We start from the raw sequence: 55609 nt of genomic DNA, 5'->3' as shown, positions 1-55609 counted from the left end.
GACCGACCCGGCCGAGGCGCGCACCAGGCCGAGCACGGCCCGGGCCAGGGTGGACTTCCCGGATCCCGTCTCGCCGATGAGGCCGACGGCCTCGCCGGGCGCGACGGTCAGGGACACCCCGCGCAGTGCCTGGCGGCGCCGGCGGCGCAGGCCGTAGTGCACGTCGAGGCCGGTGATCTCCAGCACGGGGCCGGCGGGGTCCGCACCGCCGGCCGGCGTCGTCCGCGGCGGCGCGCCGGTCATGCGTCCTCCTTCACGGTGAGGAACTTCTCCAGGCCGTACTGCTCGTGTTCGGCGATCAGCAGACGGGTGTACTCGTGCCGCGGGTCGTGCAGCACCGCGCGGGTCGGGCCCTGCTCGACCACCTCGCCCTCCCGCAGGACGACGACCTCGTCGCAGAGCTGGGCGACGACCGCGAGGTCGTGGGAGACGACGACGAGGGCCAGCCCCGCCTGTTCGCGCAGTTCGGCGAGCATGTCGAGGATCCCGGCCTGGACGGTGACGTCGAGGGCGGTGGTGGCCTCGTCGGCGATGAGGATCCGCGGGCCGGCGGCGATCGCCGCCGCGATCAGGACGCGCTGGAGCATGCCCCCGGACAACTCGTGGGGGTAACTGCCGTAGACCAGCTCCGGATCGCGCAGTTGCACCGTCCGCAGCAGCTCGACGGCCTGCCGGCGGGCCTCGCGGCGCCGCTGCCCCTTCTTGGCGCGCACGACCTCGGCGATCTGCGCGCCGACCCGGATCGAGGGGTTGAGGTAGGAGGCCGGGTCCTGGAAGACCGCGCTGATCGTGGCGCCCCGCAGGACCGTCCACTGAGCCCGTGTCAGGGTGGCGATGTCGGTGCCGTCGATCTCGATCGACCCACCGGTGACCTCGAAGTGCGCGGGCAGGATGCCGAGTGCCGCGCGGCAGGTGAGGGTCTTGCCGCTGCCGGACTCCCCGACGATGCCGACCGCCTTTCCGGGTGCGAGGTCGAAGCTCACCCCGTGGACGATCTCGTGGTCGCCCGCGCGGTCGCCGATGCGCACGTCGCGGAGGGACAGCACCGGCGGTGCCGGGGTGTCCGGCGCGGCGCCCGGGGCAGGCCGGGGGAGCAGTCCTTCGGACACGGTCGTCATCGCGCACCTCCGGAGGGGGCGGGGTCGGTCTTGTCGAGGCGGTTGGCGCGGGCCCTGCGGCGGTCGAGCAGTGCGCGTCCCGCCTCGCCGGAGACGTCGCGGATCGCGTCGGCGAGCAGGTTGCTCGCCCAGACGGTGGCCATGATCAGCAGGGCGGGGGCCACCGGGGCCCACGGCTGGTGGCTGAGGTAGCCCAGGTCGGAGGCGAGCAGGCCGCCCCAGGTGGGAGCCGGTGGCTGCACGCCGATCCCGAGGAAGGTCAGGCTGGAGACGATCACGAAACCGACGCCGATGGTCTGGGCGAGCGCGACCGCGACCGGCGGGAGGATCTTGCCCCACACGTGGCGGCGTACGATCCAGCCCGTCGAGGCACCGGAGACGAGCGCCGCCTCCACGTACGGCGAGCGCGCCACGGCCAGGGTGGCGGCGCGGGCCACCCGGTAGAACAGCGGTGACACCAGCACGCCGGTGACCAGCATGGCCTGGGTGAGGCCATTGCCGAGGAGCGCGACCACGGCGACGGCGAACAGCAGGAAGGGCAGCGCGACCAGCGTGTCGGCCAGGCGCAGGGTCGTCCACTCGAAGACCCGGCCCCAGTAGACGGACAGGATGCCGGGCACCGCGCCGACGACCAGGGCCGTCAGGGCGACTTCGAGCGAACCGAGCACGCTGACGCGCGAGCCGTCCAGGAGCCGGCTGAGGACGTCACGGCCGAGGTAGTCCGTGCCCAGCCAGTGCGAGGCCGAGGCGGCGGCCAGGGTGTTGTCGCCGGTGGCCAGGGGATCGTGCGGTGCGAGCCAGGGACCGAGCAGCGCCAGCAGCGCGATCACGGTCAGGACGACCGCGGCGATCCGGCCGGAGGTGAGGGAGAGGACGCGGCGCACCATGGTCAGACCCCCCGCTGGGACGCCGGCGTCACGCGCGCCAGCACCAGGTTGACGATCAGGTTGAAGGAGACGACGAGGACGATCGACACCACGAGGACGCCCTGGACGGCGGGTACGTCCCCGGCCTGGGCCGCGTCGTTGGCGAACCTGCCGAAGCCCTGCAGACCGAAGATCCATTCGGTGACGACGGAGGCACCCACCAGGGCCGGGAACTTCAGTCCGAGGGTGGCGAGCGCCGGACCGAGGCCGTTGCGCAGGACGTGGCCGAAGAAGATCCGCCGCGGGCTCAGGCCGCGCACCACCGCGCCCGTCACGTAGTTCTCGCGCTGGGCCGCCACGAGGCCCGCGCGCAGCTGGCGGGCGACGTCGGCGACCACGTCGAAGCTCAGCGCGATCGCCGGGAGGGTGATGTGGGCCAGCCACGGCCCGACGCCCTGCTCCGCCGGGACGTAGCCGCCGGAGGGGAACCAGTGGAGACCGACGGCGAAGACGACGACCAGCACGATGCCCACCACGAAGGCCGGCATCACCGAGACGACCGTGACGAATCCGGTGATCGCACGGTCGATCCAGGTGGTGCTGCGCAGCGCCGCCACCGTGCCCAGCGCGAAGCCCACGACCACCCCGATGAGCAGGGCCAGCGTCGCGACCGAGAGGCTGACGCCCAGGCCGAGCCCGATGAGGGTGGAGATGTCGGCGCCGTTGGCCCAGCTGGTGCCGAGCCGCCCGTGCAGGATGCCGTCGAGCCAGTCCCCGTACTGGACCAGGAACGGCCGGTCGAGCCCCCACTGGGCCTCGACCCGGGCGATGGCCTCCGGTGTCGCGTCCTCGCCCAGCTGGATCCGTGCGGGGCTGAGCCCGCTCAGCGCCCGCAGCGCGAAGGTCACGAAGGTCGCGACCAGGAACACGGGCACGATGATCGCGACGGACCGGGCGAGGGCGGCCAGGACCCGGCCCGCGGCGTGCCGGGCCCTGGCCGCGGCGACGCCGCGACGGGGGGTGAGGGCGACCGGCGCGGCGGTCGTCGTCATGAGGTTGCCTCCCCTTGAGTGGTGGACGGTGGTCAGCTGCCGCCGGCGATGGTCACGCCGGTCCAGTCGATGTGGGCCGGGTTCTTCGGCAGGTCCGAGATCGCCTTGCTCTTGGCGAAGAGGTTGGGCGAGGAGTAGGTGAAGACCAGGGCCTTGCTCTTCAGCCCGGCGCGGGTCGCCGCCTGGAGGTTCCCCACGTAGTCGGGGGAGTCAAGGGGCGTGCGGCGGACCTTGGCCACGGCCGCGTCGAAGCCGGCCGGCTCGTACGGAGTGCTCAGGTTCAGCGGGCCGTTGGGCCCGAAGTGCGCGGTGAGGGTCTGCACCGCGGAGTCACGCCCGGTGGTGCCGTAGAGCGAGAACGTCAGGTCCTTGGCGAAGAACGGGGTGGCCCAGTTCTTGTCGACCTTGATGCGGACGGTGATGCCGACCGCGGCCAGTTGCGCCTGCACGATCTCGGCCTGCGGGTCCTCCGCCGGGATGACGAGGTCGAGCTTGATGTCGCCCGCCTTGTGGCCGGCCTCGGCGAGCAGCTTGCGGGACGTCGCCGGGTCGTACGGGTACGGGTCCCGGGACTTCGGGTCGTAGGCCACGTACCCCGGCGGGAAGGGCTGGTCGGTCGCCTCTCCGTAGCCGAAGGTCAGCTTGTCGACGAACTCCTCGCGGTTGACCGCGTGGCGGACGGCGTCGACGACCCTGTCGTCGTCGAACGGCGCCTTGTTGACGTTGAGGCTGAGGTTCGAGGCGTTGAAACCGGGTTGCACGAAGACGTCCAGGCCGGCCTTCTCGGCGGCCTCCGCCTGACTCGGTTCGAGGTCGGCGAAGTTGTAGACGCCGGTCTGGAGGCCGGAGACGACCGTCGAGGGGTCGGGGGCGGAGGTGAGCTCCACGTCGTCGATGTGGATGTTCTTCGCGTCCCAGTAGTCCGGGTTCTTCTTGAGCAGCACCTTGGTGCCGGGGATCAGCTGCTTCACCACGAACGGACCGGCGCCGACGGGGTTCTGGTCCAGCTTCTGAGGGGCCGCGGCCGCCTTGGGGCTGGCGATCTGCAGGACGCGCTCACCGAGCAACTGGGGTATCTGGTAGTCGACCTGGGTGAGGTGGACGACCGCGTCCAGGCCGTCGGCGTCCACCGACGCGATCGAGGTCAGGTCGCCGAAGAGCGCCGAGTTCTTCTGCTTCTTGGCCCGCTCGATCGCCGCCTTGACCGCTGCCGCGTCGACGGGCTCGCCGTCGCTGAACTTCAGACCGGGGCGGAGGTGGAAGGTGATCTCGTCGCCCTTGTCGTTGTACTCCCAGCTCTTCGCGAGGTCGGGGACGGCCTTGCCGTTCTCGTCGGTTCGCGTCAGCGAGGCGTAGACGAGGGCGAGTTGGCGGAACTGGGCGCCGCTGCCGGAGACCACCGGGTCCCAGTGGGCGGGGAAGTAGGAGGAGGCCCACTTCAGTGTGGCGCTCCCCGTCGACGCGCCGGCGCCGCCGCCGCACGCGCCGAGGGCGGGGACGAGGACGGAGACGAGGGCGGTTCCGAGGGCCGCGGTGCGCAGCCGGCCCGGGCGCCGGGCGGCGGGGGAGGCGGGTCCGGGGCGGCTGGGCGTGAGTCGTCCGGGCATGTGAGTGCTTTCTTCGAGGGCCCCCGGACCGGCTCAGGGCAGGCGGGGGCGTGGCGGCGGGCACGGCGCGCACCCGCGCCCGCCGCCGTCCCGTGCCGGGACGGCCGTGCCGACGGGGTCTGGCGGGCAGACGCCGGGCACGCCGCGCTCAGGGCAGGGCGTCCGGGGGTACGCGGGGGCTCACCGGGATGCGGTGGGAGAAGGCGGCGAAGCGCGGAAGGGGCGGCGCGGACGGCGGGCGCGGCTCGACGGGGCGGCGGCGCGGCCGGTGCTGACGGATGCGGTCAGGCGCCTGTGGGCCGTGGGCGGCGGCCGGTCAGCGACAGAGGGCGCTGCAGGTGCGCCGCAGGTCCACGTAGCGGCACACCACACCGGGGTGCGTCGTGAGCATGCTGCTCATCCTGGCGAGCGCCGCGAGCGGCTGTCAATAGACACCAATTGGTGTCTCATTTGGCGGGACGGGTCCGTGACGGCGGATCAGAGCGCGGCGCGGGCACCGCGAGCGGTGGCCGGGTGCGTCGCGGCCTCCTCGGGGTGCAGCCACAGGGGGCCGTTCCCGGTGTCCACCCGGACCGCGTCCGGTGGCGGCCAGGCCCCGGTGACCAGCAGGGCCCGCTCGGGATCGGTGAGGCTCCGGTAGCGCCGCAGCGCCTCGTCCGGCGGCAGCGGATCCGGGGTCCGCAGCAGTCCCGGGCACAACTCCTCGACGGCGGAGGCGTACTCCTCGTAGGGCCGCCAGCCGGGCACCACGTGCTGCCCGGCCGGTGCGCGTACGAGGAGGGTCGGCAGCGCGTACCGGTACCCGCCGTCGCCGGTCTCCTTCGCCGCTCCGGGGTGCGGCGACGGGCCGTGCGCCGCCAGCACCTCGCGCACCGGGCGCCGTGTCTCCGCCCGGTCGGCCCGTACCCGTGCCAGGACGTGGTCGGCCGCCGCGTCGGCCGCGAGCCGCACCGGGTCCAGTCCCGGCGCGCCCCGTACGGCGGCCAGCGCGAGCGCGGGCGTGTCGGCCGGCTCCCCGAGCACGAACACGGTCTCCCGGAGCCGGCGCAGCACCCGCCCGGCCACCTCCTCGCCCTGCAGCTCGGCCGCCTTGGCGGCCAGCGAGGCGGGCCAGGAACTCGCCGCCACCCGGCTCAGCCGCTCCGCCCGCGGTGCCCGGGTGTGCGCGCTGATCTCCTCGACGTGCCGCGCGTACCAGGCGGTCTCCGCGGCCGGGTCGGGCGGTGGGTCGTCGTCGACGTCGAACAGGACGCCGTGCACGCGGCGCCAGCGCACCCGGCCGCCCAGTGCGGCCCGCAGCCTGCGGAACACCGGTTCCGACCCCCAGGCCCAGGGGCACAGCGGATCGGTGTACTCCACCACCTCCACGGCGGGTGGGGGAGGCGGGGCCGTCACGCGGCTCCCTTCCGGTCCAGCCGTTCCGCGGCGGCCGCCGGCAGGAGCGAGGCGAGGGTCACCCCGCCGAGGACCGCCGCCGCGCCCGCCTCGACCTGGCGCCACACCCCGGGCAGCCCGGCGGCCGGACCGGGGTAGCCGAGCCCGGCCAGCGACTCCCCCCGCAGGGTGATCAACTCGCCGTCCACGGCGCGCGCCACGTCCAGCAGGGTGATCTCGCCGGCGGGCCGGCCGAGCCAGTAGCCGCCCTCGCAGCCGCGCTGACTGCGCACCAGCCCGGCCTTGCGCAGTTCGCTCACCACGGACTTCAGGAAGCGGAACGGGATCTGCTGCGCGGAGGCGATGGCCTCGCAGGTCAGGGGGCGGGCAGGCTCACAGGCGAGCTCCAGCAGAGCCCGCGTGGCGTAGTCCGCCTTCGCGGAGATATGCATGGGCCCATCATGCCCCAACCGGTCCGCGCGGCCCGGGGGTTCGGCTGCCGTGCTCCGTACATTGCGGCAGCATTGCCGCAGGTGAAGCGCAAAGGACACTTCTTGACATCCTTTTCGGGGCCGCTCTAGCGTCCCGGCCATGAGCGAGCCCCTGACGAACCCCGGTGAAGGCTTCCATCCCCATCTCCACGACGCGCCCGGGCAGGCGGCCGCGTCCCTGCGGACCCGGCTGCACCACATCCGCGCGGACGCCCTGGACGGCGAGACGGCGCAGACCGGCGGGATGCGCAGGTTCGCCGCCGTCAGCGGGCGGACCGTGGGCTCCGAGAAGCTGTGGATGGGCCAGACCCACGTGGCCCCGGCGACGGCGTCCTCCGACCACCACCACGGCGAGTCCGAGACCGCGATCTACGTGGTGAGCGGGCACCCCGAGTTCGTCTTCCTGGACGGCTCGGGCGACGCGCCCGAGGAGGTGCGCCTGCGCACCTCGCCCGGCGACTACGTCTTCGTCCCCCCGTTCGTGCCGCACCGCGAGGAGAACCCGAACCTCGCTGAGGAGGCCGTGGTCGTCATCGCCCGCAGCACCCAGGAGGCCGTCGTGGTCAACCTCCCCGGTCTGTACGCCCTTCCGGCCGAGGACGCCTGAGCGGCCGGACGCGCGGACCCACGCAGCCGTCCCCGCCCTCCGCCCCTGTGGCGAGGGCGGGGACGGCTGCGTGCGTCAGGGGGCGGAGGCGAGCGCGGCGGCCGTCCGCTGCGCACGGAACGCCGGGTGCCCGCCGAGACGGGCGACGTACGCCGTGAGGTGGCCGTAGGAGCAGAGCAGGCCGCTCGCGAGGTGGGAGAGGGCCACCCACACGTCGACGTCGGCGGCGGTCAGGTGCCCACCCAGGACGTACGGCCCGCAGGCCAGCCGGCGGTCCAGCAGGTCGAGGGTGGCGTGCAGGGTCCGCAGGGCTGCGTCCCGGTCGGACGGTGCCCCGTCCGCGGCGAGTTCGGCGGCTCTAGTGACGCCCGCGTCGACCGTGTGCCGGAGGGCCTCGATGTCGGGCAGGAGGGCCGGGGGACACAGCGGAGGTACGGCGCACCCCTCGGCACCGAGGCGGCCCGCGAGGTCGCCGAGGATGTCCGGGGTGTGGTTGCTGACGACCCGCCCGGTCCACCGGTCGCACAGCGCGGGCACGGTGAGCGGTCCGTCGTAGTGGTGCCACGTGGCCTCGTAGGCCGCACGCAGCGCGGCGAGCGCGGTGTCGCCGGCGGCCCCCGCCATGACGGGCGTCGTGACGACGGAGTCCCGCAGTCCCAGCAGGTCGAGGGTGACGGCGACCCGTTGCGAGAGCGGGCACCCCGGCGACAGGAACAGCTCGTACCGGCGTGGCGCGGGGTAGAAGCCGCCGGCGAGGTCGACACCGATGCGGCTGCGGAAGCGGTCGGGACGGGACGCGCGCGGCAGCGCCGAACAGGAGACGTGGAGTGCGGGGTCGAGCGGGATCGTCTCGGTCATGCCCTCTCCAAGGCGTGGCGGGCCGCCGGTCGCCCCGTGGGGGCACCGGCGGCGGGACGGCTGAAGGTCCTGGGTGGAGGTCAGCCGGCCGCGCCGAACGAGCTGCAGACGCGCAGGAAGTCGATGTGCAGACGGCGGGTGAGGAGGAGGGCTCGTGCCCTGGGCATGTCCACCTCCCCGGCTCGGGGCCCGCAGGACGCGGGACCGCGCTTGCCCCGCCGCGCCGGCGGGACCAGGTCGTCACCCGGGGCACCCCACCGCGATGTGAGGGTTGCCGGTCAGCGGGCCGGGGCCGATGACCCACCGCGCCGCGGGGCGGCGTCGTGGGCGCTGACGATCGTGACCTGCCCATCAGTGTCGAGTCGTCAAACCCCGTGCGTCAAGGGACGCGTACGCGTCTCATCGGACCGCTCACGATGTGAGACGGCCTCGTTGACATTCCCGGTGGGCCGTGCCTAACTTACGCCGCAGATCGGTCATGAGCTCCGGCGCGAGCCCGGCTCGCCGGCCGGCGACCCCCCGTGCCGCGGTGGGACGCCCCGGATGACGACCGGACCGGACGGTCCGACGACGGCAACGGACGCGAGGCCCCGCGGGGCGGAACGGTGACGGTGACGACGATGCACGCAGCCCCGGGGACGGCCGCACAGCGGCCCCACGGCCGCGTCCCGTCGTGCCCGCGGCTCCCCGTCGCCGCGCGCCACGTCCCCGGCGCCTCCTGTTGCGCGTGTACCGCGCAGTGTCGCGCCCTCTGTCAAGGCTGACGGCTTCCTGAACCCCGGCCCCCGCCGCTGACGCGGCGGCGTGCCCTCCCGCCCAGGCCCCCCAGGCCCGCCCAGGCTCGCTCCGCCCGCCTCCCCGCCCCATCGCCACGCCCGCCGGACGCCCGATCCCGGCGGGGCCGCTGCCGCGTGCGCGACCGGGGCGTACCGAACCGCTGGAGTCCCCCATGACCGAACCACCCGGCACCGCCGTGTCCTCCCGCCCGGCGCCGCCCCCGCCCGGGGCACCCGCCGACGCAACGCCTCCCGCACCACGACCGCCCACCGCACAGCGGGTGTTGCCGCTGCGGCGGCGCGGACGCTGGATCGCCACGGCGGTCGTGCTGGTGCTCGTCGCCCAGATCGCCCACGGCCTGGTGACCAACCCCTTCTACCAGTGGGACCGCTTCGCGTACTGGTTCGTCCGGCCGGTGATCCTGGACGGGCTGCTCATCACCCTGGAGGCGGCCGCGTACAGCGCGGTGCTCGGCCTGCTCGGCGGGATCGCCCTCGCACTGGCCAGGCTCTCGGGCAGCCCGGTGCTGCGCGCCGTCAGCTGGACGTACACCTGGCTGTTCCGCTCGGTGCCGCTCATCGTCGTGCTGCTGTTCCTGTACAACTTCAGCGCGCTGTACCGGACGTTGAGCCTGGGTGTGCCCTTCGGGCCGGCCTTCCTCACCTTCGACGAGTCCAGGCTCGCCACCGACATGGTGGTGGCCGTCGTCGGTCTGAGCCTCAACGAGGCGGCCTACGCCTCGGAGGTGGTGAGGGCCGGAATCCTCTCGGTGGACCAGGGGCAGCACGAGGCGGCCGCCGCGCTCGGCCTGCCGAAGCGCTACCAGTTCGCCAGGATCGTGCTTCCGCAGGCGCTGCGGTCCGTCGTCCCCAACTACGTCAACCAGCTCATCGGGCTGATCAAGGGGACCTCGCTGGTCTTCTACGTCTCGCTGCTCGACCTGTTCGGCTCGGTCCAGAGCATGGGCAGCACCTACCCCGGCGACATCGTGCCGCTGCTGCTGGTCGCCACCGTCTGGTACGTGATCCTCACCAGTGTCGTCTCCGTCGTCCAGTTCTACGTCGAGCGGCACTACTCGCGCGGCGCGCTGCGCACCGTCCCGCCGACCCCCCTGCAGAAACTGCGGATCGCCCTGGGCGACCTGCGGGCCCGCGTCCGGACGGAGACCGCGACATGACCACCGACATACGCCCGGCCGCCGTCGAGGTCCACGACGTGCACAAATGGTACGGCGCCCACCGGGTGCTGGACGGGATCAGCCTGACGGTCCGGCCCGGAGAGGTCACCGTCGTCATCGGGCCGTCCGGTTCCGGCAAGTCCACGCTGCTGCGCGTCATCAACCACCTGGAGAAGCCCGAGGCCGGTCACGTCAGTCTGGACGGGGAGCTCATCGGCGTACGCCGGCACGGCACCCGGCTCAGGGAACTGAGCGAGCGGGTGATCCTCACCCAGCGCAGCCGGATCGGCTTCGTCTTCCAGAACTTCAACCTCTTCCCGCACCTCACCGTGCTGGACAACGTGGCCGCCGCCCCGGTGGCGACCGGCCGGCTGCGCAAGCCGGAGGCGCGCGAGCTGGCCCGCACCCTGCTCGGCCGCGTGGGGCTGGCCGACCGGACCGCGGCCTATCCCCGGCAGTTGTCCGGCGGCCAGCAGCAGCGCGTGGCCATCGCCCGGGCCCTCGCGCTGCGCCCCGGCGTGATCCTCTTCGACGAACCCACCTCCGCCCTCGACCCGGAGCTCGTCGGCGAGGTGCTGTCCGTCATCAAGGACCTGGCCACCAGCGGCACCACCCTCGTGATCGTCACCCACGAGATCGGCTTCGCCCGGGAGGTCGCCGACCGCGTCGTCTTCCTCGACGAGGGCCGGATCGTCGAACAGGGCCCGCCCGACCGGGTGCTGAACCACCCCGAACACGAGCGGACGAAGGAATTCCTCAGCAAGGTCCTCTGACCGCCTCCCCGCGCTCCACGGACCACCGAACGACGAACACGAACGACGAACGACGAACGACAGACAACGGACAAGGACGGCCATGCGCACTCTTCGCCCTCGCGGCAGACTCATCCGTACCCTGACGGCCACCGCCGCCCTCACCCTCCTCGCCGGCGGACTCGCCGCCTGCGGGAGTGACAGCGAGGCCTCCGCCACCATCGGCGCGGGATCCTCCGCCGGAACGGTCACCGTGGGCAGCCTGTCCAACGGCGCGGCCAAGGAGACCACGCTGAAGGTGACGGAGGTGAAGTCCATCAGCGCCGGACTGCCCAAGGCCGTCGCCGACAAGGGCGAGCTGGTCATCGGCGTCGGCGCGCTGCCCGCCGGCTTCGCGCCGCTGGCGTACGTCGGCAGCGACCAGAAGACCCTCACCGGCGCCGAACCCGACCTCGGCCGTCTGGTCGCGGCGGTGCTGGGGCTCAAGCCCCAGCTCAAGAACTCGACGTGGGAGAACCTCTTCGTCGGCATCGACAGCGGCAAGGTCGACGTGGCCTTCTCCAACGTCACCGACACCGAGGAACGCAAGCGGAAGTACGAGTTCGCCTCCTACCGGGAGGACAACCTGGCCTTCGAGGTCCTCAAGGACAGCACCTGGAACTTCGCCGACGACTACCGGAACCTCGCCGGGAAGACCGTCGCGGTCGGCTCCGGCACCAACCAGGAGAAGATCCTGCTGGAGTGGCGGAAGAAGCTCCAGGCGGAGGGCAAGGAGCTGACCGTCAAGTACTTCCCCGACAACAACAGCACCTATCTGGCGCTCGGCGGCGGGAAGATCGACGCCTACTTCGGCCCCAACCCCGGCATCGCGTACCACATCACCCAGGTCGCCACGACCCCCCACCCCACCCGCAACGCGGGCAAGTTCTCCGGCGCCGGTGCGAGCCTCCAGGGCCTGATCGCCGCGACCGCGAAGAAGGACAGCGGGCTCGCGAAGCCGGTCGCGGCAGCGATCAACCACCTGATCGAGAACGGGCAGTACGCCAAGTGGCTCGCCGCCTGGAACCTGTCCAACGAGGCCGTCGGCACCTCGGAGGTCGACCCGCCCGGACTGCCGCTCGACAACTCCTGACGCCCCGTCCGCCGCACGACCGTACGGAGATCCGGCAGCCATGTCCCTCAGCATCCCCGCGGACCGCCCGCACAGCCCGGCGGCACCGCACGTCCTGGACAACCCCGCCTGGGCGGCACTCACCGGTCCGCACGCCCGGTTCGCCGAGCGCGTCGGCCGCGCCGCCCGCTACCCCGCCGACGTCTCCCCGTTCACCGCGCTGTCCGACCCGGCCGATCCGCGGGCCTGGGCGGACCTGACCGTACTCGCCGGGCCGGGGGCCGCCGTCGCGGTCACCGGCGCCCAGCAGCCGCCGGACGGATGGGAACTCGTCGAGGGCGGGGTGGGGGTGCAGCTCGTCGACACCTCGCTACGCGCCGAACACGCCCCGGAGGCGGTGCGGCTGGGCGCCGCCGACGTCCCCGAGATCCTGGAACTCATCGCCCTCACCAAGCCGGGCCCCTTCCTCCCCAGGACCGTCGAACTCGGCACCTACCTCGGCATCCGGGACGGCGGACGGCTGGTCGCCATGGCCGGGGAACGTCTGCGGACCCCGGGATGGACGGAGATCAGCGCGGTGTGCACCCACCCCGGTCACCGTGGCCGGGGCCTGGCGACCCGGCTGGTACGGGCCGTCGCCGCGGGGATCAGGGACCGCCGGGAGACCCCGTTCCTCCATGCCGCCGCCGTCAACACCGGTGCGATCCGGCTCTACGAGTCGATCGGTTTCACCCTGCGCCGCCGGACGACCTTCCTCTTCCTGCGAACCCCGGGCGGCCCGGGGGAACAGACCGGCTAGGGAAGGCGTTCCGTTGACAGGAGAAGTACGGGCGCCGTGCCGCCCGCCGTATCCGGACAGAGCGGAGGTGAGGTCCGTGCCGACGCCGTCCCGCGCGTCCGTCGTGGTCCCCGCCCGACCCCGCAGTCCCCTGCTCTACTCCCGCGCGCACATCGACCTGCAGCGCGTGGCCGCCTCCCTCTGTCGTTCCTGACCCCCGCTCCCGCCGCCGGCCCTCCCGACGAGGGCCGCTGAGACCCGTGGTCGATCAGGAAGGCCCCTCCCATGTCCTCGGACATCCCTTCGCCGTACCCACTTCCCGCTTCCTCGCCGAACGCCCCGCTGCACCTGGCCGTGGCCCTCGACGGGGCCGGCTGGCACCCGGCCGCCTGGCGTGAGCCGACGGCCCGGCCCCGGGAACTGCTCACCGCCCGCTACTGGCAGGACGTGGTCACCGAGGCCGAACGGGGGCTGCTCGACTTCGTGACGATCGAGGACTCCCTCGGTCCGCAGTCCTCCCACTTCACCGAACCCGACGGACGAACCGACCAGGTGCGCGGCCGCCTGGACGCCGTCCTGATCGCCGCGCGCGTGGCCCCGCTGACCCGGCACATCGGTCTCGTGCCGACGGTGGTCGCCACCCACACCGAGCCGTTCCACCTCTCCAAGGCCATCGCCACCCTCGACTACGTGAGCACCGGCCGGGCCGGTCTGCGCGTCCAGGTCTCGGCCCGGCGGAACGAGGCCGCGCACTTCGGCAGGCGCGCCATCCCCCCGTTCGGCATCGAGGAGCTGGACACCCCGGCCGTACGGGAGCTGGTCACCGGCCTCTTCGACGAGGCGGCCGACTACGTCGAGGTGGTGCGGCGCCTCTGGGACAGCTGGGAGGACGACGCCGAGATCCGCGACGTCGCCACCGGCCGCTTCATCGACCGCGACAAGCTCCACTACATCGACTTCGAGGGCCGGCACTTCAGCGTCAAGGGCCCCTCCATCACACCCCGGCCGCCCCAGGGCCAGCCCGTCGTCAGCGCCCTCGCCCACAGCGACGTGCCGTTCCGGCTCGTGGCCCGCTCCGCGGACATCGGATACGTGACCCCGCACGACGGTGACCAGGCCCGCGCGATCGTCACCGGGATACGTGCCGCACAGGAGGCGGCTGGCCGGGAGCGCGAGCCCCTGCACGTCTTCGGCGACCTCGTGGTCCTCCTCGACGACGACGCCGGAGCGGCGCGGGCCCGCCTGGAGCGGCTGGACGGCCTCGCCGGCACGCCGTACATCAGCGACGCGAAGGTCTTCGCCGGCACACCCGCCGGCCTCGCGGACCTGCTGCTGGAGTGGCGGCGGGCCGGGCTCACCGGCTTCCGGCTGCGCCCCGCGGTGATCGGCCACGACCTGCCGGCCATCACCCGGGGGCTCGTGCCCGAACTGCGGCGCCGCGGCGCGTTCCGGGACGCCTACGAGGCCCGCACCCTGCGCGGCCTGCTCGGTCTGGCCCGCCCCGCCAACCGCTACGCCGCCACCAGCGCGACCGCCTGAGCCGGAGGAACCGTACGCCATGAGCAAGCCGCGCAAGCAGATCCATCTGGCCGCCCACTTCCCCGGCGTCAACAACACCACCGTGTGGAGTGACCCCCAGGCCGGCAGCCACATCGAGTTCGGCTCCTTCGCGCACTTCGCCCGGACCGCCGAACGCGCCAAGTTCGACTTCCTGTTCCTCGCCGAGGGCCTGCGCCTGCGCGAACAGGGAGGCAGGATCTACGACCTGGACGTGGTCGGCCGCCCCGACACCTTCACCGTCCTCGCCGCGCTCGCCGCCGTCACCGAGCGCATCGGGCTCACCGGCACCATCAACTCCACCTTCAACGAGCCCTACGAGGTGGCCCGGCAGTTCGCCAGCCTCGACCACCTCTCCGGCGGGCGCTCCGCCTGGAACGTCGTCACCTCCTGGGACGCCTTCACCGGGGAGAACTTCCGCCGCGACGGATTCCTCCCCCAGGAGGAGCGCTACTCCCGCGCCAGGGAGTTCCTGGCCACCGCGGGCGAGCTCCTCGACTCCTGGCAGGGCGACGAGATCGTCGCCGACCGGGCGACCGGCACCTTCCTGCGCGACGCGCGGGCCGGATCCTTCGTGCACAAGGGGCACCACTTCGACATCCACGGGCAGTTCAACGTCCCGCGCAGCCCGCAGGGGCGCCCCGTGATCTTCCAGGCCGGCGACTCCGAGGAGGGCCGGGAGTTCGCGGCCGCCGACGCCGACGCCATCTTCAGCCGGTACAGCACGTTCGAGGAGGGCCGGGCCTTCTACCGCGACGTCAAGGGCCGCCTGCCCAAGTACGGCCGCAGCCCCGGGCAGTTGCTCATCCTGCCCGCCGCGACCTTCGTCCTCGGCGACACCGACGCCGAGGCCGCCGAACTGGCCCGCGAGGTGCGGCGGCAGCAGGTCAGCGGGGCCACCGCGATCAAGCACCTGGAGTTCGTGTGGAACCGCGACCTGTCCGCCTACGACCCGGACGGCCCGCTCCCGGACATCGACCCCGATCCCGGAGAGCACACCGTCGCCCGCGGCCGTGCCCAGGTGCGCATGTACCGTGACCCGCTGACCACCGCCCGCGAGTGGCGGGAGCTCGCAGCCGCCCACAAGTGGTCGATCCGCGACCTGGTCATCGAGACCGGCAACCGCCAGTCCTTCGTGGGTTCCCCGGCCACCGTCGCCGCGACCATCGACGACTTCGTGCAGGGCGACGCCGCCGACGGCTTCATCCTCGTCCCGCACGTCACCCCGGGCGGCCTGGACGCCTTCGCCGACACCGTCGTCCCGCTGCTCCAGGAGCGGGGTGCGTTCCGAGCCGACTACGATGGGACGACGCTGCGCGACCACCTCGGTCTCGCCCACCCCGACGCCGACGCCGCGGCGGAGCGGGCCGCGTCGTGAGGTTCCTGGCCATCACCCTGATCGTGCACGCCCCGGACCCGGTGACCGGGGCGCTGAAGCCGACCGCCGCGCGGTTCCGCGAGGTGCTCGACAACGCGCTGCTCGCCGAGGAACTGGGCTTCGACGGTTTCGGCGTGGGGGAGCGCCACGAGCGGCCGTTCCTCTCCTCCTCACCACCCGTCGTGCTCAGCCACATCGCCGCCCTCACCTCCCGGATCCGGCTGTTCACCGCGGTGACCACGCTCAGCCTCCTCGACCCGGTGCGGGCCTACGAGGACTACGCGACGCTGGACCACCTCTCCGGCGGCCGCCTGGAACTGATCATCGGCAAGGGCAACGGCACGGCGCAGCGCGAGCTGTTCCACGTCACCCCCGAGGACCAGTGGGACCGCAACGCCGAGAGCTACGAGGTGTTCCGCCGCCTCTGGCGGGAGGGGAAGGTGACCGCCGACACCCGGTTCCGTCCCGCGCTGAAGGACGCGCAGGCGTGGCCGCGGCCGCTGCAGCAGCCGATCCGGGTGTGGCACGGCAGCGCCACCAGCAAGGAGTCGGTGGACCTCGCCGCGCGTTACGGGGACCCCCTGTTCTCGGCGAACGTCACCCACCCCGTCGAGCCGTACGCGGAACTGATCCGCCACTACCGCGAACGCTGGGCCCACCACGGCCACGACCCGGCCCGCATCGCGGTCGGCGCCGGGACGGCCGGCCTGTACGTCGCCCGTACCTCCCAGGAGGCGGTCGCCGCCTACCGTCCGGTGTTCGAGGGGCAGTCGGCGTTCCAGAAGCGGCTCGGCCTGGAACCGGTCTTCCCGACGCTGGAGGACTTCGTGGCGCGCAGTTCGGCGCTGGTCGGCAGCCCGCAGCAGGTCGTCGACAAGGTCCACCGCTACCACGAGCGGTTCGGCCACACGGTGCTGCACGTCCACGCGGACGCGGGCGGGCTGTCCCACGACCGGCACCGCCGCTCGCTCGAGCTCTTCCAGTCCGAGGTCGCCCCGGTGCTGCGGCGCGCCATCCCTGACCCGCCGTTCGCCTGGGGCCCGGCCCCGTCCTCGCCCGAACCCGCCCATCGCTGAGGAGAACGCCCATCGTGTCCCGCACACCGCTCGGAGTCCTCGACCTCGTCCCGATATCCTCCGGCTCCACGGCCGCCGACGCCCTGCGCAACAGCATCGACCTCGCGCGGCGGGCCGAGGAGTCCGGCTACGCCCGCTACTGGTTCGCCGAGCACCACCTCAACCCCGGTGTCGCCGGCACCTCGCCCGCCGTCCTGCTGGCCCTCACCGCGGCCGCGACCTCCACGATCCGGCTCGGTTCGGGAGCCGTCCAGCTCGGCCACCGCACCGCCCTGTCCACGGTCGAGGAGTTCGGCCTCATCGACGCCCTGCACCCTGGGCGGCTCGACCTGGGGCTCGGCCGCTCCGGCGGCCGCCCGCCGGGCGGCACGCCGGAGCCGGTGCCGACCACGACACCCGTCGTGGACGGCCGGGCGCCGGGCGGGCTGCGGATCCCGCCGAAGTTCTCCTTCGAGCACCTGCTCGGCTCACCGCGCATCGCGCTCCAGCGGCACCTGCTCCAGCAGCCGGGCGCCCGCTCCCAGGACTACGGCGAGCAGGTCGACGACATCCTGGCGCTGCTGCGCGGCACCTACCGCTCGGAGGACGGCGTCGAGGCGCACGTCGTGCCGGGGGAGGGCGCCGACGTCCAGGTGTGGATCCTCGGCAGCAGCGGCGGCCAGAGCGCCGAGGTCGCAGGCCGGCACGGATTGCACTTCGCCGCGAACTACCACGTCAGCCCGGGCAGCGTCCTGGAGGCGGTCGACGGCTACCGTGCCGCCTTCCAGCCCGGCGGCGTGCTCGACAAGCCCTACGTCAGCGTGTCCGCCGACGTCGTCGTCGCGCAGGACGACGCGAGGGCCCGCGAGCTCGCCACCGGCTACGCCCCCTGGGTCCGCAGCATCCGGACCGCCGAGGGCGCCATCGAGTTCCCCACCCCCGGACAGGCCCGGGCGCACCCGTGGACGGAGGCGGACCGGGCGCTGGTGGCCGACCGGGTCGAGACCCAGTTCGTCGGCTCGCCGCAGCGTGTCGCCGACCAGCTGGAGCAGCTCCAGGAGGCCACCGGCGCCGATGAGTTGATCGTGACCACCATCACCCACGACCACGAGGACCGGGTCCGTTCCCACCGGCTCCTGGCCGAGGAGTGGCACCGGCGCTGACGGTCCGGCGCGGCGCCGTCAGTCCCGCCCGGGCAGCAGGCCGCGCCGGAACGCAGCGACGAGGTGGACCGGCACCGACTGCTCGCGGCCGTCGACGGTGACGGGGACCAGGTGGGGAGCCCCGGCCTTCCAACGGGCGTGGCAGTGACGGGTGTTGCTGCGGGAGGTCTTGCGTTTGGGTACGGCCATCGGGGTCTCCTGTACGGGTGGGCGCGCGGTCAGCGGGAGGCGTACGGCAGCAGGGCCATCTCGCGGGCGTTCTTCACCGCCCGGGCGAGGGCCCGCTGCTGCCGGGCGGTGACGTGGGTGACCCGCCGGCTGCGGATCTTGCCCCGGTCGGAGACGAACTTCCGCAGCAGGTCGGTGTCCTTGTAGTCGACGTACTCGATGCCCGCGGCGATGAGCGGATTGGGGCGGGGCTTGCGGGCGTCCCTGCCCCTGCCCTCGCCCTTGGCCGTGGCGGTGTGGACGGTCGTCATGGTGCTGTCTCCGTGGTCGTGGCGGCGTGCGGTTCAGGCCGCGTCGTCGAGGAAGTCGTCGAAGGCGTGGGGGAGGCGGCGCCAGCCGGCCGGTCCGGCCGCGTACTCGGCGTCCGTGAGCAGGCAGCGGTCGAGGGTGGCCGTCAGTCCTTCGCGGTCGAGGCCGGGCGAGGTGAAGGCGAGGTGCTGGCCGCGGTCGCCATGTTCGGGATGCCAGTCCAGGGCGGCCGCCACGCGCCGTTCGGCCGGCACCGTCTCCCACGCCGCGTCGGGCAGCGCGGCGAGCCACGGCCCGACGTCCTCGATGCACAGCGCACCACCGGCCGCCTCCCAAGAGAACAGGGTGTCGGGGTGGTCGGCCAGCCAGAAGCGGCCGCGGCTACGGGCGGCGGCGCAGCTGAGGTCCTCCAGCGCCGCGTGCAGCCGGCCGGGATGGAAGGGGCGGGCGGCGCGCCACACCAGGGTGGCGACGCCGTGGGCGTCGGCCTCCTGGGGCAGCAGGGCGCAGGCCGGATGCTGCCGTGAGGCGGCCGCGGCGACGTCGAAGCCGGAGCGGGCGGCGGGGGCCAGCCGGCCCGCGCCGATGGTGACCTGACGGGCCGTCGGGTGGAGCTGGGTGAGCAGTTCCATGTCCCCGGGGTCCGCGGTGTCACCCGGCGCCAGGGCGAGGACGCCGGCGTACTCGAGCTGCCGGGCCAGGGTGTCGGCGACGGTCCGGTGGTCGCCGGGAGCGACGGCGAGGCCGTGCTCCGTGAGGTCGTCGCCGCAGCCGAGGTGGTCGAGCAGGAGGGCGGGGTCGACGCAGGTGACCACGCCGGCCGCCGCCAGCAGGCGCCCCGAGGCGGTGCCGTCGGGCAGCGGGGTGCCGACCAGGACCTCGGCCATCGCCTGCGGTTCGACGGAGTCCCACAGCTCGACGACGGCGAGCCGGCAGGACGGGTCCGCGGCCAGCCGCAGCAGCTCGGGGAGCAGGTCCGCGCGGAGCGCGCAGCAGGCGCAGTCGTTCACGAGCTCGGTGTCCGTGCGGGAGATGACGCCGTCCCGGTCGCTGAGCACGCGCCGGACGGGGCTGCCGACGGCGGGCCGCAGGTCGTGGTGGAGGGCGAGGGCTCCGGCGGTGGAGTGCAGGAGTTCGCGCACCGCGGCGCGACGGGCCTCGGCGTGCAGACCGCCGACGAGGACGACGGGCAGCTTGGGGCTGCTGTCCACGGGAGGTGCCTTTCGTGTCGGGGGAGGGGCGGGTGGGCGGGGCGGGTCAGCGTTCCTCGCGGAACTCGACGTGGCGCCGGACCACCGGGTCGTACTTGCGCAGGACCAGGCGGTCCGGGTCGTTCCGGCGGTTCTTGCGGGTCACGTAGGTGTGGCCGGTCCCGGCGGTGGAGCGGAGCTTGATGACGGGGCGTAGATCGGTGCGAGCCATGGCGGGTACTATACAGAATTGGTTTTCATTTCCAATAAGCTCGGTGGGTGCTCCGCCGGCCCACCGGACGACAGAACGGACCGTCATGCCCGCACACTGCCAACTCACCGGTCGCAAGCCCGGCTTCGGCAACTCCGTCTCGCACTCGCACCGGCGCACCAGGCGCCGCTTCGACCCGAACGTCCAGCACAAGCGCTACTGGCTGCCCGGCGAGGGCCGCACCGTCCGGCTCACGCTGAGCGCCAAGGGCATCAGGACGGTGGACCGCATCGGCATCGAGAAGGCCGTCGCCGTCATCCGCGCGCGGGGCGGGAGGGTCTGATGGCCAGGACCGGCAAGATCGCGAAGAACGAGCGGCGCAAGGCCGTCGTCGCGCGGTTCGCCGCCCGGCGCGCCGAGTTGAAGGACGTCCTGCGCCGCCCCACCGCCACCCCGCAGGAGAAGGCCGCGGCGCGGCGGGAGCTGGACCGGCAGCCCCGCGACGCCAGCGCCACCCGGCTCCGCAACCGGGACGCCCTCGACGGGCGGCCCCGCGGTCACCTGCGGGCGTTCGGCCTCTCCCGGATCAACCTGCGCGCCCAGGCCCACGCGGGCCACCTCCCCGGCGTGCGCAAGGCCTCCTGGTGACACCGCCCCCCGGCACACCCCACCACCGGCCCCCGCGGGCCGCACGACACGTCTCGGAGAACCCGTGAAACCCGGCATCCACCCCGACTACCGTCCCGTCGTCTTCCGCGACCGGGCGGCGGACTTCGCCTTCCTCACCCGCTCCACGATGACCAGCGATAAGACCGTCGTCTGGGAGGACGGCAACACCTACCCCGTCGTGGACGTGGAGATCTCCTCCGCGAGCCACCCGTTCTACACCGGCACCGCCCGCGTGGTGGACACCGCCGGCCGCGTCGAGCGGTTCCGGCGCCGCTACGGGAGCGGGGACACGGCACACGGCACAAGCTGACGCTCGCGGCACTCCTCGGCGGCGCCCGGACACCGGCCCCCGGTGCCGGGTGCCGCTCCGCCCCGCGCGCGTACGCGGGACGTGCGCTCAAGAACGCCGGACGGACGCGCATGGTCCGCCGCAGGCCCCGGAACTACGGTCGGTGACGGACGGCGTCACCGACGTCCGCGTTCCCGACCGTGTATCAAAGGCCTCACATGACCACTGCAGACAACAGCCGCGCCATCCTCCTCGTCCACGGCGCCTGGCACGGCGCCTGGTGCTTCGACAGGCTCGTCCCCGAACTCACCGCGCTGGGCTGGCGCGTCGAGACCGTCGACCTGCCGAGCGCCTCGCCCGACGAAGGGAACACGGCCGGGATGCACGACGACGCGCGGGCCGTCCGCGAGCGCCTGGACGCCGTCGCCGGCCCGGTCACCGTCCTCGCCCACTCCTACGCGGGCATCCCCGTCACGCAGGCCGCCGCGGACGCGCCGAACGTCTCCCGCATCGTCTACCTCTCCGCCTTCGTGCTGGACGAGGGCGAGTCCATCGACGGCATGAGCGGTGGCAAGATCTCCGGCGCCGGTGTCGCCTCGCTGTCCGCGCACGGGCACTACGAGGACGCCAAGGCCGCCTTCTATGGGGACGCCGCACCGCATGACGCGGAGGACGCCATCGCGCGCCTGGTCTTCCAGACGGCAAGGTCCTTCTGCGAACCGCTCACCGCCGCCGCCTGGAAAACCGTGCCCTCCACCTACATCCTCACCGAGCGGGACACGGCGCTCGCCCCGGAGTTCCAGGAGGGCATGGCGGCCCGCGCGCAGCGCACCCACCGGCTGCCCTCGGGCCACTCGCCCTTCCTGTCCATGCCCGTGGAGCTGGCCAAGCTGATCACCACCGACGCCGGCCACTGACCGGCGCGCCCCGGCCGGTGAGGGCCCCGGAGATCTCCGGGGCCCTCACCGCGCCTCTTCGGGGCGGTGCGGTCCCTCCGCGCGGTAGCGCCCGGGAGACGACCCCATGACGCGCTTGAAGGCGTGGCTGAACGAACTCTCGGAGCCGTACCCCCAGCGCGCCGCGATCGAGGCGACGGTGCGGTCGCCCGTCCTCAGCTCCCGCGCCGCGGAGCGGATGCGCCAGCCCGCGAGGTACTCCAGCGGCGGGACGCCCACGGTCCTGGTGAACCTGTCGGCGAACCGGGACCTCGACATCCCGCTCTTCCCGGCGAGTTCGGCGACGGTCCAGGGGTGCGCGGGCCGGTCGTGCATCAGCCCCAGCGCGGCCCCGACGTGGCGGTCGGCGAGCGCGGTGAGCCAGGCGCCGCCCTCGGGCCCGTGCTCGGCGACGTGCGCCCTGAGCAGGTGGACCAGCAGGACGTGCGCCAGACGCTCGGTCACGAAGGGGGTGCCGAGCGCGGGCTCGTCGGTCTCCGCGCGGAGCAGTTCGAGCGCCGCCCGGATGCCCTCCGCCGCGGTGGACCCGGCGCCGACGTGGATCAGGGGCGGCAGCACGTCCAGGAGCACGGCGGCGTTGGCCTCGTCGAGGTCGAATCCACAGCCCACCAGGACCGCGTCGGTCGCCGTGCCGATCCGGACCGTGTTCCCGGGCCTGAAACCGGCGAAGACCTCGTCGCTCGGCACCGCCGGGACCTCGGGACCGCCCGCCAGTTCGTAGCCGCGGCCGCCGCCGATCAGGTAGCAGTCGCCCTCCTTCAGGGTGACCGGCTCCGGGGCCCCGGCCACCGCGATCCGGCAGCTGCCGAGGAGCACGGCGCCGAACTTGATGTGCCGGTAGCCGGTGAATCCGACGGCCCACGGCTCCTGGGCCTCCAGCCGGGCGAAGTGTGCGCTGCGCAGGTCGAGCAGGCCCAGGATGTCGGTCAGCGGATCGGTCACGTGTCCTCCGGCGCCGTCGGCGGTGCCGCGGGGTCCGTCCTTCAGCGGGTGGCGGCGGCGAGAGCGGCCCGGATCGTGTCGGCGGACGAGGGGGTCGCCGTGGCCTTCGAGAAGTCGGCCTCGCCGCCCGCGTAGGGCAGGCCGTACACGGGGGTGCCGGGCTGCGAACGCCAGCTGTCGGCGAGGGTACCGTAGCCGACCGCGTCGTAGCCGAGCACGTCGAGGAGTTCCGTCGCGTGCGCGACGGCGACCGGGTCGTCGCCGGCGATCGGCAGGGAGGTCCGGTCGGGCGAGCCCTTCGGACGGGCGAGCGCGGCCAGGTGGCGGAAGAAGATGTTGTTGAACGCCTTCACCACGTGGGCGTCGGGCAGGTGGCCCTGGAGCAGTTCGCTCTCCGTGCTGGTCCCGTCCTCGAGCGCGGCGATCCGGCCGTCGCGCTGGGGGTAGTAGTTGCCGGTGTCGATGACCGTCTTCCCGGTCAGCGGGGCCGCGGGGACCTGGTCGAAGGCCCTGAGCGGGATCGTCACCACGACCCAGTCGCCCGCCGCGGCGGCCTCCGCCGGGGTCGCCGCGCGCGCCCGGGGGCCCAGCTCGGCCACCAGGCCGTCGAGGGTCTCCGGTCCGCGTGAGTTGCTGAGCACCACGTCCAGGCCCGCGTCCACGGCGAGCCGCGCCAGGGTGCCGCCGATGGATCCGCTGCCGATCAGTCCAAGAGTCGCCATGTAGGTCGCAACCCCGGGCCCCGCGATTCTGTTTCCGCGGGGCCGCAAAGACCGGGCAAAACGGGAGTGCGGTCAGCCGTCGAGGAGCAGGGCGAACACCTGTTCCAGCCTCCGGGCCAGGGCCGGCTCGTCGGTGCCGTTGAGCGCGGTGCTGCCGATGATCGTGCGCATCAGCCAGAAGCCCGCGACGACCGAGAGGGCCATGGCGGCGCGGTCGGTCCCCCGCAACTGCGGTGCGACGTCGAGCAGATGGGCCTCGACGTGGTTCTCGATGCCGGCCCGCAGGATCTCCGCGGCGCGGGGGTTGGGCGCCGAGCGCAGCATGAGGAGGAACGGGTCGAGGCTGTCGGCCTCCGGCGCGGTCCGGCGGACGAGTGCGGCGGCCACGTCACGGGCGAGGGTGGCCGGGTCGCTGGTGAGGACCGTGCGCTCGGTCATGGACGCCTCCACCACCTCGGCGAAGAGCCCTTCCTTGGAGCCGAAGTAGCGGCCCACCAGCATCGCGGTGACCCCGGCGGCCTTGGCGATCTCCCGCACCCCGACGCCGTCGTAGCCGTGCCGGGTGAAGGCCTCGATGCCCGCACGCAGGATGGCCTCCTTGGTGGCGGCCGCGTCGCGGCGTCGCGGAGTCGTCATGTTGACGAGTGTAGACTGGAGTCATGTCTACGGGTGTATACATGATCGGAAGGACACTGCGATGGATCTGAACCTGACCGGCCGCCGGGCCCTCGTGACCGGTTCCAGCTCCGGCCTCGGCGCGGCGATCGCCGAGCTGCTCGCCGCGGAGGGCGCCGACGTCGTGGTGCACGGACGGGACGAGGCGCGCACGCGTGAGGTGGCGGAGAAGACCGGCGCGGTCGCCGTGGCGATCGGCGACCTCGCCACGGACGAGGGTGCCGACGCCGTGGCCCGCGTCGCGGGCGAGGTCGACGTCCTGGTCAACAACGCCGGTGCGTACGACCACGTCGGCTGGGCCGAGGCCACCGCGGCGGAGTGGCTGCGGACGTACGAGGTCAATGTGGTCTCGGGCGTCCGCATGATCCAGCGGCTGGTGCCCGGGATGCGCGGGCGCGGCTGGGGCCGGGTGATCCAGATCGGCGGCGGGCTCGCCTCGCAGCCGATCGCGATGCAGCCCCACTACAACGCGTCGCTCGCCGCGCGGCACAACCTGGCCGTCTCCCTGGCGCGGGAACTGAAGGACACCGGGGTGACCTCCAACGTGGTCTCCCCCGGGGCGATCCTCGTCGACGCGGTGCAGGACCTGATCACCGGAATCGCGCCGGAGCGTGGCTGGGGCCGGTCGTGGCAGGAGATCGAGCGCAACGCCGCGCGGGACTTCGTGCCCAACGACATCGGCCGCTTCGGCCGCCCCGAGGAGATCGCGGGCGCCGTCGCCTACCTGGCGAGCCCCTACTCGGACTACATCAGCGGCGCCACGATCCGCGTGGACGGCGGCACCATCCGCTCCGTGACGTGACCCGGCCCCCGCGGAGCCCGGCGGGGCCCGGTGCCGGGACGTCGGTGCCGGGTGAGGGCCTGACAGATCGTGACGGGAAACGCTATGCTCCCCGCGATGACGACTGACTCTCCTTCCAGATTGGGGGACCCGTCCGCGCAAGGTGAGTGCTGATGCTCACTCAGACCGCGAACGAGGATTCCCGCCTCTCCTTCTGGCTGCGCGTGCGCGAGTTCGCCGTGCCGCCCTCCATGGTCGAGACCGCGACCGCCCGCCGCCGTAACGGTGACTGGGCCGGGGCCTGTGCCTCCGCCGGCATCGACGTCGACCTCAACCTGCGTTCCCTCGCCCGTACCCACGGCCGGGAACTCGCGGCCCGGGTACGGGCCGACCTCCGCCATCTGGTCCCCGACCTGCTGCGCTGGCACATGCCCAGGGTCGCCCCCGACGGTCTGCTGCGTCCGGGCCTGACCATCGCCCTGGCCCGGTACGGGGCCGCGGGGCCGGAGGGCGGCGGCCACGTGCACCTCGTCGTCCGGACCCCGCCGGCGTGGGCGGACGGCGGGCAGCGGATCAGCCTCGCGCTGTGGGACCCGGACCACCCCGACGCGGGTGCCCTCCACCATCCGCACGCGCGTCCCCACCGGCGGTTCCGTCTCGACCTGCACCGCCACCTGTGGGACGCGCGCAGAACCGGTGAACTGCCGCTGCGCGCCGGAACCGGCCGCCGGCCCGCCGACCTGCCTCCCCTCCCGGACCCGGACCCGCCCGGGCCACTGCCGCCGCAGCAGCGCTGCGCGGTCGACCGGTGGGAGGACGAGGCGCGGCTGGTGCTGCGTGCCGAGGGCCGGACCACGGGTGCCGTCACCGTGCGCCTGGGCTCCCGCCACCGGCTGCTGGTGGACGTGACCGGCGACGGTGACGGCACGGGGGCGCCCACCGCGCGGATCACGGCGGCGCCCGCGGACGGCGGCGGCGCATGGGCGCTGCCGGTGCTGCCGGAAGCGGCGACCTGGGTGCCGCCGGACCTCGAACTGCTCGACGCCGGTCTGATCGGCGCCGACGGGCTGCACCCACTGGTCGCCGCCGCGCTCGTGCCGGATCACACGCCGTCCGGTCCGTCCCTGCCGCGGGGGCGGCCGGGACGACCGCGCGTCGTGGAGTGCCGGGGCGCACCGCACCGGATCGGCCTGGTCGACGGCGTCCTGACCGCGCTGGACCACGACCCGGACGAGATCCGCCGCGAGGAACTGCTGATCGCGCTGACCGGCACGCCGCTGCCCTGCCTGCAGGCGATCGACCGGGCGCACCGGCGTCCGGAATCACTCGCCGACGTACGGGCGCGCCTGGACCACGGCGACACCGCCGGCGCGCTGGCCGTCGTCGAGGGCCTGCTCGGTCCCGGCGCGGTGCTCCGCGACGGCCCGCTGCGGGACGAACTGGAGGCGGCCGCCCAACGGCGCATCGCCTACGGCCTGTTCAGGGCAGGTCTCGCCGGGCCCGCCCCCGGACGGGTTCCGCCGCGCGACCGCTTCCCGGCACCCCGCACCCGTTCCCGCCCCGGCCGGCCGCAGCCGCGGCAGCGCACCTCCCGCTGACCCCGGGGCGTGCGCGGCGTCCCCGCGCCCGCCCCCGTACCCCTTTCGGCTTCATGAACCCCCGAGGTGATCACCCATGTCCACGTCCGCCCTGTCCACCCTGCCCGCCGATCCGGCCGCCGCGCCCCAACTCGACGTCGCCGTCGCCCTCTTGACCCTGCTGCGCGACACCACCACCGAACCGCGCCCCGACACCCAGCTGGAGGCACTCACCCTGGCCGTCGCCGCCGACCTGCCCGTGCTCCTGTGGGGCGAGCCCGGGATCGGCAAGACCGCGGCGCTCACCCAGCTCGCCGACGCCCTCGACCTCCCGCTGACCACGGTGATCGCCAGCGTCCACGAGCCGTCCGACTTCTCCGGGCTGCCCGTCGTCGGGGACGACCCCGCCGAACAGGGCGTCCCGATGGCCCCGCCGGACTGGGCGGTCCGCCTGGTCCGGGCCGGCCGGGGCCTGCTCTTCCTCGACGAGCTGTCCACCGCGCCGCCCGCCGTGCAGGCGGCCCTGCTCCGTCTCGTGCTCGAACGGCGGATCGGCGCCCTGCGGCTGCCGCCCGGGGTCCGGATCGTGGCCGCCGCGAACCCCCGCTCCTCAGCGGCCGACGGCTGGGAACTGAGCGCGCCGCTGGCCAACCGGTTCGTCCACCTCCAGTGGACCCACGACCACGACGTCGTGGTCCGCGGCCTCGGCGGGACCTGGCCCCGGGCGACGCTGCCACGGCTCGACCCCGGCAAGCTGCCCGGTGCCGTGGACTTCGCCCGCCGCGCGGTGTGCGGGCTCCTCGCCGCCCGCCCCGGCCTCGTCCACCGCCTCCCCACCAACGAGACCCGCCGCGGCGGCGCCTGGCCGTCCCCCCGGAGCTGGGAGATGACGCTGTGCCTGATCGCCTTCGCGACCGCGGCCGACGCCTCCCGGGACGTGCTCTCCCTGCTCGTCAGGGGTGCCGTCGGGGACGGTCCGGGGCTGGAGCTGCTGGCGAGCATGGACCGGATGGACCTCCCCGACCCCGAGGAACTGCTCGCCGACCCGGCCGGCGCCGTCCTGCCCGAGCGCGGGGACCTGCGCCAGGCCGTCCTGGACGGTGTGGTGGACGCCGTCCGCAACCGGCCGGAGAAGTCGCGATGGGACGCGGCGTGGGCCCTGCTGGTCCGGGCCCTGGAGACCGGGGCCCCGGATCTGGTCGTCGTCCCGGCGACCACGCTCGCCTCGCTGCGCCGCGAGGACTGGGACGTCCCCGCGGCCATCGAGCGGCTGGCCGGAGTGGTGTCCCTGTCCCGGCGCGCCGACCGGGCCGCCGACCGGACCGGGGCCGGGCTCGTCGCGAAGGCCGGCCGGTGAACGCGCAGGCGCCGGTGGCGCTGGACCTCGAGAAGCTCTTCGCCGCCCGGCTGTACGCCGCCCGGGTCCGCCCCTATCTGGCGACGGCCCTGTTCGCGCTGCACGTCGTGGAGTCCCGGCGGGTACCGACGATGGCCGTCGACCCGCACTGGCGGTGCTACGTCTCACCGGGGTTCGTGGACCGCACGCCGCTCGAAGAACTGGCCGGGGTGTGGGTGCACGAGGTGTCGCACCTGCTGCGCGACCACCACGGGCGCGGTGACCGCGTCGCACGGGAGCAGGGACTGGAGGGCCCGGCGGAGCGGCTGCGGATGAACATCGCCGCGGACTGCGAGGTCAACGACGACGCCTTCGGGGACGGGCTGGACACGCCCCGGGGCGCCGTCCTCCCCAGGACCCTGGGACTCCCCGACGGGCAGCTCATGGAGGACTACCTCGGGCGGTTCGGGATCGGCCCGCTCACGCAGGACTTCGTCTGGCTGGACTGCGGCAGCGGCGCGGACGGCCTCGAACGCGAGTGGGACCTCGGCCCGGAGGGCGCCCACGGCCTGAGCGAGCAGGAACGGGACGGCGTCCGCTTCCGCGTGGCGCAGGCCATCAACGGCCGCCCGGGCCATGCGCCGAAGAGCTGGCGGCGGTGGGCGGAGGAGGCGTTCCACCCGCCTCAGCAGTGGCGGGAACTGCTGGGCGCGGCGGTGCGCTCGGCGGCCTCCGGTTCCGGCGCGGGCCAGGACTACAGCTACGGACGGCCCTCGCGCCGGTCGGCCGGTGTGCCCGGCGTCGTCCTGCCGAGCCTGCGCCGCAGGCCGCCCCGGGTGTGCGTGGTCATCGACACGTCCGGCTCCGTCAGTGACGCCGAACTGGGCAGCGCGCTCCTCGAAGTGGCCGCCATCGCCCGCGCCGTGGGCGGCCGCCGCGACCTGGTCACCGTGGTGCCGTGCGACGCCGCGGCCCGGATCGCCCACCCGCTGTGCCGTGCCGAGGACATCCCGCTGGTGGGCGGTGGCGGTACGGACCTGCGCAGCGGCTTCGCGCGGGCGCTGCGCACACGGCCCCGGCCGGACGTCGTCGTGGTGCTGACCGACGGTCAGACGCCCTGGCCGGACGCGCGCCCGGCCTGCCGCACGGTCGTGGGCCTGTTCCCCCGCCAGGGCGGGCGCCGCTCGTGGCGCGAGCACGATCCCGACTACGTACCGGACACGCCGCCCGACTGGGCGCGCGTGGTCGTCATCGGGTCGTCCGGCCCGGCCGGGTGACGGCGCCCGGGAACATCTCATGTTCCGTCAGAATCCCTGTGCACGGGCGTTCCCCTGCGTCGGCCGCGGACCCTAAGATCACCCCGCCAGTCAGGGGACCGCGGCCGCCGGGGAGGCGACGTGAGCGACAGCGCACCTCAAGGGCAAGATCTCGAGAAGTACGGCTACACCCAGCAGTTGGCGCGGTCATTGGGCTTCCGGGACCTGGTGGTCTACGGCCTGGTCTTCATGGTGCCGATCGCGCCGTTCGGCATCTTCGGCGGCGTCTTCCAGGGCTCGGGCGGCATGGTCGCCCTCGCCTACGCCATCGGCATGCTGGCGATGATGTTCACCGCGCACTCCTACGCGCAGATGTCCCGGGCCTTCCCGATGGCCGGCTCGGTCTACTCCTACGCGGGGCGGGGCATCGGCAGGCCGTTCGGTTTTCTCTCCGGCTGGATGATCCTGCTGGACTACATCCTGGTCCCGGCGCTGCTCTACCTGATCGCCGCGGTGGCGATGAACTCGCTGGTCGAGTCGGTGTCCGTGTGGATCTGGCTGATCGGGTTCGTCGTCCTCAACACCGTCGTGAACTGGCTCGGCATCGAGATGACGGCCCGGATCAACAAGATCATGCTCGTGGCCGAACTCGTCGTCCTCGCGATCTTCCTGGCCTTCGGGATCGCCGCGCTCGCCCAGGGCAAGGGCAGCTTCAGCCTGCACGCCTTCTACGACTCCGGCACCTTCTCCTGGTCCCTGATCTTCGGGGCGGTGTCGATCGCCGTGCTCAGCTTCCTCGGCTTCGACGGCATCTCCACCCTCGCCGAGGAGAACCGCGAATCCGCCCGGGCGATCGGCCGGGCCATGGTGGCCGCGCTGCTGCTCGCCGGTGTGCTGTTCATCGTCCAGACCTGGATCGCGGCGATGCTGGTGCCCGAGGCGCCGACGCTGATCAAGGAGGGTGACCCGGGCGGCACCGCCTTCTACGACGCGGCCGAGGTCGCCGGAGGCCGCTGGCTGGGCACCCTCAGCGCGCTGGCCACCGCGATCGCCTGGGGCTTCGCCAACTCCCTGGTCGCGCAGGCGGCGACGTCCCGGCTGCTGTTCGCGATGGCCCGGGACCGTCAACTGCCCCGTTTCCTGGCCGAGATCGACCCCCGACGCCGCGTCCCGGTCAACGCGACGCTGCTGGTCGCCGTGGTCTCGCTCGGGCTGGGCCTGTACATGAACTCCCGCGACGACGGCATCACCCTGCTCAGTTCGCTGGTCAACTTCGGCGCGATGACCGCCTTCCTGGTGCTGCACGTATCGGTCGTCGTCCACTACGTCGTCCGGCAGGGCAGCCGCGACTGGTGGCGCCACCTGATCGCGCCGCTGATCGGCTTCGGGATCCTCACCTTCGTCGTCGTCAACGCGAAGGTCACCGCCCAGCGGCTCGGCTTCCTCTGGCTGGCGATCGGTGCGGCCCTGCTGGTGGGGCTGCTGATCGCGGGCCGGCGCCCGGAACTGCCCGCCGAGCCTTCCGAGACCACCCTGGCCGAGGAGGCCGAACCGTCATGAGCGACCTCGAAGTGGTACGCCTCCACCCGTCGCCCGAGCAGTACGCCTACGCCTTCGGCGGCCGCGAGCCCCTGCTGCGCGTACGGCCGGGGACGATCGTGGAGCTCTTCACGGAGGACTGCTTCGGCGGCCTGGTCCGGGGCCCCGAGGACCTCCCGAGCAAGGTGTGCGAGTTCCCGTACCTCAACCCGGTCACCGGCCCGATCCACGTCGAGGGCGCCGAGCCGGGGGACACCCTGGCCGTCCACTTCGTCGACATCGCGCCGGCCCGGGACTGGGCGGTGTCCACCACCTTCCCGCACTTCGGCGCGCTGACCGCGACGCACTCCACGGCGATGCTGCACGACCCGCTGGAGGAGGTCGTCTGGCGGTACGGGATCGACCGCGAGCGCAACAGCTGCCGGTTCCGGGCCCGTTTCTCCGACCACACGGTCGAGCTGCCCCTCGACCCGATGCACGGCACCGTCGGGGTCGCCCCCGCCGCCGGCGAGGTCGTCATGAGCATCACCCCGGGCGCGCACGGCGGGAACATGGACACCCCGGAGATGCGCGCCGGCACCACCCTCTACCTGGGCGTCAACGTGCCCGGGGCGCAGCTGGCGATCGGCGACGGGCACTGCCGTCAGGGCGAGGGCGAGGTGTGCGGCACCGCGGTCGAGGCCGCGATGCACACCGTGGTCGTGATCGACCTGCTCAAGGGCGGCGCGCCCGCCTGGCCGCGCCTGGAGGACGACCGCTTCCTGATGTCGACCGGGTCGGTCCGGCCGCTGGAGGACGCCTACCGGATCAGCCAGCACGACCTGGTCGGCTGGACGTCCTCCCTGACCGGCCTGCACCAGCTGGACGCGTACCAGCTGGTCAGCCAGGCCGGACTGGCGCCCATCGGGAACGTGGTCGACACCAACTACACCGTGGTCGCCAAGCTGCCGAAGACCGTGCTGGACGGCTCGCCCGCGTACGACGGCCTGCACCGGTCGCTGCGCGAGAGGGGGCTGGAGTACCTCCGTACGCGCTGAACCGCCGCCGGCGCCGTCGGGGACGGCCGGGAAACGCCGTCCGTCCCCGCCCCGCGGTCGGGAGCGGGAGGGGGACGGACGGCCTGGCCCTGTGCGGCGCCGGCGGTGGTAACCGCAGGTCAGCCGAACATGCCGAGCTGGTAGCCGCCCGCAGGCTGCTGGTTGATCACGTTGATCCGGTTGTAGGCGTTGATCACGGCGATGAGCGAGATCAGGGCGACCAGCTGGTCCTCGTCGAAGTGCTTGGCGGCGTTCCCCCAGACCGTGTCCGAGACGCCACCGGCGGCGTCGGCGACACGGGTGGCCTCCTCGGCGAGCTCCAGGGCGGCGCGCTCGGCGTCGGTGAAGACCGTGGCCTCGCGCCAGGCGGCGATCAGGTTCAGGCGCACCGAGGTCTCACCGGCGGCCGCGGCCTCCTTGGTGTGCATGTCGGTGCAGAAGCCGCAGCCGTTGATCTGGCTGGCGCGGATCTTCACCAGCTCCTGGGTGAGGACCGGCAGCGTGGACTCCGCCAGCACCTTGCTCGCCGAGTTCAGGTGCCTCATGACCTTGCCGGCGAGCGGGTGGCCGAAGTAGTTCACGCGGGCTTCCATGGTGATCTCCTCTGCTGTGGGGTGCGATACGCAACTTTGACCGGGCTGCCCCGCGAAATGTGACAGCGCGGCGCACGTGACGCGGCTCTCCGTCTCCCGCGGGACACGACGGCCGGCACACCCGGGGGCGCACCGGCCGCGTGGTGGGGCGGGACCGGCTCAGGCGCCGACGACCGAGCGTCCCGCGGCGAAGACGCGGGCCTGCTCGGCGACCCGGCGGCCGAGGTGCGCGGCGGTCGCGACGTCGGCCTTGTGGACCTCGTCCGCGCCGACGTCGGTGTGCGTCTGGGCACCCGCGCCGAGGTAGATGCCCAGGCGGTTGAGGTCGTCCTCGGAGGCGGTGGAGCTGTTCCAGCCCGGGTGCAGGCCGAGGTTGACCCAGGTCATGCCGTGCTGGGCCGCGAGGATGGAGAAGTACTGCAGCGTGTGGAGCTTGTCGCCGCTCTTGGCGCCGGAGTTGCTGAAGCCGGCGGCCAGCTTGTCCTTCCAGGAGTGGACGAACCAGCGCTTGGAGGTCGTCTCGGCGAACTGGTGGAAGGCACCCGAGGCCGTGCCCATGTAGGTCGGCGAACCGAAGACGATCGCGTCGGCGGCGTCGAGCAGCTCCCACTGCTCCTCGGTGATCTCGTCGACCTTGACCAGGTGGACGACGGCGCCGGCTTCCGCGGCACCGTCACGCACGGCCTCGGCGAGGACGGCCGTGTGGCCGTAGCCGGAGTGGTACGCGATCGCGACGACGGGTGTGGTCATGGACGTTCTCCTCTTGCGGGGGTGTCTCCGGCTCCCCTGGGGGAGCCCTCACCCACCACGACCGGACAGTGCCCGCCGCTATGACACCAACCGGCCGTTTGTGACCAGGAGCACCTTGCCGGCCGATGTCGTCCTCGGTCCGGCACCGGGCGCCCGCGGGCTCAGCGGCCCGCGGCGCCGGGCTCGAACGGGCCGGTCTCGGGGGCCGCGACGAACTCGACGTCGGTGTACGCGCCGGCCGCCGTCCCTTTCAGGCCGAGCGCGCCGCCCATGACCCGCAGGTCGATGGAGAACCGTGTGGTCGCACCGGACCGCTTCAGGCCGTGGATGCGCTCGTCGATGTACCCGAGACCGTTCAGGACCCGCCTCACCTTGTCGGGGGTCGGGTCCGCCACACCCATCAGCGCCTGGGTGACACGCTCGACGTGGAGATGCCCCGCGCACCACTCCACGGCGTTCAGCTCTACCTCCGGGCCCGCGGTGGGCAGCGCTGGCGCGCCGTCACCGGTCGGCAGTGCCTCCGCCGGACCGGTCCGCGGCTTCTCGCCCGGGGCGACGGGCTCGTCCTCCCCGGACGGGACCTCCAGGGCGCAGGGCCGCGCGACCGTGTTCGCCATCTCCAGGAACGCCGGCTCCGGATCCTTTGCAGCCGACGGCGCCCCGGCGGGCCGCACCCCGACGGCGTCGGTGGCGTCAGTGTGCTCGGTGCCGCAGGCGGCAAGCGTCAGGGCGGTCAGAACCGCCATCGCGAGTGCGGGAGTTCGTGTCATGCGGACAGTCTCGGACCGGGCGGCGCGGGGGGCTTGAGTAGGCGTACTCAGCCGCGTGCGCGCACATACCCGACTTCACCGCTGCGGCCACGGCACCCCCGGGAGCCCGACACGCCGGGGCCGCCGCGGGGGCGGGACGGCGGGCGCGGCCGTGGATACTGCGGCCATGCGCGTCGACTTCGATCCCGAGGCCATGGGCGGCTTCGCCTTCTACCGCTTCCTGACCTCCGTGGTCGTGCCCCGGCCGATCGCGTGGATCTCCACCGTCACCCCGGACGGCCGGTACGAGAACCTCGCGCCGCACTCCTTCTTCAGCATCGCGAGCACGGATCCGCCGATCGTGCAGTTCACCTCGATCGGCCGCAAGGACTCGCTGCGCAACGTCGAGGACACCGGGGAGTTCGTGGTGAACTTCGCCTCCGAGGCCCTGATGCCGCTGGTCAACGTCACGGCCACCGACTTCCCGCGGCACGTCAGCGAGTTCGACCACGCGGGCATCGAGCGCGAACCGAGCCTGAGGGTGCGTCCGCCCAGGGTGGCGGCCTCGCCGGTCGCCCTGGAGTGCCGCTCGCACACCACCTTGCGGATGGGCAATTCGACGCTGGTCTTCGGGCGGGTGGTGCACGCCGTCGCGGACCGGGAGGTCCTGGCGGACGGCCGCCCGAGCGCCCCGCTGCTGCGGCCGCTCACCAAACTCGGCGCCGACGAGTGGGGCACGCTCGGCGAGATCCGGCACCTGAACCGCATCCCGTACGAGGAGCCTCGCCCCCTATGATCGTCGCCGGCCGTCGGGGCCGGGGGAGGGGGCGTGGCTCGTGGACGGGCACGGTTTGCTGCGTGAGGTCGCCTGGGGGCGGGAGCTGCCCCTGCGGTTCGCGCTCGTCGACGAGGACTGGGACGGGGAGCAGACGGTGTGGGCGCGGTGCGTCGACGTCGAAGGACTGTTCACGGACCGTGCCGCGTTCCGGGAGAGGCTGACCCTCCTCGGCTGCGCGCCCACCGGCCGGCTCCTCAAGGCTGCCGAGCGGTCCGCCGGGCAGGCGCCCGTGCCCTTCGGCCAGTTGGACCTCATCGTGGACGACCTGGACGTCGAGGATCCCTATACCCACGAGTACTTCACGCTGGAGGACGTCGTCGTCATCGACAGCGTGCCTGCCCCCGAAGACCCCGCGCGGCTCGACCTCGTCGTCGAGTGCGTGGTCACCGACGGTCCGTACTCCGGCCGCGACCAACCCCCGAGAACCGACGTCATCCTCCTGAACGGCACCAGTGGCGGCCCGCTCGGGCACTGCCGGCGGGTGGACGGCCTGTACGGTCACCGTCCGGCGCCCGCCCGCCGGCCCGTACGCCTTATCGGCTGCGAACCCTCGCCGAAGCTGCTGCGCCGGCTGGTCGTGCCCCGCCACGGCGGCGACAACCTGTGGCTCTGGCTCATCGACCGCAGGGGCCGGCCCACCGCGGTCCAGGAGCACATCGCGGTGGAGGCCGACGAGTGCCGCCCCTCCGCGCTGGGCGGTGCGCTGATCGACGTGACGCTCAAGCGCGGGCTGTTCCGCCGCATGCCCTTCCCGTCCGCGGCCCGACCCGTGTGGGAGGCCTGGCACGAGGGCCCGCCCCGGGAACGCAACGCATGGGCGCGGTTCGCGGCCGAGGGGCGCCGGGAGTGGCTGCGGTTCACCGAGGTGTGCGCGGGCCCCGAAGAGCCCGACATGGTGTGCGAGATGGACGGGCGGTACGTCACCGACGTCCCGGGCCTGCACTGCGCGTTCGGCGAGGCGGTCGGTGGCCCCGGCCACCAATGGCACCAGTGCTGGAACGCGCTGCGCGGCTGCGAGTGCGGTGGCGAGGCGCCGCGCGTGCCCTTCACGCTCGTCTGGCACGACGCCGACGTGGCCCGGCACGCCCTGGCCGGCGTCAGCGTGGACACGGACGGCGAGCTGGGATACTTCGACGCGGTGGTGGCGTTCCTGGAGCGCATGGGCGTCACCGTGGTGCTGCGCTGACTACCCCAGCGGCGCAGTGGAGCCGCGGATCACCAGACGGCACGGCTGCGGCTCGGTCCCGGAGCGGCGCTGCCCGGCGATGGCCGCGGACAGGGCGCGGGCGGCCACCCGGCCGAGGTGCTCCAACTGCATGTCGACGCTGGTGAGCGGAGGGCGGGAGGCGGTGGTGATGACCTTCCAGTCGTCGAAGCCCATGACCGCGACGTCGTCCGGCACCGTGCGTCCCCGCTCCCGGAGGATGTCGATCGCGCCGCGGGCGATCTGGTCGTTTCCGCACACGATGGCGTCGACCTCGGGGTGCTGGTCGAGGAGCATGACGGTCGCCGCGCGGCCCCAGCCCTCGGACCACTCGCCGAAGCGGGCCTCGCCCACCGGCGGGACGCCCGCCCCGGCGAGCACCTCCAGCGCGCCCCGCACGCGGTCGCGGCCCGCGGCGTAGGTCGGGTCGCCCGAGATGTGGGCGATGCGGCTGCGGCCGCAGGCCAGCAGGTGGCGGGCGGCGGTCCGCCCGGCGTCGACGTTGTCGGGGACGATCGACAGGTCGTCCGGGTCCTCGGACGGCGCGTACGCGTACACCACCGGCACGGGCAGCCCGCGCCCGAGCGAGGGGCGCGGGTCGGTACGGGCGCCGACCACGATCAGCCCGTCGACGCGGCGGTCCAGCAGGGCCCGGACGTGGTGCCGTTCGCGGATCGCGTCGCCGCGCGCGTCACAGAGCAGGACGGCGAGCTCACCCGCGCCGAAAGCGTCTTCGGCGCCCATCAGGATCGGGATGCTGAAGCGTCCTTCGAGGTCTCCGGTGAGCAGCCCGACGGTGCGGGTCGGTCCGGCCTGCAGGCTGCGGGCCACGGGGTTGGGCCGGAACGACAGCTGCTCGGCCGCCTCGATGACGCGCTGCCGGGTCTGCTCGCGCACCTGGCTGCGGCCGTTGAGCGCCTTGGAGGCCGTGGCCGGGGAGACCCCGGCCAGCCGGGCCACGTCGTTGAGCGTCGCGGGTCGGCCTGCGGTGTGTTCGGCCGGCTGAACCATGGCTGCATCCCTCCTCGTGCCCGTCGCGGGCCCGCGGGGCGGCGCCCGCAGGTGGGGAAAGGCTACTCGAAAGTCTTTTTCCGCGATGCGTGCAGGGTGGTTGACGCCCACGGGTGTCGCTTCTAACTTTACGGAAAACGTTTTCGGTGAGTTTAGGCGACCGGCGCCGCCCCCTCGACATGGCCAGGCCCTCCGAGCAAGGAGCGAGACATGAACACCACCGACGTACGGAGACGAAGGCGCCACCGGGTCCTGGCCGCGGCCGTGGGGCTGCTCACCGTCACGACCGCGCTCGCGGCCTGCGGCTCCGGCGGGAGCGGCTCGACCGAGGACAAGGGCGGGGTCATGGGCCCCGACGACGGCGCCACCCTGACGATGTGGACGCGCGCCGCCACGCAGCAGCAGAGCCAGGCCCTGGTCGGGGCCTACAACAAGTCCCACCAGAACAAGGTGAAGCTGACGGTCATCCCCACCGACGACTACCAGGCGAAGGTGGGCGCCGCGGCCGGCTCCAAGTCGCTGCCCGACATCCTCGCCTCCGACGTGGTGTTCGTGCCGAACTACACCGCCAGCGGCCTGTACGCCGACATCACCGACCGCATCGACGCCCTGCCGTACGGCAAGGACCTGGCGCCCGCGCACATGGCGGCCGGCACGCTCGACGGCCGCAAGTACACCGTGCCCCACACCATCGACTCCTCCGTGCTCTTCTACAACAAGACCCTGTACAAGAAGGCGGGGCTGGACCCGGAGAAGCCGCCGACGACGCTGAAGGAGTGGGACGAACAGGCCCGCGCCGTCGACAAGCTGGGCGGCGACGTCAACGGCACCTTCTTCGGCGGCAACTGCGGCGGCTGCGGGGTCTTCACCTGGTGGCCGTCGATCTGGGCCGCGGGGGAGGAGGTCATGAACGAGGACGGCACCGCCGCCACCCTGGACTCGCCCGTGGCGAAGGAGGTCTACGCGACCTACCGCGGCTGGGCCGAGGACGGCATCACCGCCCCCGGCGCCGCCGAGGAGACCGGCGCCACCTGGACCGGCCTGTTCCCCAAGGGCACCATCGGCGTGATGCCGATGCCGTCCACCACCCTCGGCCTGATGCCGGGGGACCTGGACTTCGGCGTCGCCGCCATCCCCGGCCCGGACGGCGGGCAGTCGACGTTCGTCGGCGGTGACTCGCTCGGCATCTCGGCCACCAGCAAGAAGGCCGGCCAGGCCTGGAACTTCCTCGCGTGGTCGCTCGGCGACGAGGCCCAGGTCGAGGTGCTCGCCGCCCACAAGGACATCGTCGCCCGCACCGACCTGGCCGAGAACAAGTACGCCAAGGCCGACCCCCGCCAGGTGATGATCAACACCCTGGTGGCCAAGGGCACGACGCCCTTCGCCGAGAAGTTCGGCCAGACCTTCAACGACCCCAACGGGCCGTGGCTGGCCCTGATGCGGGACGCCGTGTTCGGTGACCCGTCGAAGGTCGACGCGGACAACAAGGCCATCACCGAGTCCCTGAAGGACTGACCGACATGCTGCTCGCGCGATCGCGCGGCTCCGGCTCCCCGGCGCCCGGCGGGGAGCCGCCTTCCCGGTCCCCGTCCGGGACCGGGAAGGGACGCCCCGTCCACCGCGGCCCCTGGTGGCGGACCCGCCCGGCACAGGGCATCGGCTACGCGGCACCGACCGGCGTGTTCGTCGTGGTCTTCTTCGTGGTGCCGCTGGTCCTGGTCGGCCGGATATCCCTGAGCGACTGGCCGCTGCTGGCCGGGAACCGGGGCCTCAACGCGCCGGACAACTTCACCGAGGCCGCCGGCGACGACCTGCTGTGGCCCGCCGTCCGCTTCACCCTCACCTACACCGCGCTCGTCACGGTCCTGCTGCTCGGACTCGCCCTCCTGCTCGCGCTGCTGGTCCAGGAGACCCGTCCCGGGACGGGACTGTTCCGCACGGTCTTCTTCCTGCCCAGCGCGCTCGGGCTGGCCTCCGCGTCGCTGCTGTTCCTCGGCATGTACAGCCCCAACGTCGGCCCGATCAGCCCGCTCCTGGAGAGGCTCGGCCTCGTCGACGGTCCCGTCTCGTTCCTCGGCACCCCGACCGCCGCCCTGTGGTCCACCGTCGCCCTCATCGTCTGGAAGTACGCCGGCTTCTACATGCTGATCCTGCTGGTCGGACTCCAGCGCATCCCGCAGGACGTCTACGAGGCGGCGCGGATGGACGGCGCCGGACGCTGGCAGACCTTCCGCAGCATCACCCTGCCGCTGCTGCGGCCCTCGCTCGCGCTGACACTGCTGCTGTCGGTCACCGGCTCACTGCTCGCCTTCGACCAGTTCTTCATCCTCACCAAGGGCGGACCCGACAACAGCACCATGACGGTGGTCTCCCTGATCTACCGGGAGGCGTTCCAGCGGCTCGACCTCGGGGCCGCGGCCGCGCTGTCCGTCGTCGTGCTGGCCGTGCTGCTGATCCTCAACGTCGCCCAGTTCCGCGGACTGCGCGGCACGGACACCTAGCGGACAGGGACCCGCCATGAAACCCCACGGCCTCGGCCGCACCCCCCACCACGTCCTCGTCGGAGGGCTGGCCGCGCTCTTCCTGTTCCCGCTGGCCTGGAGCGCGTGGGCCTCCGTCAGCGGGCAGCCCGGCACCGCGCAGCAGTCGGGCTACGGGCTCGGCAACTACCGCTCGCTCCTGCACTACGACGCGGGACTGGCGCAGTACCTGTGGAACTCCACCCTCGTCTCGCTGCTGACGGTGGCCCTCACCCTGCTCGTCTCCCTCATGGGCGGCTACGCCTTCGCGCGCTTCACCTTCCCCGGGAAGAACGCCCTGTTCCTGCTCACCCTCGCCATCCTCATGGTCCCGTACGCCACCCTGCTGATCCCGCTGTACGTGCTGCTGGGCGACCTGGGCCTGCAGAACTCGCTGTTCGGGCTGAGTCTGGTGCTGACGGTCTACCAACTCCCGTTCGCCACCTTCATGATGCGGATCTCCTTCGAGTCGGTACCGCACGAACTCGAGGAGTCCGCGCTCGTCGACGGCTGCGGCACGGCCAAGGCCCTGCTCCGCATCCTCCTGCCCGCGGTGTGGCCCGGCCTGGTCACCGTGGGGCTGTTCGCCTTCCTCGCCGCGTGGAACGACTTCATCGCCCCGCTGATCCTGATCTCCGACAGCGCCAAGGCGCCGCTGCCCCTGGCCATCGCCAACCTGCGCCAGCGGTCCATGGGGGCCATCGACTACGGGACGACCGAGGCGGGGGTCGTTGTCCTGGCCCTGCCCTGTCTCGTGCTCTTCCTGCTCCTGCAGCGGCACTACATCCGCGGCTTCATGTCCGGCGCGCTCAAAGGCTGACCCCGCCCCGGCTCCACGACCGAAAGAGACCCCATGACACAGCCGATCCCGGCTCCCGTGCTGCCCACCCACGGCAGCCGACGTCCTCTCGGCCTCGGTGAAGTCCGCATCACCGGCGGCTTCTGGGCCCGACGCCAGCAGGTCAACGCCTCCGCCACCCTCGACCACTGCCGGCAGTGGATGGAACGCGTCGGCTGGATCGACAACTTCCGCGTCGCCGCGAAGGGCGGCCCCCTCGGCGAACGCCGCCGGGGACGGGAGTTCTCCGACTCCGAGGTCTACAAGCTCCTCGAAGCCATGGTGTGGGAGGCGGCCCGCACCCCCGGCAGCGCCCTCGACGCCGCCGTCGACGACCTCACCGACACCGTCGTCGCCGCCCAGGAGGCCGACGGCTACCTGAACACGGCCTTCGGGCACCCCGGCCGGCCACCGCGCTACAGCGACCTCGAATGGGGCCACGAGCTCTACTGCTCCGGCCACCTCATCCAGGCCGGCGTGGCCCAGCTGCGCACCCGCGGCGACGGCGCGCTGGCCAAGGCGGCGATCCGCGCCGCCGACCACATCTGCCACGTCTTCGGACCCGGGGGCGCCAACCCCGGTCTGTGCGGGCACCCCGAGATCGAGACCGCGCTGACCGAACTCCACCGTGCCACCGGCGAACGCCGCTACCTCGACCAGGCCGCCCTCTTCCTCGACCGCCGCGGCCACGGCACCTTGGCAGGGGGCGAGTTCGGCCCCGGGTACTTCCAGGACGACGTCCCCGTACGGCGGGCGCACACCCTGCACGGGCACGCCGTCCGGGCCCTGTACCTGGCGTCCGGCGCCGTCGACGTGGCCGTCGAGACCGGCGACGACGCACTGCTCGCCGCCGTCGTCCGGCAGTGGGAGCACGCCACCGCCCGCCGCACCTACCTCACCGGGGGCATGGGCTCCCACCACAGCGACGAGGGGTTCGGCGAGGACTTCGTCCTGCCCCCGGACCGCGCCTACTCCGAGACCTGCGCCTCCGTCGCCTCGGTCATGCTCAGCTGGCGCCTCCTGCTGGCGACCGGCGACCCCCGCTACGCCGACCTCGCCGAACGCACCCTCTACAACGTCATCGCCACCTCGCCCGCGGACGACGGCCGCTCCTTCTTCTACGCCAACACCCTCCACCAGCGCGTGCGCCGGACCGTCCCCCTGCACGACAGCGACCGCCCGCGCCCCGAATCCGGCCTGCGCGCCCCGTGGTTCGCCGTCTCCTGCTGCCTGCCGAACGTGGCGCGCACCTTGGCCGCGCTCGACGGCTACGTCGCCACCGCCGACGCCGACGGGCTGCAGCTTTTCCAGTACGCCGACGCCGAGATCACCACCCGCACGGCCGGCGGGGAACGCCTCGCGCTGCGCGTGCGGACCGGCTACCCCGCGGACGGCACGGTCGCCGTCACCGTCGACGAGGCGCCCGCGGCGCGGTGGAGCCTGTCCCTGCGCGTGCCCGGCTGGGCGGGCGCGGGGGCCCGGCTCGTGACCCCCGACGGACAGCGCGGGCCCGTACCGCCCGGCATGGCCGTCGTCCCGGGGACGCTGCGCCCCGGCGACGAGGTCCGCCTCGAACTCCCCGTCGCCCCCCGGTGGGTGCACCCCGACCCGCGGGTCGACGCGGTACGGGGCGCGATCGCCCTGGAGCGCGGCCCCGTGGTCTACTGCGTCGAGTCCCCCGACCTCCCGGACGGCCGCGACGTCGACGCGGTCGCCGTGGACCCCTCCGTCCCGCCGCGCGACGGGGAGGACGACCGGGTGGTCGTCGCGGGTGAGCTGACCGCCGCGCACGCCACGGGGTGGTGGCCCTACGCGCACGACCGCCCCCCGGTCCCGGCCGGTGAGCGCACGGAGCTGACACTGGTGCCGTACCTCACCTGGGCGAGCCGCGGGCCCTCCACAATGCGCGTCTGGATGCCCACCACCCCGGGTGCCGCGGGGGAGCCCGCCCCGGCGCCGGAAGTCTGACGCCCCGTCACGACCACCGTGGCGCGCCCCGGACGCCGCCGGGCGGGGACGCCCGGCGGCGGCGAGGACCTACGGGATGCGGTCGGTGAGCTCCAGGACCGGCGGGTCGACCCGGAAGGTCTCCGGGTACTTGGCCGCCGCCCCGGTGTTCAGCACCACCACCTCCTCGTCGCCGGACAGCCAGCCCTGCTCGCGCAGGACCCGCACCGCCGACAGCGTCGCCGCGCCCTCCGGGCACAGCAAGGCACCGTCGGCGGCGGCGCACCTGTCGCGGTCGGCGAGCAGCTCCTCGTCGTCGACGGCGACGGCCCGGCCGTCGGTCTCGTACAGCGCGTCCAGGACGAGGAAGTCGCCCAGCGCCTTGGGCACGGTGATGCCGAACGCGACCGTGCGCGCGTCCTGCCACGGCTCACTGGTGCGCTCGCCCTTCTCGAAGGCGCGCACGATGGGGGCGCAGCCGGAGGCCTGCACGCTCACCAGCCGCGGCATCGGCCCCTGCAGCCACCCCAGGGCCCGCAGTTCGACCAGGGCCTTGTGGATGCCGATGAGACCGACGCCGCCGCCGGTGGGGTAGACGATGACGTCCGGCGCGCGCCAGCCGAGCTGCTCGGCGATCTCCAGACCCATGGTCTTCTTGCCCTCGATGCGGTACGGCTCCTTCAGCGTCGCCGCGTCCATCCAGACACCGGGCTCGGCGGCGATCTTCTCCGCCACCAGGCGGCCCGCGTCGCCGATCAGGCCGTTCACCAGGTACAGCTCGGCCCCGGCGGCAGCGCATTCGGCCCGGGTGATCGACGGCGCGTCCGCCGGCATCGCGACGAGCGCGTCCAGGCCCGCCCGCGCGGCGTAGGTCGCCCACGCCGCCCCCGCGTTGCCGTTGGTGGGCATGGCGATCCCGCGCGCGCCCAGTTCGAGGGCCCTGGCCACGCCGACGGCCGCACCCCGCGCCTTGAAGCTGCCCGTGGGTATCAGCCCCTCGTCCTTCATCACCAGTCCCGGCACGCCGATCGCCGCGCCGTACCGCGGCAGCGGCACCAGGGGCGTCATGCCCTCGCCGAGGGTGACGACGTGTGCCGGATCGCGTACGGGAAGCAGTTCGTGGTAGCGCCACAGGTTCTGCGGGCGGCCGGCGAGGTCCGCGGGCGTGAGGGAGTCCCGGATCCGGTCCAGGTCGTAGCGGGCGAGGAGCGGCGATCCGCACGCGCACAGGTTCTGCACCCGGTCGGCGTCGTGGCGGCGGCCGCACCGCGCGCACTCCAGATGCGTCAGCACACTGAATGGCAAGGTCATGGTTCCCTTCATACCTCCTCGGGTGCCCGTCGCTAGCATGGGAAGGGCGCCGCCCACGCGGCGCACGAGGTGCCATGGACGACGCGACGACCGGCCCCCCGCCCGCGCAACGCCGCGAGGGCGAGGTGGTCACCAACGACGGAGTGCGCCTGCGCTACACGGAGGCGGGCGCCGGGGAGCCGTTCGTCCTCGTCCCGGGTTTCGCGCAGAGCGCCGCCGAGTTCGGCCCGCAGATCGACGGGCTGAGCGACCGCCGCCGCGTGATCGCGCCCGACCACCGTGGGCACGGCCGGTCCGCGAGACCCGCCCACGGCTACCGGATCGCCCGGCTGGCGATGGACCTGCACAACCTCCTGGAGGCCCTGGCCCTGCGGGACGTCACCCTGCTCGCCCACTCCATGGGCTGCCCGGTCGTGTGGTCCTACTGGGACCTCTTCGGCGGCGAGCGGATCGCTCGCCTGATTCTGGTCGACCAGCCGCCCGTGATCTCCTCGGCGCTCGCCGGCGCCGGGGAGGAGGCGCCGCCGTCGGCGGTGTTCACCCCGGAGATGTCCCAGGGCATCGTCGCCGGGCTGCGCGGCACGCCCGACAGCGCCGCCGCCACATCACGTGCCGTCGTCGGCATGCTGCACGGCCCGTCCCTCCCGGACGCGGACGTGGAGTGGCTCGTGGAGCAGAACCGGCTCCTCCCGCCGCGGCACGCCGCCGCGCTGCACCTGGACCACTACGGGGGCGACTGGCGGGACGTCCTGCCCCGGATCGACGTCCCCACCCTCGTCATCGGCGGCGAGCTGAGCATCTTCCCGCCCGGCACGGCCGAGTGGGTCGCCTCCCTCATCCCCGGTGCGCGGGCACGCGTCTTCTCCGCGGCCGAGGGCGGCAGCCACCTCATGTTCCGGGAGAACCCGGCCCTGTTCAACCGCGTCGTGGCCGACTTCCTCGACGAGCCGTGACCCGCCGGCCGGAGCGCATACTGGGGGAGGAGGGACCGGAGATGCCCGGCCGGTCGGGAACGGGTGCGGGAAGCGTGGTGCGAGGACCGGGGATCGACTACCAGGCCGTCTTCGAGGCGTCACCCAGCGCGATGCTGGTGCTCGACCTCGCGCTGGTCATCGTGGACGCGAACGCGTCCTACCGGCGGCTGTTCGACCGTGGCCGGGACCAGCTCGTCGGCCGCTACGTCTTCGACGCCTACCCCGACAACCCCGACGACCCGCACGGTGCCGGACGCGGGGACATGGAGGCGTCGATGCGCCGGGTGGTGGAGACGGGCGCCCCGGACGCCGCCGGCCCCATGCGGTACGACGTCGAGGACCCGGACCGGCCGGGGGAGTTCGCCGAGCGTTACTGGAGCCCCATCAACGCCCCCGTCCTGGACGCCGCAGGACGCGTCGTCCTGCTCGTGCACCGGCTCGCCGAGCTCACCGACCTCGTGCGCTCCGGCGGTCCCGCCGTCGACGACCGCCACCTGCAGATGGAGGCCGACCTGTACGCCCGCTCCCGCGAGTTGCGGCAGGTCAACGAGCGGCTGCGCCAGTCCCACGCACGCGAACGCGAGGTCGCCCTCGCCCTGCAGGAGGCGATGCTGCCCGCCCCGCAACCACTGGCCCACCACCGGGCAGCTGTCCGCTACCGGCCCGCGGTCCACGCCCTGGGCGTCTGCGGTGACTGGTACGACGTGACCCAACTGCCCTCCGGTGACGACGCCGTGGCGGTCGGGGACGTCGTCGGCCACGGTCTGGCCGCCGCCGGGGTCATGGGCCAGCTGCGCAGCGCCCTCAGTGCCGCGATCCGCGTCGTGGACGGCCCCGCGAAGGCGCTTGACGGGCTCGACCTGTACGCCCGCTCCGTCGACGGGGCCCTGTCGACCACCGCGGTGCAGACCGTCGTCGCCCGGTGCGGCCACCGCATCACGTACAGCAGTGCCGGCCACCCGCCGCCGGCCCTGGCCGGCCCCGACGGCACCGTGCGCTTCCTGGACCGGGCGACCGACCCACCGCTGGGTGCCGCCTCCGACCACACCCCCCGTCCCCAGGCCACCACCACCTACGTGGACGGCTCCAGCCTCGTCCTGTACACCGACGGGCTGATCGAACGCCGCGGGGAGGACATCGACCTCGGCCTGCGGCGCCTCGCCGACCGGCTCGCCGAACACCGCCGGCAGGGCCCCGAGGAACTGGCGGACACCCTGATCGCCCTGAGCGCCGGCACCGACGACACGGCCGTGGTCGTCGTCCGCCTCTGAGAGGCCGAGCCGCCCCCTGGCCGTGAGCGCCCGGAGCGGGGGGCGCATCCGAGGACGAGTTGGTGGTCCGGACCAGCCCAGGGTGCCGGATGTTCAAGATCGCTTTGCCGGGTCCTCGCCCGGGCCGCGCACGATCCGTGCTGACAGCAGTTCCCCCCAGCACGGAGACGTACATGAGCAATCCCCGCCATCCCAGCCCGGGACGCCGATCGCTGCTGCAGGCGGCGGTCGCCGTGCCCGCGGTGGGCGCCGCGGCGTCGATCCTCGGCACCGGCACGGCGCAGGCCGCGCCCCGGAACCAGGACCCCGGCACGGCCGGCTCCCGGGACCGTGGCTTCGACGAGGAGAGCCCCCGCTTCGCCCTGGCGGTGCTGCCCGACACGCAGTACCTCTTCGACGCCGACAGCGCCGACCCCGAGCCGCTGAAGGCGACCTTCCGCTACCTGGTGGCGGAGCGCGAGGAGGTCAACATCGCGTTCATGACCCATCTCGGAGACGTCACCGAGCACGGCACCGAGCAGGAGATCGAGCTCGCCGCCGACACCTTCCGCACCATCCACGGCAAGGTCCCCTACAGCGTCCTCGCGGGCAACCACGACATCAACGGCGGCACCGACGACCAGCGGGGCGACACCGCGTACCTGCGGGCCTTCGGGCCGAAGCGGTTCACCGCCATGCCGACGTTCGGCGGTTCCTCGCCCGACGGCTACAACAGCTACCACGTGCTGCGCGCGGCCGGCCGCGAGTGGCTGGTGCTCGCCCTGGACTGGCGCGCCTCGGACAAGGGCCTGGCGTGGGCGCAGGGCGTCCTCGACGCACACCCGACCCTGCCCGCCGTCCTCACCACGCACGACATCGCCTGGGCCGAGGACGACGGCGAGGCGCACTTGAGCGACAACGGGCAGCGCCTGTGGGACCGCATCATCCGCGGCAACGACCAGATCTTCCTCGCGCTGGGCGGTCACTACTGGCCGCCCGGCCGGACCGTGCTCACCAACGACGCGGGCCACGACGTGCACGTCCACATCACCAACTACCAGGACCGCTACTACGGCGGCGCCGGCATGGTCCGGCTCTACGCCTTCGACACGGTGCGCAACGTCGTCGACGTGGAGACCTTCTCCCCCTGGTTCCTCGCCCGCGACCCCGCCAAGCGGACGCCGCTGGAGGCGGAGACCATCGAACTGACCGGCGACGTGGACCGGTTCAGCCTCGCGATCGACTTCGCCGAGCGCTTCCGCGGCTTCGACCAGGTGACCCCGCCGAAGCCCCGTCCCGCGCACCGCGTGATGCCCAAGGGCACGGTGGCGTACTGGCGTTTCGACGCCGAGGGCCTGGCCGGCGCGGGCCGCCCCGGTTCCACCGTCGCCGCGGGCACCGTGGCGCGCGACCTGAGCGGCAACGGCAACGACCTGGCGGTGCGGCTCCTGCACGACAGCGCCGCCGAGGTCCTCACCTGGTCGGCGGAGCACCACACCGGCCAGCCGGCCCACGCCAGCCTGCGGTTCGACGGCGGCAAGGGCCCCGACCGGGGCGCGGTCCTCACCACGAAGGCCACGGCGCCGCTCAACAGCATGAAGTTCCGCAAGGGCTTCACCATCGAGACCTTCATCAGGCTTCCCGAGCCCTTCGAGGGCGACCACGCCTGGATGGGCATCCTCAGCTGGGAGGGCCGCAACGGCGACGCCGGGAAGACCACGGGCTGGTCGACCGACGAGCCCACGTGCAGCCTCAACGTCACGCCCGAGCGGTTCCTGCAGTTCGTCCTCTACCCGGACGTCCAGGACGCCGACCCGACCTCGTGGAGCCACGCCCTGCCCGTCGGCCGCTGGACCCACATCGCGGTCGTCAACGACGGCCGCCGCACGGTGATGTACGTCGACGGCTCGAAGATCGCCCGCAACCCGTCCCAGCCGGCCACCGGCATCGAGACGCTGGGCAAGCCCTTCGTCATCGGGGGGACGCAGTTCGCGGAGCAGTTCGGGCAGGGCTTCTACGGCTGGATCGGCGACACCCGCATCGTCGAACGCGCCCTGGCACCGGCGGAGTTCATGACGCCCCGCGCGTGACCACGCCCGCCCCTGCCGCCTGACGCGGTCCCGCCCCGGGTTCAGCCCGGGGCGGGACCGCGTCGGTGCACCAGGACCGAGGCGGGACGCGGCCCCTCAGTCCTGCGTCCAGCGGCTCCGCAGCCGGGCGAGTTCCGCGGACCACCGGCTCCGGCGGCCGCCCACCGCTTCGGAAGCCTCCGGAGGGGACACGGGCAGCCTGACCGATTCGCAGTAGGTCTTCCACGCCTGGTACCAGTTGGGCGCCAGGACGGCGGCGAGCATGATCAGCGGGACGAGCACGGCGGATATCAACACGGCTGCTCCCTTCCGTGCGGCCGTCGCGCCGGCGGTGGCGCGAACAACGGTCGGGGGACGGTGGTCCGCCGACCGGACCGGATGAAACGGGCTCCGTCCGTTATCGTCCTCCCGGCCGTGTCGTACGCAAATCGAGTGAACCGCCGCCGCCCGTCCCACTCCTGGTCGCGCCGCCGCCGCGAGGTCGCGACGAGGGCCGCGACCCCGCCGCCTCGATGCTCCGAACGGATGACGCGGCACGACCTCTGGCCACAGGTTGTGGGTCCCGCGGCCTAGGTGCTGTTTCTTGGATCTCCTGACGTGATCATGCGTGTGGGTTGAGGCTGTTCAGCATGGTTGGCCGAGGAGACCTGACGAATGCGGAGTGGGGGCGGCTGGAGCCGCTCCTGCCTCGTGGTGGTGCGCGTGGCGGTCGGTGGAGCGAGCATCGGAGGGTCATCAACGGGGTGCTGTTCCGGGCCAGGACGGGGGTGCCGTGGCGGGACCTGCCTGAGCGCTTCGGGCCGTGGGAAACGGTCTACAAACGGCATCGTCGCTGGTCGGCGGACGGCACGTGGGACATGCTGCTGGCGCGCGTGCAGGCGGCCGAGAACGCCGAGGGCAGGATCGACTGGGATGTGTCGGTGGACTCCACGACGGCCCGGGCCCATCAGCATGCCGCCGGCGCCCGCCAAGCGGCCCCGCCGGTTATTGCTCCTGAAAAGGGGCCCCGCAGCGGCGCAAACCGGGGCGATCCGGAGCTGGCGAGCCTGTCCGTCCGCCTGGCGGAGGTGGTCAGGCAGGCGAGTGCTTAGGCCGTTCACGCGGCGGCTTCACCACGAAGATCCACCTGTCGGCCGACGGCCGGTGCCGTCCGCTGTCCATCGTCCTGACGCCAGGTCAATACGGCGACAGCCCGCAGTTCCAGGCCGTACTGGAGAAGATCTCGGTGCCGTGCATCGGGCCCGGCAGGCCCCGCAACCGGCCGGACACCGTCAGCGCGGACAAGGCCTACAGCTCCCGCAGCAACCGCCGCTACCTGCGGCGACGCAAGATTCGGCACAGCATCCCCGAGCCGAAGGACCAGCGGGCCAACCGCCGCAGGCGCGGCTCGGCCGGCGGTCGGCCGACCGGCTTCGACAAACAGCGGTACAAGAAACGCAACGTCGTCGAGCGGGCGATCAACCGCCTCAAGAACTTCCGGGCCGTGGCCACCCGCTACGACAAACGCGCCTACACCTACCTCGGAACCGTCACCGTCGCAGCCCTGGTGATCTGGCTCCGCACATGATCCAAGAAACAGTGCCTAGTCCCGGCGGTCCTCGGCGCGGTACAGCTCCATGGCCAGCGCGACGGCCGCGTGGGTGGCCGGGTGCGGGTCGTGGCGGCGCCAGATGAGGTGCACGGCGACGGGGGCGGCGTCCCGCAGCGGGCGGTACACGATGCCGTCGCGGCGGTACTGGGCGGAGGTGGAGCGCGGGGTGACGCCGACGCGGCGGCCGGTGGCGATCGCGGCGAGCCAGTCGTCGATGTCGTGGGTGTACTCGACGGCCGGCCGGTCGCCCTCGGGCCACAGGTCGGGGCTGGTCGTGCCGGTCCGCCGGTCGACGACCAGCGTGCGGGCGGCGATCTCGGCGAGCCGGACGCTGCGCCGTCGCGCCCAGGGGTCGTCCGCGGCGAGGGCGACATAGCGCGGTTCGTGACCGACGAGCGCGTGGGACCAGCGGTCCAGGTCGATGGGGGCGCGGACGACCGCGAGGTCGCAGAGGCCCTCGGCAAGACCGGCGGTGGGGGTGTTGTGGCGGATGAGCTGGAGCTCCACGCCGGGGTGGCGGTCGCGCCAGACGCGCTGGAACTCGGTGGTGCGGCGGCCGAAGGCGGACCAGGCGTGGCCGATGTGCAGCCGGTTGTGACCGGTCGTGACCTCCCTGACGAGCTCGTCGACACCGCCCAGCAGGACCCGGGCCCGGGCGAGGACCTGCACGCCCGCGGTGGTCGGGGCGACCGCACGGCTGGTGCGGTGCAGCAGTCGCACCCCGAGGACGCGCTCCAGCGACAGCAGGTTGCGGGAGACCGCCGCCTGGGAGATCCCGAGGTCGATGGCGGCGTCGGTGAAGCTGCCCGCGTCGAGGATGGCGACCAGGCAGCGCAGGTGCCGGAGCTCGAGTGCGGCCGCTCCTCCAGGGTGCTCGTCCATGCGTCCAGCGTATCGATGGTGCGTCGTATGCATTTCGCGTATGGCCACCCGCGGCGGGACAGTGGCCCGCATGACGATGGAGACCTCCGGCGACGTCGCGCCGGCCGCCGCGGCGGGGGCCGGGGCCGCGGGACGCCTCGGCGGGGTGGCGCTGATGCTGGGCAGCGGCCTGTCCAACCAGGTCGGCGCCTCCGTCGCCGCCCTGGCCTTCCCCGTGATCGGGCCGCTGGGCGTGGTGGCGGTCCGTCAGTGGGTGGCCGCGGCGGTGCTGTGCGGGGCGGGCCGGCCCCGGATGCGGGCCTTCACCGCCGCGCAGTGGCGCCCGGTCCTCGCCCTGGCGGTGGTGTTCGCGGCGATGAACCTCTCCCTCTACACCGCAGTCGACCGCATCGGTCTGGGGCTCGCCGTCACCCTGGAGTTCCTCGGGCCGCTGGCCGTGGCCCTGATCGGCTCGCGCCGCCGCACGCACGTGCTGTGCGCGCTGGCCGTCGCGGCCGCCGTGGTCGTCCTGACCCGCCCCCAGCCCTCCACCGACTACCCGGGCATCGGCCTCGCGCTGCTCGCCGCGGCCTGCTGGGCCTGCTACATCGTGCTCAACCGCGTCGTCGGCGGCCGCCTGCCCGGGCTGCAGGGCCCGGCAGCCGCCGCTGCCGTCTCCGGCGCCGCCTACCTGCCTGCCGGCGCGCTGGCCCTGTGGTGGCGTCCGCCCACCCTCACCGCCCTGGCCTGCGCCGTGACCGCCGGGATCCTCTCCTCCGCCGTACCGTTCCTGTCCGACCTGCTGGCGCTCCGCCGGGTCCCGGCGCACTTCTTCGGCGTCTTCATGAGCGTGAACCCGGTCTTCGCCGCGCTCGTCGGCCTGGTCGTCCTCGACCAGCACCTCGACCCGGCCGCCTGGCTCGCCACGTTCGTGATCGTCGCCGCGAACGCGGTCGCGGTCGGCACGGACGCGCGGCCGGATGGAACCCCGGTCGCACGGTCGCCCCGGAGCACCGGCGGCGCCGGCTGACGGCCGCCGGGTGCGTTCCCGCGGCCCGTCAATCCGACGGATGACGGAGGTGGCAGGGCCCGGCGGTCGTAGGTGACGGCCGCGCGGGGGGTGGTTCCGCGCCGTCTTGTGCCGGGGGTGTTTCCCATGGTGGGCGGGTTGGGCAGCCAGGGACTGTGCGCGTGCGTTCCCCGGGGTTCGTTGACACGTGGAGATGAGGGACCAATGCCTCCTGAGATAGTCGGGCGTCGAGGCTCGTTGGCAGGGGAGAGGTTCGGGATCGGCGACAAGCCCCTGACGTTCGGGCGCAAGGCCGGGAACACGGTGGTGATCGCCAGCGTCAGCGTCTCCCGTCTGCACGCGGAGGTGCGCCGCGAGGGCCACGGGTTCGTGCTCTACGACCGGGCGAGCAGCAACGGGACGCGGGTCAACGGGGAGCGCGTGACGTCGCACGTGCTGCAGCCGGGCGACGAGATCTCCATCGGCGACGAGACCTTCGGCTTCGAGGCCGCCGACGCGATGGAGACCATCCTGGACCTCTCCCTGCTGGAGGCGCTGATGCCACCGGCGGAACCGGAGGAACCCGGGCCGGTGCTGAAGGTGACGGTGGCGGGCGGCGGCCCGGTGGGGCTGGCGTTCGCGCTCCTGCTGGAGAACCTGATGGGCCGGCGGGTCTCCGTCACCGTCTACGACGCCCGCTGGGCGCAGGACGGGGACCGCGTCGTCTGGAAGGACGAGGGGCAGGGCAACATCCGCCGGCAGCAGGTCGTGACGGTGCAGAGCCGGCAGTACCTGAACCTGCCCGAGGAGGTGCAGGCCCGGCTGTTCACCGAGGGCACGTACACCGAGATGTGGCCCGCGGGGCCCGACTCGATCCGCGGTTTCAACCCGCGCAACATACGTATCGCCTACGTCGAGGACACGCTGCTGGACCTCGCCAACGCCAAGCGCGACCGCATCCGCCTGGTGCCCGCCCGGTTCGACGCGGCCGAACGGCAGGAGACGGTGGCCCAGGACCACGTCCTGGCGATCTGCGAGGGCGGCCGGTCCCGCACGCGTGAGCACTTCGCCGCCAGGTTCGGGACCGCCGACACGTCCATCTACTCGCTCGACGGCGAGCACCTCCAGGACGTGGTGCTGGGCCTGCGCGTGAAGTCGCGGCTCTCCGACCCCATGACGGTCCTGCTGACCGTCGCGCAGAATCGCTTCCTCCTCAACTCCCTGCGCGGCGAGGGCTTCCTGAACATGCGTCTGACCGACGCCGAGGCGCGGGAGGTCGTCGGGATCGACCCCGTGCGGCAGGTCTTCGAGCAGTGCATCGCCTCCCGCCCCTGCGTGATGAGCCGCGACGGCCACGGGGACTTCCACTGCTCCACCCACAGCACGTTCTTCCTGCCCGCCCTCATCAAGGGTTCGGCGCTCTGGCAGCGCGTCAAGGAGGGCCTGACGCTCTTCGACGTCGACGAGCAGGACCTGACCGCGATCACCGCCTTCCGGCTGGACATGGTGCAGCGGCCGCGTTTCACGGCGCGCCTCCACCCGGCGACCGCGGCCACCCCGGGGACGTACGGGTTCCTGCTCGGGGACGCCGCCAACGCCATCCACTTCTGGCCCGGGCGCGGCCTGAACAGCGGCCTGGCCTCGGCCGTCTCGCTCGCCCGTACGCTCAGCGGCACCTGGCGCGGCAGGCCGTTGCGCGACGCGGACTTCGTACGGCACGAGGCGGCGATGTCGATGCTCCAGTACCGGCACAAGAGCCGCGCCTGGAACGCGATGATCACCACGGACGAGAACGGGGTGGGCCAGGCGATCAAGGACAAGATCGCGCGGAGCATCGAGGAGTCCGCCGCCGGGAAGCCGGACCGCGAGGCCGACCTCGACGCCCTCATGGAGCAGCTCCGCGCGATCCGGGACCGGCTCGCCCCGCGCATCGCCGGGATGCCGGACGACACCACCCTGCGGGAGCAGCTGGACAGGCTCGGGAGCGAGACGCTGCGCACCCTGCGGGACAGCGGTCCGTGGGACACCGTCACCGTCGGCGGCGAGGAGGTCGACATCGACATCTTCTACCGGGACGCACGGCCCGCGTCGCGCACGGCCCCGGTGGCCGGCTGAGCCGCCCGGTCAGAACTCGAGCGGCCCCGGCGGTGCGGCGCCCGGCTCGTCGAGGACGGCGGTGATCAAACCGGGGAAGCGGCGCTCCAGGTCCTCGCGGCGCAGGCTGACCAGGCGCTGCCGGCCGTGCGGGTCGTTGCGGACGACCCCGGCCTCGCGGAGCGTCTTGAGGTGGTGGGAGAGCGTGGACTTGGGGATCTCCCCGTTGACGGGCTGGCAGGCCGACCCCTCCAGGGGACGGTCGGCCAGCCGGCGCACCAGCTCCAGCCGTGAGGGGTCGCTCAGGGCGAAGAGCACGTCGGTCAGCACCAGGTCCGCGGCGTCGGGGTGCGGCAGCTCCCGGGGGGCTCCAGTCATGGTTCGATAATAGTTGAACAATCGACGCGCGTGTGCTTACCCTCGAATGGTTCGATATTTTTGGAACCGTTCGGGAGTACCGATATGCACACCCAGCGCACCGCGAGGCGGATGCCGCGTCCGGTCGGCTTCTGGCTGCTGGCCGCCACCCTGCTCGCCTTCCTGGCCGCCTCCAGTGCGCCCTCCCCGCTCTACGTGGTCTACCAGCACCAATGGGGCTTCTCGCCGATCGTGCTCACCACGGTCTTCGCGGTCTACGTGCTGGCGCTGCTGGTGGCGCTGCTCACCGTCGGAGGGCTGTCCGACCACGTCGGCCGGCGGCCGGTGCTCCTGGCGGCGCTGGTCGTCGAGGCCGCGGCCATGGTCGTGTTCCTCACCGCGGACGGCGTCGGACCGCTGTTCCTGGCCCGCATCCTGCAGGGCGTGGCGACGGGCGCGGCCGCCGGGGCCATCAGCGCGGGGCTGATCGACCTGCAGCCGTCGCCCACCTCGCCCCTCGGCTCCCTGCTGAACACCGTGGCGCCCGCCACCGGACTGGCCGCCGGGGCGCTGGGCGCGGGTCTGCTGGTGCAGTACGCCCCGGCCCCCACCCGGCTGGTCTTCGTCGTGCTGACCGCCGTGTTCGTGGTGCTGGCGGCGCTGATGCTGTTCCTGCCCGATCCCGTCTCGCCGCGCCCCGGGGCCTGGGCCTCGCTGCGGCCCCGGGCGGCCGTGCCGGTCCAGGCCCGCCGGACCTTCCTGGCGGCGACGCCCTGCCTCGTCGCCACCTGGGCGATGGGCGGTCTCTACCTCGCCCTCGGCCCCTCCCTGACCGCCGGGGTGCTGCACATCGGCAGCCACCTGGTCGGCGGCCTGGTGGTGACGACCCTCTTCGGCGTGGCGGCCGTCGCCTCGCTGGTGGTGCGTGACGTGACGCCGCGGCGGATGATGACCGGCGGCTCGGCGGTGCTCGCCGTGGGCACCGGGCTCACGCTGCTCGCCCTCGCCGGGCCCTCGACGGCGCTGTTCTTCCTCGGGACCGGTCTCGCCGGGTTCGGCTTCGGCGCCGCCTTCCTGGGTGCCTTCCGCTCCCTGGCGGCACTGGCCCGGCCCACCGAGCGGGCGGAACTGTTCGCCTCGGTCTACGTCGTGAGCTACCTGGCCCTGAGCGTTCCCGCCGTACTGGCCGGGCTCGCCGTGCCGTCCTTCGGTCTGCACTCCACGGCGACGGTGTACGGGGCCGGGGTGGTCGTGCTCGCGCTGCTGGCGGTCGTTTCGGGAGCCGTCGTCCGCAGGCCCCCCGTCGTGGTGCCGGCACCGCCCGCGGAGGAGCCGGCCGCCGCCACCCGTCGGCTGACCGCGACCGCCGCGACCTCCGGCCCGGCCCGCGGGCCCGGGTTCCCGGCGGACGTCTGACCGCGGCGCGGCGCGGCCCGGCCCGTCGTCGCAGGTCACGGGCCGGGCCGGGCGCACCGGTCGCGGGTATGGTGGAAACAGCCCGGCCCCGCCCCGTCCGATCAGGCGTCCGTGCGCCGGGAACGCAGCCGTACGGGATGGCCGGCATGGGTGCTCCCACAACAATCCCTTCCGCCGCGGCGGACCCGCTGTCGGGCCCCGGCACCGCCGTAATCGTGGTCGACGGCGCGGGGGTGGTGCGCGGATGGAGCGAGGGGGCCGTGCGACTTCTCGGACGCCCGGCACCCGAGGCGATCGGCAGGCCGCTCGCGGACGTTTTCCCGCCGGTGGGGACCGCGGCGTACCGGGCCGGAACGCCGGACCTGGTGACGCGGCTCGGCTCGGCGCGGGGTTGGGAGGGCCGGCAGGCCGTACGCCGCGGGGACGGCCGCCGCCTCGACCTGGAGGTCAAGATCCTGCCCGTCCAGGACTCTGGTGACCGCTCGCTGCGGCTGATCCTCGCGGCCGACCTGACGCGGAGCTGGTGGACGAGCGCCAGCCGCTCCCTGCTGGAGGGCATCACCCTCACCGCACCGGTGGGCATGGCCATGATCGACACGGACTTGCGGCTCGCCTGGGTGAACGACGCCATGGAGCACCTGTGCGGCATTCCCCGCGAGCGCTTCCTCGGCCGGTGCCTGGGGGACGTCCTGCCGGGCCTGGACGTGGCGGACACCGAGGCGGAGATCCGCCAGGTGATGGAGACCGGACTCCCCTCCACCGGCCGCGAGTACTTCGGCCACGTCCTGTCCGACCCGGACCGGGTCACCTACTCCACCTCGTGCTTCCG

General features: G+C 73.3%; 54 protein-coding genes, 2 pseudogenes and 2 riboswitches (2 of these 58 only partly in view). Of the genes and pseudogenes, 33 read left to right on the top strand and 23 right to left on the bottom strand.

All coding sequences use genetic code 11. The annotated features are described in order from the left end of the window. The 7 genes from OG937_04835 to OG937_04805 form a co-directional block, all read right to left on the bottom strand. Positions 1-243 carry the 5' portion of an ATP-binding cassette domain-containing protein gene (locus tag OG937_04835; GenBank protein WUD71052.1) on the bottom strand. 627 nt of this gene lie to the left of the window's left edge, so the window shows 243 of its 870 coding nt (coding positions 1-243); the start codon lies at positions 241-243; its stop codon lies beyond the left edge, outside the window. Continuing rightward, on the bottom strand, positions 240-1118 hold the full coding sequence (locus OG937_04830; protein WUD71051.1) for an ABC transporter ATP-binding protein: 879 nt from the start codon (positions 1116-1118) through the stop codon (positions 240-242). The genes OG937_04835 and OG937_04830 overlap by 4 nt, the downstream gene beginning before the upstream one ends. After that, the gene (locus OG937_04825) at positions 1115-2005 is read right to left on the bottom strand and encodes an ABC transporter permease (GenBank protein WUD71050.1); all 891 of its coding nucleotides are present in this window, start codon (positions 2003-2005) and stop codon (positions 1115-1117) included. The genes OG937_04830 and OG937_04825 overlap by 4 nt, the downstream gene beginning before the upstream one ends. A gap of 2 nt (positions 2006-2007) precedes the next feature. Further along, on the bottom strand, positions 2008-3036 hold the full coding sequence (locus OG937_04820) for an ABC transporter permease (protein WUD71049.1): 1029 nt from the start codon (positions 3034-3036) through the stop codon (positions 2008-2010). 32 nt (positions 3037-3068) lie between these two features. After that, the gene (locus tag OG937_04815; protein WUD71048.1) at positions 3069-4643 is read right to left on the bottom strand and encodes an ABC transporter substrate-binding protein; all 1575 of its coding nucleotides are present in this window, start codon (positions 4641-4643) and stop codon (positions 3069-3071) included. A gap of 477 nt (positions 4644-5120) precedes the next feature. Continuing rightward, positions 5121-6038, bottom strand: a complete 918-nt coding sequence (locus tag OG937_04810) for a DsbA family protein (GenBank protein WUD71047.1) — start codon at positions 6036-6038, stop codon at positions 5121-5123. Continuing rightward, positions 6035-6469 carry an Rrf2 family transcriptional regulator gene (locus OG937_04805; GenBank protein WUD71046.1) on the bottom strand — a complete coding sequence of 145 codons (435 nt, stop codon included), beginning with the start codon at positions 6467-6469 and terminating at the stop codon, positions 6035-6037. The genes OG937_04810 and OG937_04805 overlap by 4 nt, the downstream gene beginning before the upstream one ends. A gap of 139 nt (positions 6470-6608) precedes the next feature. Between OG937_04805 and OG937_04800 the strand changes: the two genes are divergently transcribed. Beyond that, positions 6609-7115, top strand: coding sequence for a cupin domain-containing protein (locus OG937_04800; protein WUD71045.1), 507 nt, complete (start codon positions 6609-6611; stop codon positions 7113-7115). A gap of 75 nt (positions 7116-7190) precedes the next feature. Here the strand turns inward: OG937_04800 and OG937_04795 are convergent, their stop codons facing one another. Beyond that, the gene (locus OG937_04795; GenBank protein WUD71044.1) at positions 7191-7973 is read right to left on the bottom strand and encodes a glutathione S-transferase C-terminal domain-containing protein; all 783 of its coding nucleotides are present in this window, start codon (positions 7971-7973) and stop codon (positions 7191-7193) included. A 201-nt stretch (positions 7974-8174) separates the two neighbouring features. Continuing rightward, positions 8175-8278, bottom strand: a riboswitch (SAM riboswitch). A 169-nt stretch (positions 8279-8447) separates the two neighbouring features. Next, positions 8448-8525: riboswitch (SAM riboswitch) on the top strand. 397 nt (positions 8526-8922) lie between these two features. Here OG937_04795 and OG937_04790 point away from each other — a divergent pair. The 8 genes from OG937_04790 to OG937_04755 all read left to right on the top strand — a co-directional run bounded on the left by OG937_04790 (position 8923) and on the right by OG937_04755 (position 17721). Beyond that, positions 8923-9927 (top strand): amino acid ABC transporter permease, encoded by a 1005-nt coding sequence (locus OG937_04790; protein ID WUD71043.1) that lies wholly within the window; start codon positions 8923-8925, stop codon positions 9925-9927. Further along, positions 9924-10700: an amino acid ABC transporter ATP-binding protein gene (locus tag OG937_04785; GenBank protein ID WUD71042.1), complete on the top strand. Its 777-nt coding sequence runs from the start codon at positions 9924-9926 to the stop codon at positions 10698-10700. Before OG937_04790 ends, OG937_04785 begins: the two co-directional genes overlap by 4 nt. An 82-nt stretch (positions 10701-10782) precedes the next feature. Further along, positions 10783-11811: an ABC transporter substrate-binding protein gene (locus OG937_04780; protein ID WUD71041.1), complete on the top strand. Its 1029-nt coding sequence runs from the start codon at positions 10783-10785 to the stop codon at positions 11809-11811. A 40-nt stretch (positions 11812-11851) separates the two neighbouring features. Next, positions 11852-12589, top strand: coding sequence for a GNAT family N-acetyltransferase (locus tag OG937_04775; GenBank protein ID WUD71040.1), 738 nt, complete (start codon positions 11852-11854; stop codon positions 12587-12589). 264 nt (positions 12590-12853) lie between these two features. Continuing rightward, complete coding sequence (locus tag OG937_04770; protein ID WUD71039.1) at positions 12854-14107, top strand: LLM class flavin-dependent oxidoreductase; 1254 nt, start codon at positions 12854-12856, stop codon at positions 14105-14107. Positions 14108-14126: 19 nt separating this feature from the next. After that, positions 14127-15503 (top strand): NtaA/DmoA family FMN-dependent monooxygenase, encoded by a 1377-nt coding sequence (locus OG937_04765; protein ID WUD71038.1) that lies wholly within the window; start codon positions 14127-14129, stop codon positions 15501-15503. Next, the gene (locus OG937_04760) at positions 15500-16579 is read left to right on the top strand and encodes an LLM class flavin-dependent oxidoreductase (GenBank protein WUD71037.1); all 1080 of its coding nucleotides are present in this window, start codon (positions 15500-15502) and stop codon (positions 16577-16579) included. Before OG937_04765 ends, OG937_04760 begins: the two co-directional genes overlap by 4 nt. Positions 16580-16593: 14 nt before the next feature. Next, on the top strand, positions 16594-17721 hold the full coding sequence (locus OG937_04755) for an LLM class flavin-dependent oxidoreductase (protein WUD71036.1): 1128 nt from the start codon (positions 16594-16596) through the stop codon (positions 17719-17721). 18 nt (positions 17722-17739) lie between these two features. Here OG937_04755 and rpmF read toward each other — a convergent pair whose 3' ends face one another. Genes rpmF through rpmG form a run of 4 tightly spaced genes read right to left on the bottom strand, consistent with a single transcriptional unit; the run spans position 17740 to position 19620 of the window. Further along, positions 17740-17910 carry a 50S ribosomal protein L32 gene (rpmF, locus tag OG937_04750; protein WUD71035.1) on the bottom strand — a complete coding sequence of 57 codons (171 nt, stop codon included), beginning with the start codon at positions 17908-17910 and terminating at the stop codon, positions 17740-17742. Positions 17911-17939: 29 nt separating this feature from the next. Then, entirely contained in the window at positions 17940-18200 is a 261-nt protein-coding gene (rpsR, locus tag OG937_04745; GenBank protein WUD71034.1) for a 30S ribosomal protein S18, read from the bottom strand. Positions 18201-18233: 33 nt separating this feature from the next. Further along, positions 18234-19409: a GTP-binding protein gene (locus OG937_04740; GenBank protein ID WUD71033.1), complete on the bottom strand. Its 1176-nt coding sequence runs from the start codon at positions 19407-19409 to the stop codon at positions 18234-18236. Positions 19410-19455: 46 nt separating this feature from the next. After that, positions 19456-19620 (bottom strand): 50S ribosomal protein L33, encoded by a 165-nt coding sequence (rpmG, locus tag OG937_04735; GenBank protein ID WUD71032.1) that lies wholly within the window; start codon positions 19618-19620, stop codon positions 19456-19458. Positions 19621-19705: 85 nt separating this feature from the next. Here rpmG and rpmB point away from each other — a divergent pair, with 85 nt between their 5' ends. The 4 genes from rpmB to OG937_04715 all read left to right on the top strand — a co-directional run bounded on the left by rpmB (position 19706) and on the right by OG937_04715 (position 21474). After that, the gene (rpmB, locus tag OG937_04730; GenBank protein WUD71031.1) at positions 19706-19942 is read left to right on the top strand and encodes a 50S ribosomal protein L28; all 237 of its coding nucleotides are present in this window, start codon (positions 19706-19708) and stop codon (positions 19940-19942) included. Next, positions 19942-20247, top strand: a complete 306-nt coding sequence (gene rpsN / locus OG937_04725; protein ID WUD71030.1) for a 30S ribosomal protein S14 — start codon at positions 19942-19944, stop codon at positions 20245-20247. Before rpmB ends, rpsN begins: the two co-directional genes overlap by 1 nt. A gap of 64 nt (positions 20248-20311) precedes the next feature. Beyond that, positions 20312-20578: a type B 50S ribosomal protein L31 gene (locus OG937_04720; GenBank protein WUD71029.1), complete on the top strand. Its 267-nt coding sequence runs from the start codon at positions 20312-20314 to the stop codon at positions 20576-20578. A 197-nt stretch (positions 20579-20775) separates the two neighbouring features. Next, positions 20776-21474: an alpha/beta fold hydrolase gene (locus OG937_04715; GenBank protein WUD71028.1), complete on the top strand. Its 699-nt coding sequence runs from the start codon at positions 20776-20778 to the stop codon at positions 21472-21474. Positions 21475-21519: 45 nt separating this feature from the next. Here the strand turns inward: OG937_04715 and OG937_04710 are convergent, their stop codons facing one another. The 3 genes and pseudogenes from OG937_04710 to OG937_04700 all read right to left on the bottom strand — a co-directional run bounded on the left by OG937_04710 (position 21520) and on the right by OG937_04700 (position 23813). Next, the gene (locus tag OG937_04710; protein WUD71027.1) at positions 21520-22455 is read right to left on the bottom strand and encodes an AraC family transcriptional regulator; all 936 of its coding nucleotides are present in this window, start codon (positions 22453-22455) and stop codon (positions 21520-21522) included. A 41-nt stretch (positions 22456-22496) separates the two neighbouring features. Continuing rightward, positions 22497-23177 (bottom strand): NAD(P)-binding domain-containing protein, encoded by a 681-nt coding sequence (locus tag OG937_04705; GenBank protein WUD71026.1) that lies wholly within the window; start codon positions 23175-23177, stop codon positions 22497-22499. An 81-nt stretch (positions 23178-23258) separates the two neighbouring features. Further along, positions 23259-23813: pseudogene (locus OG937_04700) on the bottom strand (TetR family transcriptional regulator). A gap of 61 nt (positions 23814-23874) precedes the next feature. Here OG937_04700 and OG937_04695 point away from each other — a divergent pair. The 6 genes from OG937_04695 to OG937_04670 all read left to right on the top strand — a co-directional run bounded on the left by OG937_04695 (position 23875) and on the right by OG937_04670 (position 31378). Next, positions 23875-24654 (top strand): SDR family NAD(P)-dependent oxidoreductase, encoded by a 780-nt coding sequence (locus OG937_04695; GenBank protein WUD71025.1) that lies wholly within the window; start codon positions 23875-23877, stop codon positions 24652-24654. Between the two features lie 152 nt (positions 24655-24806). Next, positions 24807-26231 (top strand): hypothetical protein, encoded by a 1425-nt coding sequence (locus OG937_04690; GenBank protein WUD71024.1) that lies wholly within the window; start codon positions 24807-24809, stop codon positions 26229-26231. A 76-nt stretch (positions 26232-26307) separates the two neighbouring features. Further along, a complete protein-coding gene (locus OG937_04685) occupies positions 26308-27567 on the top strand; it encodes a MoxR family ATPase (protein ID WUD71023.1) in 1260 nt (419 codons plus the stop codon). Further along, on the top strand, positions 27564-28823 hold the full coding sequence (locus OG937_04680) for a VWA-like domain-containing protein (protein ID WUD71022.1): 1260 nt from the start codon (positions 27564-27566) through the stop codon (positions 28821-28823). The genes OG937_04685 and OG937_04680 overlap by 4 nt, the downstream gene beginning before the upstream one ends. A gap of 120 nt (positions 28824-28943) precedes the next feature. Beyond that, the gene (locus tag OG937_04675; protein WUD71021.1) at positions 28944-30362 is read left to right on the top strand and encodes an APC family permease; all 1419 of its coding nucleotides are present in this window, start codon (positions 28944-28946) and stop codon (positions 30360-30362) included. Then, on the top strand, positions 30359-31378 hold the full coding sequence (locus tag OG937_04670; protein ID WUD71020.1) for an acetamidase/formamidase family protein: 1020 nt from the start codon (positions 30359-30361) through the stop codon (positions 31376-31378). Before OG937_04675 ends, OG937_04670 begins: the two co-directional genes overlap by 4 nt. A 119-nt stretch (positions 31379-31497) precedes the next feature. On the opposite strand, the gene OG937_04665 is transcribed toward OG937_04670, so the two are convergent. The 3 genes from OG937_04665 to OG937_04655 all read right to left on the bottom strand — a co-directional run bounded on the left by OG937_04665 (position 31498) and on the right by OG937_04655 (position 33491). Next, positions 31498-31971: a carboxymuconolactone decarboxylase family protein gene (locus tag OG937_04665; GenBank protein WUD71019.1), complete on the bottom strand. Its 474-nt coding sequence runs from the start codon at positions 31969-31971 to the stop codon at positions 31498-31500. Positions 31972-32130: 159 nt separating this feature from the next. Then, on the bottom strand, positions 32131-32721 hold the full coding sequence (locus OG937_04660; GenBank protein ID WUD71018.1) for a flavodoxin family protein: 591 nt from the start codon (positions 32719-32721) through the stop codon (positions 32131-32133). Positions 32722-32882: 161 nt separating this feature from the next. Next, positions 32883-33491, bottom strand: a complete 609-nt coding sequence (locus OG937_04655) for a hypothetical protein (GenBank protein ID WUD71017.1) — start codon at positions 33489-33491, stop codon at positions 32883-32885. Between the two features lie 166 nt (positions 33492-33657). Between OG937_04655 and OG937_04650 the strand changes: the two genes are divergently transcribed. Next, positions 33658-34266 (top strand): flavin reductase family protein, encoded by a 609-nt coding sequence (locus OG937_04650; GenBank protein WUD71016.1) that lies wholly within the window; start codon positions 33658-33660, stop codon positions 34264-34266. 40 nt (positions 34267-34306) lie between these two features. Beyond that, complete coding sequence (locus OG937_04645; protein WUD71015.1) at positions 34307-35494, top strand: hypothetical protein; 1188 nt, start codon at positions 34307-34309, stop codon at positions 35492-35494. On the opposite strand, the gene OG937_04640 is transcribed toward OG937_04645, so the two are convergent. Then, the gene (locus OG937_04640) at positions 35495-36523 is read right to left on the bottom strand and encodes a LacI family transcriptional regulator (GenBank protein WUD71014.1); all 1029 of its coding nucleotides are present in this window, start codon (positions 36521-36523) and stop codon (positions 35495-35497) included. Between the two features lie 210 nt (positions 36524-36733). On the opposite strand from OG937_04640, the gene OG937_04635 reads away from it, so the two are divergent. The 4 genes from OG937_04635 to OG937_04620 are packed head-to-tail and all read left to right on the top strand — an operon-like array spanning position 36734 to position 41848. Continuing rightward, positions 36734-38038 carry a sugar ABC transporter substrate-binding protein gene (locus OG937_04635; GenBank protein WUD71013.1) on the top strand — a complete coding sequence of 435 codons (1305 nt, stop codon included), beginning with the start codon at positions 36734-36736 and terminating at the stop codon, positions 38036-38038. Positions 38039-38043: 5 nt separating this feature from the next. Further along, entirely contained in the window at positions 38044-39024 is a 981-nt protein-coding gene (locus tag OG937_04630; protein WUD71012.1) for a sugar ABC transporter permease, read from the top strand. Positions 39025-39040: 16 nt separating this feature from the next. Further along, positions 39041-39862 carry a carbohydrate ABC transporter permease gene (locus OG937_04625; GenBank protein WUD71011.1) on the top strand — a complete coding sequence of 274 codons (822 nt, stop codon included), beginning with the start codon at positions 39041-39043 and terminating at the stop codon, positions 39860-39862. 33 nt (positions 39863-39895) lie between these two features. Continuing rightward, positions 39896-41848, top strand: coding sequence for a glycoside hydrolase family 127 protein (locus OG937_04620; protein WUD71010.1), 1953 nt, complete (start codon positions 39896-39898; stop codon positions 41846-41848). A 69-nt stretch (positions 41849-41917) separates the two neighbouring features. On the opposite strand, the gene OG937_04615 is transcribed toward OG937_04620, so the two are convergent. Further along, complete coding sequence (locus tag OG937_04615; GenBank protein ID WUD71009.1) at positions 41918-43138, bottom strand: threonine synthase; 1221 nt, start codon at positions 43136-43138, stop codon at positions 41918-41920. A 74-nt stretch (positions 43139-43212) separates the two neighbouring features. Between OG937_04615 and OG937_04610 the strand changes: the two genes are divergently transcribed. The 3 genes from OG937_04610 (at position 43213) to OG937_04600 (ending at position 47452) form a co-directional block, all read left to right on the top strand. Next, positions 43213-44091, top strand: a complete 879-nt coding sequence (locus tag OG937_04610; GenBank protein ID WUD71008.1) for an alpha/beta hydrolase — start codon at positions 43213-43215, stop codon at positions 44089-44091. 77 nt (positions 44092-44168) lie between these two features. Next, positions 44169-45383, top strand: coding sequence for a SpoIIE family protein phosphatase (locus OG937_04605; protein ID WUD78632.1), 1215 nt, complete (start codon positions 44169-44171; stop codon positions 45381-45383). A 173-nt stretch (positions 45384-45556) separates the two neighbouring features. Continuing rightward, positions 45557-47452, top strand: a complete 1896-nt coding sequence (locus tag OG937_04600) for a metallophosphoesterase (GenBank protein ID WUD71007.1) — start codon at positions 45557-45559, stop codon at positions 47450-47452. A 96-nt stretch (positions 47453-47548) separates the two neighbouring features. Here OG937_04600 and OG937_04595 read toward each other — a convergent pair whose 3' ends face one another. Further along, on the bottom strand, positions 47549-47749 hold the full coding sequence (locus tag OG937_04595) for a hypothetical protein (GenBank protein ID WUD71006.1): 201 nt from the start codon (positions 47747-47749) through the stop codon (positions 47549-47551). A gap of 332 nt (positions 47750-48081) precedes the next feature. Here OG937_04595 and OG937_04590 point away from each other — a divergent pair. Further along, positions 48082-49019: pseudogene (locus tag OG937_04590) on the top strand (IS5 family transposase). Between the two features lie 15 nt (positions 49020-49034). Here OG937_04590 and OG937_04585 read toward each other — a convergent pair. After that, positions 49035-49925: a LysR substrate-binding domain-containing protein gene (locus OG937_04585; GenBank protein WUD71005.1), complete on the bottom strand. Its 891-nt coding sequence runs from the start codon at positions 49923-49925 to the stop codon at positions 49035-49037. Positions 49926-50079: 154 nt separating this feature from the next. Here OG937_04585 and OG937_04580 point away from each other — a divergent pair, with 154 nt between their 5' ends. Next, entirely contained in the window at positions 50080-50934 is an 855-nt protein-coding gene (locus tag OG937_04580) for an EamA family transporter (protein WUD78631.1), read from the top strand. A gap of 204 nt (positions 50935-51138) precedes the next feature. After that, complete coding sequence (locus tag OG937_04575) at positions 51139-53028, top strand: FHA domain-containing protein (protein WUD71004.1); 1890 nt, start codon at positions 51139-51141, stop codon at positions 53026-53028. A gap of 9 nt (positions 53029-53037) precedes the next feature. Here OG937_04575 and OG937_04570 read toward each other — a convergent pair whose 3' ends face one another. Beyond that, positions 53038-53385: a helix-turn-helix domain-containing protein gene (locus tag OG937_04570; GenBank protein WUD71003.1), complete on the bottom strand. Its 348-nt coding sequence runs from the start codon at positions 53383-53385 to the stop codon at positions 53038-53040. An 84-nt stretch (positions 53386-53469) separates the two neighbouring features. Here OG937_04570 and OG937_04565 point away from each other — a divergent pair, with 84 nt between their 5' ends. Both OG937_04565 and OG937_04560 read left to right on the top strand, forming a co-directional pair. Then, complete coding sequence (locus OG937_04565; GenBank protein ID WUD71002.1) at positions 53470-54780, top strand: MFS transporter; 1311 nt, start codon at positions 53470-53472, stop codon at positions 54778-54780. A 146-nt stretch (positions 54781-54926) separates the two neighbouring features. After that, positions 54927-55609: the 5' end (the start) of a SpoIIE family protein phosphatase gene (locus OG937_04560; GenBank protein ID WUD71001.1), read on the top strand. Its footprint extends 1783 nt past the window's final position; 683 of the gene's 2466 nt are visible here — the first part of the coding sequence; the start codon lies at positions 54927-54929; its stop codon lies off the right edge, out of view.

Origin of the sequence: Streptomyces sp. NBC_00510 (genome assembly GCA_036013505.1) — a bacterium.
Lineage (GTDB): Bacteria > Actinomycetota > Actinomycetes > Streptomycetales > Streptomycetaceae > Actinacidiphila.
This window is presented reverse-complemented; position numbering and strand designations above follow the sequence as displayed.

Bases quoted from the DNA above. Each gene is read 5' to 3' on its own strand.
- OG937_04830 (WUD71051.1), bottom strand. From the start codon at position 1,118: ATGACGACCGTGTCCGAAGGACTGCTCCCCCGGCCTGCCCCGGGCGCC.
- OG937_04825 (WUD71050.1), bottom strand. From the start codon at position 2,005: ATGGTGCGCCGCGTCCTCTCCCTCACCTCCGGCCGGATCGCCGCGGTC.
- OG937_04820 (WUD71049.1), bottom strand. From the start codon at position 3,036: ATGACGACGACCGCCGCGCCGGTCGCCCTCACCCCCCGTCGCGGCGTC.
- OG937_04815 (WUD71048.1), bottom strand. From the start codon at position 4,643: ATGCCCGGACGACTCACGCCCAGCCGCCCCGGACCCGCCTCCCCCGCC.
- OG937_04805 (WUD71046.1), bottom strand. From the start codon at position 6,469: ATGCATATCTCCGCGAAGGCGGACTACGCCACGCGGGCTCTGCTGGAG.
- OG937_04800 (WUD71045.1), top strand. From the start codon at position 6,609: ATGAGCGAGCCCCTGACGAACCCCGGTGAAGGCTTCCATCCCCATCTC.
- OG937_04795 (WUD71044.1), bottom strand. From the start codon at position 7,973: ATGACCGAGACGATCCCGCTCGACCCCGCACTCCACGTCTCCTGTTCG.
- OG937_04790 (WUD71043.1), top strand. From the start codon at position 8,923: ATGACCGAACCACCCGGCACCGCCGTGTCCTCCCGCCCGGCGCCGCCC.
- OG937_04785 (WUD71042.1), top strand. From the start codon at position 9,924: ATGACCACCGACATACGCCCGGCCGCCGTCGAGGTCCACGACGTGCAC.
- OG937_04780 (WUD71041.1), top strand. From the start codon at position 10,783: ATGCGCACTCTTCGCCCTCGCGGCAGACTCATCCGTACCCTGACGGCC.
- OG937_04775 (WUD71040.1), top strand. From the start codon at position 11,852: ATGTCCCTCAGCATCCCCGCGGACCGCCCGCACAGCCCGGCGGCACCG.
- OG937_04770 (WUD71039.1), top strand. From the start codon at position 12,854: ATGTCCTCGGACATCCCTTCGCCGTACCCACTTCCCGCTTCCTCGCCG.
- OG937_04765 (WUD71038.1), top strand. From the start codon at position 14,127: ATGAGCAAGCCGCGCAAGCAGATCCATCTGGCCGCCCACTTCCCCGGC.
- rpmF (WUD71035.1), bottom strand. From the start codon at position 17,910: ATGGCCGTACCCAAACGCAAGACCTCCCGCAGCAACACCCGTCACTGC.
- rpsR (WUD71034.1), bottom strand. From the start codon at position 18,200: ATGACGACCGTCCACACCGCCACGGCCAAGGGCGAGGGCAGGGGCAGG.
- rpmG (WUD71032.1), bottom strand. From the start codon at position 19,620: ATGGCTCGCACCGATCTACGCCCCGTCATCAAGCTCCGCTCCACCGCC.
- rpmB (WUD71031.1), top strand. From the start codon at position 19,706: ATGCCCGCACACTGCCAACTCACCGGTCGCAAGCCCGGCTTCGGCAAC.
- rpsN (WUD71030.1), top strand. From the start codon at position 19,942: ATGGCCAGGACCGGCAAGATCGCGAAGAACGAGCGGCGCAAGGCCGTC.
- OG937_04715 (WUD71028.1), top strand. From the start codon at position 20,776: ATGACCACTGCAGACAACAGCCGCGCCATCCTCCTCGTCCACGGCGCC.
- OG937_04705 (WUD71026.1), bottom strand. From the start codon at position 23,177: ATGGCGACTCTTGGACTGATCGGCAGCGGATCCATCGGCGGCACCCTG.
- OG937_04695 (WUD71025.1), top strand. From the start codon at position 23,875: ATGGATCTGAACCTGACCGGCCGCCGGGCCCTCGTGACCGGTTCCAGC.
- OG937_04690 (WUD71024.1), top strand. From the start codon at position 24,807: ATGCTCACTCAGACCGCGAACGAGGATTCCCGCCTCTCCTTCTGGCTG.
- OG937_04685 (WUD71023.1), top strand. From the start codon at position 26,308: ATGTCCACGTCCGCCCTGTCCACCCTGCCCGCCGATCCGGCCGCCGCG.
- OG937_04670 (WUD71020.1), top strand. From the start codon at position 30,359: ATGAGCGACCTCGAAGTGGTACGCCTCCACCCGTCGCCCGAGCAGTAC.
- OG937_04665 (WUD71019.1), bottom strand. From the start codon at position 31,971: ATGGAAGCCCGCGTGAACTACTTCGGCCACCCGCTCGCCGGCAAGGTC.
- OG937_04660 (WUD71018.1), bottom strand. From the start codon at position 32,721: ATGACCACACCCGTCGTCGCGATCGCGTACCACTCCGGCTACGGCCAC.
- OG937_04655 (WUD71017.1), bottom strand. From the start codon at position 33,491: ATGACACGAACTCCCGCACTCGCGATGGCGGTTCTGACCGCCCTGACG.
- OG937_04650 (WUD71016.1), top strand. From the start codon at position 33,658: ATGCGCGTCGACTTCGATCCCGAGGCCATGGGCGGCTTCGCCTTCTAC.
- OG937_04640 (WUD71014.1), bottom strand. From the start codon at position 36,523: ATGGTTCAGCCGGCCGAACACACCGCAGGCCGACCCGCGACGCTCAAC.
- OG937_04635 (WUD71013.1), top strand. From the start codon at position 36,734: ATGAACACCACCGACGTACGGAGACGAAGGCGCCACCGGGTCCTGGCC.
- OG937_04630 (WUD71012.1), top strand. From the start codon at position 38,044: ATGCTGCTCGCGCGATCGCGCGGCTCCGGCTCCCCGGCGCCCGGCGGG.
- OG937_04625 (WUD71011.1), top strand. From the start codon at position 39,041: ATGAAACCCCACGGCCTCGGCCGCACCCCCCACCACGTCCTCGTCGGA.
- OG937_04620 (WUD71010.1), top strand. From the start codon at position 39,896: ATGACACAGCCGATCCCGGCTCCCGTGCTGCCCACCCACGGCAGCCGA.
- OG937_04615 (WUD71009.1), bottom strand. From the start codon at position 43,138: ATGACCTTGCCATTCAGTGTGCTGACGCATCTGGAGTGCGCGCGGTGC.
- OG937_04610 (WUD71008.1), top strand. From the start codon at position 43,213: ATGGACGACGCGACGACCGGCCCCCCGCCCGCGCAACGCCGCGAGGGC.
- OG937_04600 (WUD71007.1), top strand. From the start codon at position 45,557: ATGAGCAATCCCCGCCATCCCAGCCCGGGACGCCGATCGCTGCTGCAG.
- OG937_04585 (WUD71005.1), bottom strand. From the start codon at position 49,925: ATGGACGAGCACCCTGGAGGAGCGGCCGCACTCGAGCTCCGGCACCTG.
- OG937_04580 (WUD78631.1), top strand. From the start codon at position 50,080: ATGCTGGGCAGCGGCCTGTCCAACCAGGTCGGCGCCTCCGTCGCCGCC.
- OG937_04575 (WUD71004.1), top strand. From the start codon at position 51,139: ATGCCTCCTGAGATAGTCGGGCGTCGAGGCTCGTTGGCAGGGGAGAGG.
- OG937_04570 (WUD71003.1), bottom strand. From the start codon at position 53,385: ATGACTGGAGCCCCCCGGGAGCTGCCGCACCCCGACGCCGCGGACCTG.
- OG937_04565 (WUD71002.1), top strand. From the start codon at position 53,470: ATGCACACCCAGCGCACCGCGAGGCGGATGCCGCGTCCGGTCGGCTTC.